Here is a 56,499-nt window from a genome sequence, read left to right as displayed (position 1 = left end):
CACCTGCTCAACACCCTGATCCAGAACATTGGCAACTACCTCGGCGCCTTGCCGATGAAGAGTTTTGACCTGTATGCCTACGACAAACCCAGCGACTGGCTGGGCGGTTGGACGGTGTTCTACTGGGCTTGGTGGATCGCATGGTCGCCGTTCGTGGGCCTGTTCATCGCACGGATTTCCCGTGGCCGGACCATCCGCGAATTCGTCTTCGGCGTACTGTTGATTCCGCTCGGTTTCACCCTCGCGTGGATGTCGATCTTTGGCAACAGCGCCATTGATTTAGTCCTCAACCATGGCATGAGCGCGCTCGGTATGTCGGCCATCGATAACCCATCGATGACCCTTTACCTGCTGCTGGAAACCTATCCGTGGAGCAAAACCGTCATCGCGGTCACGGTGTTCATCAGCTTCGTGTTCTTCGTCACCTCCGCCGACTCCGGCACCGTGGTGCTGTCGACACTGTCTGCCAAGGGCGGCAACCCCGACGAAGACGGGCCGAAATGGCTGCGGGTGTTCTGGGGTGCGATGACGGCGCTGGTAACCAGCGCGCTGCTGTTCTCCGGCAGCATCGATGCGCTGAAGTCAGCGGTGGTGCTGACCTCGTTGCCGTTCTCGATGATCTTGCTGTTGATGATGTGGGGGTTGCACAAGGCGTTCTACCTGGAGTCGCAGAAGCAGATCGCGCAACTGCATTCGCTGGCACCGGTATCCGGATCGCGGCGTGGCGGCTGGCGTCAACGCCTGAGTCAGGCCGTGCATTTCCCGTCACGGGATGAGGTCTATCGCTTCCTCGAGACGACGGTGCGCCCGGGGATTGAAGAAGTCTCGGCGGTGTTCGTCGAGAAGGGCTTGAACGTGGTCACTCAGCCGGACCCGACCAACGATAACGTCAGCCTGGAAATTGGTCATGGCGAAGAGCATCCGTTTATCTATCAGGTGCAGATGCGCGGCTACTTCACGCCGTCCTTCGCCCGTGGGGGCATGGGTTCCAAGGAACTCAATAACCGTCGTTATTACCGGGCCGAAGTGCATTTGAGCGAAGGCAGTCAAGATTACGATCTGGTGGGTTACACCAAGGAGCAGATCATCAACGACATCCTTGATCAGTACGAGCGGCACCTGCAGTTCTTGCATTTGGTGCGTTGATCGAGAGCCGATGGCGCCGGGGGCCTTTTCAGGTCTTGGCGCTCAACACCCCCGAGCACCGTTAATCTTCCATAACGGTCAGGTAGAACGCCGAAGCCATACGCATACACGGCGTTCGACAAACTGTAGGCCGTGACAAAAAGAGTGACGCTTTCAGGTCGGACAGCCACGTCTCGACCTGTCGGCGGGAGGATAGGCCCGAGCAGTAGTTCATCGGCGCCGACGAGAAACGCGATGAAAAATAAGGCTACGTTTCGGACCCATACCCTGCTGCCTCCTTACCCAGGTGTTGTAGCGGGTCGCTGTTTTAGCGTTGTGCAGAGATCAGCACCATCATCGGTCGCTCCACCTCTTCAGCCAACGCCGGGGTCACCACCATCTGCTCCGCACTTGGCCCCCACTCATTCATATGGCGAAGGGTAAAGCCTGCGGCCATCAGCGCGTTCAACAGGGTGCCCAAGGTTCGGTGGTATTTGATTACCCCGTCCGCCAGCCAGTTGCTAACGCGTTGACCTTCGTTTTGATAATTGTTGACTACCCAAGACCGTTGGCCCTCACTATCAGTGAGCCAGCCTTGACGCACTGGGCACGTGTAAATCGGGTGTTCGGTGGTAAAGACCAGCCATCCCCCTGGTTGCAGAGCTTGATGGATGGCGGTCAGTAGCGGTGCGAGGTCGGGCAAGTAATGCAATGTCAACGAGCTGTACACCAGATCGAACTCTTGACTGGGCAGGGCGAGCTGCTCGAGGTCGCCGAGCCGGTAACTGATGCCGGGGTCATCGGTTAGCTCCCGCGCACGGGCCAGCATTTTCTCGGACACATCGACACCAATCACTTCGGCGGCTCCTGCAGCTCGTGCGCTGCGGCAAAACCAGCCGTAGCCGCAACCAAGGTCTATGACCCGTTTGCCGGAAAGGTCTGGGAGCACGGCCTGGATAGAGGCCCATTCGGGTGCTCCACCCAAACCGAACTGCGAGCGTGGCAGCTGGGCGTAACCGTCGAAGAAGGCTTGGTCGTCGTAGATATTCTGAGACATGATGAACTCCTGAAGATGCCTGGATAGCCTCAAAAAAAAGGCAAAAAAAACGAGCAGGGAATGCCCTGCTCGCTCTATGGAGCTGCCACGAGGCAGCTCAAACGAAAAGGGCCGTGGATGAATTATCATCCACAGCCCTTAGATCAATCGCCATACACCAATAAACCTCCGTCCATACGAACAAGGCCTTCAAGTATCATGGCGATGAATGAAAGGAGGTTAAACCTCCTGATCAGGCTCTGAACAACGCTTCATCGCAAGCAATTGTCAGAGCACACTCGTGTAACGAGCTGATCTGAAGCGAACATGGTTAGCATGTCAGTTCCAAAAATAGATAAAGTGCCGAAAACGATAGCGTCTGGCTCTGAATTGGTCAACCAGCTCAGCGCCGAGCGGCCCATGGCTGTCCTAGCCAGACGTAGCTTGGCCACGGTCATCTTGAACGGTCGCCTTCCTTTCCTGCCACGTGCCCGCGCAGAGGCGAACCCCGCCAGTGTCCGCTCGGAAATCAGCTCGCGCGGCGAATACCCTGCGCCCCAGGCGATCGAGCTTCACGGGCCATGTCTGGTGTGGCGATGCGGGATGGACATCGTAGTGCAAGCGAGGCGGCGTAGCTGGCCAGCAACGAGCAGCTCTCACCGTTCACCTCCCACAAAGGCTGCCGATGGGCTCGGTAAGCGGAATCGACTGGCGACAAAGATGAAATATGTGAAACGTTTCAGCAGTTTCTCGAGTCCGAGGTATATCGGCGTTTGTCTGGGCGTATGCTGGGCAACTTGCGAAGCAGTCGATACCAACTTCAAGACAGACAAGAGAGGATTCGATGACCTACACCGCTGCCGAAAACCGCTACGATTGCATCCCTTATCGCCGCGTGGGGCGTAGCGGGCTGGTGCTGCCGGCACTGTCTCTGGGCCTGTGGCACAACTTCGGCGACAGCACGCCGATCGACACTCAGCGTTCGTTGCTACGTACCGCGTTTGATCTTGGCATCAACCATTTCGACCTGGCCAACAACTACGGCCCGCCGTATGGCAGCGCCGAGATCAACTTCGGCCGTTTGCTGCGTGAAGACTTCAAGCAGTATCGCGACGAATTGATCATCTCGAGCAAGGCCGGTTGGGACATGTGGGCCGGCCCTTATGGTCAGGGCGGCGGTTCGCGCAAATACGTGCTGGCCAGCCTTGATCAGAGCCTGCAGCGACTGGGCCTGGACTACGTGGACATCTTCTATTCCCACCGCTTCGACCCGGACACGCCGCTGGAAGAAACCGCCAGTGCACTGGCAACCGCGGTGCAACAGGGCAAGGCGTTGTACATCGGTATCTCCTCGTACTCGGGGGTTAAAACCCGTGAAATGGCCGCGCTGCTCAAAGAGTGGAAAGTCCCGTTGCTGATTCACCAACCGGCTTACAACCTGCTCAATCGATGGGTGGAAAAAGACCTGCTGGATACGACGGACGAACTCGGTACGGGCGTGATTGCGTTTACGCCACTGGCTCAGGGGTTGTTGACCGACAAGTACCTCAATGGTGTGCCGGCGGACGCGCGGGTCAATCGTCCGGGAGGTGGTTCGCTGCAGGCGGCGCACCTGTCCGAAGCCAACATCGCTCATGTGCGTGCGCTGAATGAGATCGCCAAGCGTCGCGGTCAGAGCCTGGCGCAGCTGGCATTGGCGTGGACGCTACGCGATCCGCGGGTGACCTCGGCGCTGATCGGTGCGAGCCGGCCGGAGCAGATTATCGAGAACGTCGGGGCGTTGAAAAATTTGAGCTTTAGCGCAGAGGAACTGGCGGAGATTGACCGGTTTGCCCAAGAGGGCGGGGTCAATCTTTGGGAGAAGCCTTCGACGGCTGAATGACCTCTAACTGATCGTTCCCACTCGGTGGTGGGAACGGTCGGGACGAACGGGTTACCGAAAAAACGGCACATCCCCCAACACCGTCGCCCGCTGCATCACCCGCCGCGCCGGCCGGTAATCATCCACGGCGTAATGCTGTGTCACGCGGTTATCCCAAAACGCCACGTCGTCCTTCTGCCAACGCCAGCGAATGGTAAATTCCGGCCGTGTCGCGTGGGCAAACAGGAACTTCAGAATCACCTCGCTTTCGGTTTCCGACAGCTCATTGATCTTCGACGTGAAGCCTTCATTGACGAACAACGACCGGCGTCCGCTCACCGGATGAGTGCGAATCACCGGGTGTGACTGCGGCGGGTTTTTCCTGCGCGCTTCTTCCCACTGGGCCAAGGCTTGCGGCGTGTTGCCATAGCGCTCCAGCGGGAACGAACGAGTGAAATCGTGGGTGGCGGTCAGCCCTTCGAGCAAGGACTTTATCGGCGCGGACAGCGCTTCATACGCCGCGATACCGCTGGCCCACAACGTGTCGCCACCAAACTCCGGCAACAACTTGGCGCTGAGTACCGCGCCCATGGCCGGCGTCGGCAAGAAGGTCACGTCGGTGTGCCAGATCGCGTTGTCGCGCACGTCAGTGACGGCGGTGTCGAGGATCAGCACTTCTGGCTGTTCCGGCACATTCGGGTAAATCGGGTGAATGTGCAGGTCGCCGAAATTGGCGGCGAAACGAGCCTGTTGCTGCGGTGTGATCGGCTGATCGCGAAAGAACAACACTTGATGTTTGAGCAGCGCCTGCTCGATGGCGTCGCGCTGTTCCAGGTTCAGCGGTTGGCTGATGTCGACGCCGCTGATGTGTGCGCCGAGGGCGTAGCTTAAGGGGACGATGGTCAGGTTGCTCATGGTCTTTCTCTTCAATCCGGGGCGCCGGGCTTTTTGTGGGCGCGGGCTATTTAGTGAGCCTGGCCATGCCACGGCACCAGTTTGTGTTGCAAGGCGCGCAAGCCCATCTCCATGGCGAAGGCGATCAGCGCGATCACCAGAATCCCCAGCACCACCACATCGGTGACCAGGAACTGCGCGGCCGACTGCACCATGAAGCCCAAGCCACTGGTGGCGGCGATCAATTCGGCGGCGACCAGTGTCGACCAACCCACACCCAGGCCAATCCGCACACCGGTCAAGATGTCCGGCAGCGCACTCGGCAGAATCACATGGCGAATCAACTGCGCCCGAGTCGCGCCTAACGACTGCGCCGCGCGCAATTTGGCCGGGTCAACCGTGCGCACGCCGGTCGCCGTAGCGATGGCGATCGGGGCGAAGATTGCGAGGTAGATCAGCAAGACTTTCGACAGCTCACCGATGCCGCACCAGATCACGATCAGCGGCAAATAAGCCAGCGGCGGGATAGGGCGGTAGAACTCGATCAGCGGATCGAGAATGCCGCGGGCAATGCGGTTGTGGCCGATGGCGATTCCAACGGGCACGGCGGTCAGCACCGCGAAGCCCAGGCCCAGACCGATTCGGCTGAGGCTCGCGCCAAGGTGCTGCCATAACGTTGAATCCATGTAGCCGGTGGTCACCAGCAGCCAGCCTTTTTGTAGCACGGCGGAGGGTGGCGGCAGGAACAGCGGTTCGATCATTCCAGTGGCGGTGACGGCCCACCAAATGACCACGAGCGTGACGAGCGTCAGCAGACTGATCCAGCGAGTACTAAGGCTGCGACGAACAGGAATCACCGTCGAGTGCGGTTTGACCGTGACGGCCGGAATCTCATAGCTGCTCATACGGTCTCCTGCCGCTGGGCGGCGCGGCGTTGGGAGAACACTTTGGCGAGCACGTGTTCGCGGGTTTCGATAAAGCGCGGGTCGGATTTGATTGATCGAGCCGACTCCCCAGCGGCATAGCGCTGACCGAAATCCAGGCTCAGGCGTTCGACGATTTGCCCAGGATTCGGCGCCAGCAGAATCAGATCCGTGGCGAGAAACACCGCTTCTTCGATGTCGTGGGTAATCAGAAATACCGGTTTTGCGGTGCGCTGCCAGACTTGCAGCAGCAACTCCTGCATCTGTTCGCGGGTGAAGGCATCGAGGGCGCCAAAGGGTTCGTCCATCAGCAAAACGCGCGGATCAGCAGCGAGGGCTCGGGCCAGGCCGACTCGTTGCTTCTGGCCGCCCGAAAGCTGCCAGATTCGACGGTTTTCGAAGCCGGAAAGGTCCACCAAGGCGAGCATTTCCCGAGCGCGCAGTTCACGTTTTTCCCGCGCAATGCCGGCCAGTTCCAGACCGAAACCGACGTTGGCCAACACGTCCTGCCAGGGCAGCAGGGCATCGTCCTGGAACACCACGCCGCGTTCGGCGCTCGGGCCTTTGACCGGCACGCCATCGAGGGTGATGCGCCCGGCGCTAGGCTCGACGAAACCGGCAATCAGGTTCAACAGCGAGGTCTTGCCACTGCCGGACGGGCCGAGGGCGACCAGCAACTGCTGGTGCCCAAGACTCAGGGAAATCTCCGCCAGTACCGGTTCCGGGCTGCCTAGGTACTGTGCGCTGATGCGCTCCAGCTGAAGCAAAGCCATCGCGGTTAACTCCGATCAGTTGGTGATGTATTTGGCGCTGACATACGGGGCGTAATCCGGCAGCACGGCTTCAACCTTGCCTTGTTCTTGCAGGAACGTGGCGGTGTCGGTAATGGCCTTGGTGGTCGGTGCGCCGAGGGTGATGACCTGATCAGCCGCCAGCGGGAAGACGTTGCCTTGCAGCAGCAATGGAATGTCGCTGGCCTTGGCGCCGGAGAGTTTCACCAGTTTGTCGACATTGGATTGATTGGCGAGCCAGGCTTTTGGGTCTTTGCGGTACTCGGCGTAGGCATCCAGGGTCACTTTGGCGAACGCGGTGACGATTTCCGGGTGCTTCTCGGCGAAGTCTTTACGCACGATCCAGGCATCGAAGGTCGGCGCGCCGAACTTGGCCAGTTCACCGGAGGTGATCAGCACTTTGCCGTTTTCCTTGGCGACACCGAGGGCTGGGTCCCACACGTAAGTGGCGTCGATATCACCGCGTTTCCACGCGGCAATGATGGCTGGGGGGGCAAGGTTGAGGACGGTGACTTTCGACGGGTCGATGTTCCAGTGCTTCAGCGCGGCGAGCAGGCTGTAGTGGCCGGTGGAAACGAACGGCACGGCGATTTTCTTGCCAATCAGGTCCTGCGGGGTTTTGATCCCGGAACCATCGCGGGCAACCAGGGCTTCAGCGGCGCCGATCTGCGTGGCGATGAGAAAGGTTTCTACCGGGACTTTGCGGGTGATTGCTGCGGTCAGAGGGCTGGAACCGAGGTAACCGATCTGCACGTCGCCGGAAGCGATGGCGGCGATGATATCGGCGCCGTTGTCGAATTTGCGCCAGTCGATTTTGGCGTTAGTGGCTTTTTCGTACGCGCCGTCGGCCTGGGCGACTTTGGCCGGGTCTAGGGTGGTCTGGTAGGCGACGGTGACGTCAGCCGCTTGGGCAAAGAAACTCACCGCAGCCAGAGACGCGGCCGCCAGCAGGCGAAGGGGGAAAGTCAATTTCATTGAGAAGCTCCTTGTCAGGCGACTGAGAGTCGGCGTGAAAAGGAGACTAAATGATATAAGAATCCGAAAATAAATAACTTTTTCGAATGAGCTTATGAGCGGAATATTCTAAAGGATCAAAAAATCGCAACCCTGGCACCGTCCCGTAGGCGCTGCCGAAGGTTGCGATCTTTTGACAGGCGTTGCTTAGTTGCTGATTGCCAAAATACTCGCCTGATACGCCCCGACAAACACATCGAAATCGCCGACTTCATTCTGCTCCAGCTCAATCTGCTCGGCCAGCGACGAACGCGCCCGGTCTTCAAACTTGGCTTGATCATCGCCATTCAACGGCTCGCTGCGGAAAAACTCCGCATGAGCCTGGCTCTGACGCAGGGAGAACTGGCTGAAGCTCTCTTTGTGCTCAGCCATCGCCGCCAGCACTTGGGCCGAGGGTGTCAGCGATGGATCCCTGACCTTGGCCAGTTGCGCATCCAGTGCGTTGCTATGTGCATCGCCGCCATGACTCTGATCCAGCATCGCCGCCAGCGGGGCAATCTTCTCCAGCAACTCGCCGGCCCACTCTTTCAGGTCCACCGAATGACCGTCGCGTTGCAGTTGCAGGCCCGGACGGCGACCTTCCTTGACCACGCTGAGGAAGTTCGAGGTCGCGTTGCCACACGAGGTATTGGTCAGCAGCGGACTGTCGTTCAGCGCGCAATACAGCAGGAATGCGTCGAGGAACTGCGATTCCGGCAGGTCAATGCCCATTGGCAGGAACGGGTTGATGTCCAGGCAGCGCACTTCAACGTACTGAATGCCACGGGCCACCAGCGCCTGAATCGGCCGTTCACCGGTGTAGGTCACGCGTTTCGGGCGGATGTTGGAGTAATACTCGTTTTCGATTTGCAGGATGTTGGTGTTGAGCTGAACCCACTCACCGTCCTGATGCGTGCCGATTTCGACGTACGGCGCGTAAGGCGTTGCGACCGCTTTGCGCAGGCTGTCGGTGTAGCTGACCAGATCGTTGTAGCACGGCGTCAGACCGGCCTGGGCGTTGCTTTGGTAACCCAAGTCACTCATGCGCAGGCTGGTGGCGTATGGCAGGTACAAGGTGTCCGGGTCCAGCTGTTCCAACTGGTGCGAACGACCCCGCAGGAAACCGGCGTCCAGAGCAGGCGACGCACCGAACAGGTACATCAGCAGCCAGCTGTAGCGACGGAAGTTACGGATCAGTGCGATATAGGCCGACGACTGATAGTCGCGGTCCGTGCCGACAAACCCTTCAGCCTCCTTAAGCAACGGCCAGAGCTTTTCCGGTAGGGAAAAGTTGTAGTGAATCCCGGCGATGCACTGCATGGTCTTGCCGTAACGCAGGGCCAGGCCCTTGCGGTAGACGTACTTGAGCTGACCGATGTTGGAGGTGCCGTAATAGGCAATCGGGATGTCTTCCTCGGCCGGCAACGGGCACGGCATCGATGGACTCCACAGGTACTCGTTGCCAAGCTTGCTGTAGGCAAATCGGTGGATCTTGTCCAGGTTCGCCAGGGTATCCGCCGGGTGGGGCAGGGCGGGCGTGATGAACTCCAGCAGCGACTCGGAATAGTCGGTGGTGATTTGTTCGTTGGTCAGCGCGGAACCCAATGCTTCCGGGTGCGGCGTTTGCGCCAGGCGACCTTCGTCGGTCACGCGCAGGCATTCACGTTCGATGCCGTGAAGGCACTGTTCGAGCAGAGAGAGGTTAGCGCGCTCGCCGAGCAGAGCCAGGCGGCGGTTGAGAAGTTCGCTCAAGTTGGATTCCTTCACGCGTCAGTCGCCCCAATATGGGGGTGGGCAAGACGGTCTACAAGGGTGAAGTTAAAACTGGCGTTGTCGCCTGGTTTTGGATCGCCGCAATCCCATAGGAAACTCCGACGCTGCGGTCACAGCGCCGAAATTAACTCAAATTGATGGCATTCATCTATAGGACAGCGAAGGTGCCTTGTGCTTTTGCGACGAGTTTGTCGCCTTGCATCACGTCGGCTTCGACCACCAGTGTGCGCCGGCCCGGGTGAATCACCCGCGCCGTGCACATCACTTCACCGTCTGCGACGGCGCGAATGTAATTGATCTTGCACTCGATAGTCGCGCTCTGCTGGTCAAAGCCATGGGTGCTGGAACAGGCCAGCCCCATGGCAATGTCCACCAGGCTGAACAAGGCCCCGCCGTGCAGCTTGCCGCCGCGATTGCGCAGTTCTGGTGCAAGCCCGAGGGCAACGTGCGCCACCCCGGTCTCCAGACTGTGCAAGCGACACCCCAGCAACTTGAAAAAAGCGCTTTCGGTCAGCCCGGCCGGGATGTCCATCAGCGTTTCTTCAACGGCTTGGCGTTGGCGAACAGCGAAGCCATGGCGTTGTTGGCCGGGGCCGCTGCCGTGGTTTCTTTACGCGGGGCAGTGTTCTGGGATTGGCGCGAGGCCGAACCCGGACGCGCGCCACGGGCCCCGTCGATTTTCTCGCCCGGGGTGTCGCTCATACGCATCGACAGGCCAACGCGTTTGCGTGGGATGTCGATTTCCATGACTTTCACTTTCACCACGTCACCGGCCTTCACCGCTTCACGTGGATCCTTAATGAACTTCTCCGAAAGTGCGGATATATGCACCAAACCGTCCTGATGCACGCCGATGTCGACGAACGCGCCGAAGTTGGTCACGTTGGTCACCACGCCTTCGAGGATCATCCCCAGCTGCAGGTCCTTGAGGTCTTCGACGCCTTCCTGGAACTCGGCAGTCTTGAACTCGGGACGCGGGTCGCGACCCGGTTTTTCAAGTTCTTGCAGAATGTCGGTGACCGTTGGCAGACCGAAAGTTTCGTCGGTGTACTTTTTCGGATCAAGACGCTTGAGGAAGCTGGCGTCGCCGATCAGCGAGCGGATGTCGCGGTCGGTCTCAGCAGCGATGCGCTTGACCAGCGGATAGGCTTCCGGGTGAACCGCAGACGAATCCAGCGGGTTGTCGCCGTTCATCACGCGCAGGAAGCCAGCAGCCTGTTCGAAGGTTTTCTCACCCAAACGAGCGACTTTCTTCAGCGCAGCACGGGTTTTGAACGCGCCGTGTTCGTCGCGGTGGCTGACGATGTTTTGCGCCAGGGTCGCGTTGAGGCCGGAGATGCGGGCCAGCAGCGCCACGGAGGCGGTGTTCACGTCGACGCCCACGGCGTTTACGCAGTCTTCGACCACCGCGTCCAGGCCGCGCGCCAGTTTCAGCTGCGACACATCGTGCTGGTACTGGCCGACGCCGATGGATTTCGGGTCGATTTTTACCAGCTCAGCCAGTGGGTCCTGCAGGCGACGGGCAATCGACACCGCGCCACGGATCGACACGTCGAGGTCCGGGAATTCCTTGGACGCCAGCTCCGACGCCGAGTAAACCGAGGCGCCGGCCTCGGAGACCATAACTTTAGTCATCTTCATGGCTGGGTATTTTTTGATCAGCTCAGCGGCCAGCTTGTCGGTTTCGCGGCTGGCGGTGCCGTTGCCGATGGCGATCAGGTCGACTGCATGCTTGGCGCACAGGGCAGCCAGAATCGCGAGGGTCTGGTCCCATTTGTTGTGCGGCACGTGCGGGTAAACCGTGGCGTGATCCAGCAGTTTGCCGGTGGAATCGACCACGGCGACTTTGCAGCCGGTGCGCAGACCCGGGTCGAGGCCCAATGTGGCGCGCGGGCCAGCCGGTGCCGACAGCAGCAAGTCGTGCAGGTTGTGAGCGAACACGTTGATCGCTTCGGTTTCTGCGCCATCGCGCAGCTCGCCCAGCAGGTCGGTTTCGAGGTGGGTGTAGAGCTTGACCTTCCAGGTCCAGCGCACCACTTCGCCCAGCCATTTGTCAGCGGCGCGGTTCTGGTTCTGGATGCCGAATTGCTGGCCGATCATGCCTTCGCACGGGTGCATGGTGCCTGGCAGTTCGTCGCCGATTTTGAGCGCCGAACTCAGAATGCCTTCGTTGCGACCACGGAAAATCGCCAGCGCGCGGTGCGACGGCATGCTTTTCAGCGGTTCGTCGTGTTCGAAGTAGTCGCGGAACTTGGCGCCTTCCTCTTCCTTGCCGGCGATCACGCGGGCACTCAGAGTCGCTTCCTGCTTGAGGTAGCTGCGTAATTTGTCCAGCAGGCCGGCATCTTCGGCGAAGCGTTCCATCAGGATGTACTTGGCGCCGTCGAGGGCAGCCTTCACATCGGTGACGCCTTTTTCGGCATCGATGAAGCGTGCGGCTTCAGCGTCTGGCGTCAGGCTCGGGTCGTTGAACAGGCCGTCGGCCAGCTCGCCGAGGCCGGCTTCCAGGGCGATCTGGCCCTTGGTGCGGCGCTTCTGCTTGTACGGCAGGTACAAGTCTTCGAGGCGGGTTTTGGTGTCGGCGAGTTTAATGTCGCGTTCAAGTTGCGGGGTCAGCTTGCCTTGTTCCTGGATGCTGCCAAGGATGCTGATACGCCGTTCGTCGAGTTCTCGCAGGTAGCGCAGACGCTCTTCCAGATGACGCAACTGGATGTCATCGAGGCTGCCGGTCACTTCTTTCCGGTAGCGGGCGATGAAGGGCACTGTGGAGCCTTCATCGAGTAGCGCGACGGCCGCTTCGACCTGTTGTGGGCGTACGCCGAGCTCCTCGGCAATGCGGCTGTTGATGCTGTCCATAAAACCACCTGACAAATTGTGAAAGCAGGCTCGCAGGCGCAAAGATAAAGGCTCGGCGAGTCTGGTTGAGCGGCCTGGCCTGCGCCGCTACCTGGGTCAACAGGTATCCCGTTGACCCGTGAAATCGAACAATTACTGCTTGGGCCATGAAAATAAAAAACGGCCACCTACAGTAATGATTAGGCGTTGCCTGACACAAAAGGCCGCGCATTATAACCAGCGTTCTGTCATTCGGGGACATCGCAGGCTGTAGGCATAAAGGCCGGATTTCTGGCGATGAAGGAAAAATCTGCTAACAATGCACACGGTGCGTATAACGGCAGCTACGCCATAATGCGCGCCGAGATCAAAGGAGCATCTAATGAGCAGCACTGCAAACATTGCTGAAGGCGAAAAAATTCTTATTGTTGACGACGATCCAGGGCTGAGCAGCCTGCTGGAACGTTTTTTCGTCAGCAAGGGCTACCGCGCCCGCGCCGTACCGAACACGGAACAAATGGATCGCCTGCTGGCGCGTGAAGTGTTCAACCTGGTCGTCCTCGACCTGATGCTGCCCGGCGAAGACGGCTTGACCGCTTGCCGCCGCCTGCGCACCGCGAACAACCAGATTCCAATCATCATGCTGACCGCCAAGGGCGATGAGCTGAGCCGCATCAAGGGCCTGGAGCTGGGCGCCGACGATTACCTGGCCAAACCGTTCAACCCGGACGAGTTGATGGCTCGCGTCAAAGCGGTCCTGCGTCGCCAGTCGGCTCCGGTACCGGGCGCTCCGGGCAGCGAAGACGAAAGCGTGACCTTCGGTGACTACGAACTGTCCCTGGCGACCCGCGAACTCAAGCGCGGCGACGAAGTACACATGCTCACCACCGGTGAATTTGCGGTGCTCAAGGCGTTGGTCATGAACGCCCGCCAGCCACTGACTCGCGATAAGCTGATGAACCTGGCCCGTGGCCGCGAGTGGGACGCCTTGGAGCGTTCCATCGATGTGCAGATTTCCCGTCTGCGCCGGATGATCGAGCCCGACCCGTCCAAACCGCGTTATATCCAGACAGTCTGGGGCGTGGGTTACGTGTTCGTTCCGGATGGCGCCGCCACCAAGTGATCGGCGATTTGTAGGAGCGGGTCGTGCGGATGAGGTTATCCGCAGACTCGCGATCCGCAATATGCGAGCATCGCTCGCTCCTGCAAGTGTGTAGCGGTTACCCATGAAAACCCCCATTTGGTTCCCCCAGAGTTTCTTCTCCCGCACCCTTTGGCTGGTGCTTATCGTCGTCCTGTTCTCCAAGGCGCTGACCCTGGTTTATCTGTTGATGAACGAAGACGTACTGGTGGACCGCCAATACAGCCATGGCGTCGCCCTGACGCTACGTGCTTATTGGGCGGCCGATGAAGAAAACCGTACGAAGATTGCCGATTCCGCGACCCTGATCCGGGTAGTGGGTGCGGGCGTGCCAGAAGGTGAGCAACACTGGCCTTACAGCGAGATCTATCAGCGGCAGATGCAGGCGGAGCTGGGTGCCGACACCGAAGTCCGATTACGCATGCACTCGCCGCCGGCCCTTTGGGTTCGGGCGCCAAGCCTGGGTGATGGCTGGATGAAAGTGCCGCTTTACCCGCATCCATTGCGCGGCCAGAAAATCTGGAACGTACTCGGCTGGTTCCTCGCTATCGGTCTGCTGTCCACTGCCTCGGCGTGGATCTTCGTCAGCCAGCTCAATCAACCATTAAAACGTCTGGTCTATGCCGCGAGGCAACTCGGCCAGGGCCGCAGTGTTCGTCTGCCGATCAGCGACACGCCGAGTGAAATGACCGAGGTTTACCGCGCCTTCAACCAGATGGCGGAAGACGTCGAACAGGCCGGGCGCGAGCGCGAACTGATGCTTGCCGGGGTGTCGCACGACTTGCGCACTCCACTGACCCGGTTACGGCTATCTCTGGAGCTCATGGGCGACCACAGCGACCTGACGGACGACATGATCCGTGACATCGAAGACATGGACGCGATTCTCGACCAGTTCCTGGCGTTCATTCGCGATGGTCGCGACGAGTCGGTGGAAGAGGTGGACCTGAGCGATCTGGTGCGCGAAGTCGCGGCGCCGTACAACCAGAACGAAGAGAAAGTGCGCCTGCGCCTGGAGCCGATTCAGGCGTTTCCGTTGCGTCGTGTGTCGATGAAACGGCTGCTGAATAACCTGATTGGCAACGCCTTGCATCACGCGGGCAGCGGGGTTGAGGTGGCGGCTTATGTGTCCGGGGACACCAACGCGCCGTATGTGGTGCTGAGTGTTTTGGACCGTGGGGCGGGGATTGATCCTTCGGAGCTGGAGGCGATCTTCAATCCGTTTACTCGGGGTGACCGCGCCCGTGGCGGGAAGGGGACCGGGTTGGGCTTGGCGATCGTGAAGCGGATTGCTTCGATGCATGGGGGGAATGTTGAGCTGCGCAATCGATCCGGTGGCGGGCTGGAAGCGCGAGTGCGATTGCCGCTTGGGTTGATGTTGCCACGGGATGCCGTCTAACCCGATCGTTCCCACGCAGAGCATGGGAACGATCAGTGTGTTAACCCTTGCCTTTGGTGCGCGTCATATTCGGCCCACCATTCTTCTCCAGGTGCTCAATGATGATCCCCGCCACGTTCTTGCTGGTGGTGGTTTCAATCCCTTCCAGCCCCGGCGATGAGTTCACTTCCATCACCAGTGGCCCGTGATTGGAGCGCAGGATGTCCACACCCGCTACCGCCAACCCCATGACCTTTGCCGCGCGCAACGCCGTCATACGTTCTTCCGGTGTGATCTTGATCAGGCTGGCACTGCCGCCGCGATGCAGGTTGGAGCGAAACTCCCCCGGCTTGGCCTGGCGTTTCATCGCCGCGATCACTTTGTCGCCCACCACGAAGCAGCGAATGTCCGCGCCGCCGGCTTCCTTGATGTATTCCTGAACCATGATGTTTTGCTTGAGGCCCATGAACGCCTCGATCACCGACTCAGCCGCCGTCGCCGTTTCACACAGCACCACGCCGATGCCTTGAGTGCCTTCCAGCACCTTGATCACCAGCGGTGCACCGTTGACCATCTCGATCAAATCGGGAATGTCATCCGGGGAGTGCGCAAAACCGGTGACTGGCAAACCGATTCCTCGGCGCGACAGCAATTGCAGCGAGCGTAGCTTGTCCCGCGAGCGTGCGATGGCCACTGATTCATTGAGTGGGAAAACGCCCATCATTTCGAACTGACGCAACACCGCGCAGCCATAAAACGTCACCGATGCGCCGATCCGCGGGATCACCGCATCAAAACCCTCCAGCGGCTTGCCACGGTAGTGGATCTGCGGCTTGTGGCTGGCGATGTTCATGTAGGCGCGCAGGGTGTCGATCACCACCATTTCATGGCCACGCTCGGTACCGGCTTCGACCAGACGACGAGTGGAATACAGACGCGGGTTCCGCGACAGCACAGCGATCTTCATGCAACACCTGTGGGGGAGGTAGATACCGGGAACACCGGCTTGTCTTGTACGTACTTAATGCCCGGATTGACCACCAGTTGGCCGTCGATCAAGGCTTTGGAACCGAGTAGCAGGCGATAACGCATGGACTTGCGGCAGGCGAGCGTGAATTCGACTCGCCAGACCCGATCACCGAGGGCCAGGGTGGTGCTGACCACGTAACGCATCTGCGCGTGGCCGTTGGAGCTTTTGATGGTTTTCATCGTCACCAGCGGCGCCTCGCAGCGCCGGTGACGCAGTTGCACCACCGTGCCCAAGTGAGCAGTAAAGCGCACCCACTGCTCCCCGTCGCGCTCGAACGGTTCGATATCGGTGGCATGCAGGCTGGAGGTGCTGGCGCCGGTGTCGATTTTTGCGCGCAGGCCCGCGACTCCCAAACCGGGGAGCGCCACCCACTCGCGCAGACCGACAACGGTCAAATGGTCAAATGTCTTCAATAGGAATAAACCAGCGATTAATACGTCCAGGCCTCAGGCGGTACCTGAGCCAACGCTTTGAATGCAGGTTTGGCGAACCAGTAACCTTGCATCAGAAAAATTCCACAGTCCGCCAGGAAGTCCCGTTCTCCGGCGCTTTCGATCCCTTCGGCAATGACTGTAACGTTCAGCTCCGCACAGATTGTGACAATCCCTCGAACGATAGCCTGACGAACACGATCACGATCGACATCGCGGATCAGTGCCATGTCGAGTTTGATCAGGTCCGGTTGGAAATCAGCCAGCAGATTGAGCCCCGAGTAGCCAGCGCCGAAATCGTCAATGGCGGTCTTGAAGCCGAATTCGCGGTATTCACGCAGAATATTGGTCAAATGGCGATAGTTATCTACGTGCTGGCTTTCCAGGGTTTCGAAAATCAACCGGTCGATGGGGAAGTTGTGTTTTTTCGCTGCTTCCAGCGTGCTGCGAATACACAGTTCCGGGCGGTATACGGCGTTGGGCATGAAGTTGATCGACAGGAGTGTCTGCATCCCTAGATTCGCCGCCCCTTCAATGGCTCGCGTCCGGCAGAGCTGGTCGAAACGGTAGCGGTTGTCCTCGGTGATCTGATTGAGCACCGACAGTGCACCTTCACCGGCCAGGCCGCGTACCAACGCTTCGTGGGCGAAAATCGACTGGTCTCGCAAATCAACGATCGGTTGGTAGGCGAAGGCAAAATCGAAGCCCAGTGGCTCGCTTTGCTGACAACCCTGGCACCCGCCCTGAGACGAGGTCAATGAAGACGGAAATGTAGTCACTCGGTCACTCCATGCCGGTGATCCGGCCAAGATCGCATTCTAGCTGGAGGGCCGAGTTATTGCGCCCGACAGAAACGGTAGTACAGTTCCGACTATTGGCTGAGAGAGGAATTCAAGTGGCACAAAAACAGGAAGAGGACGACAAGGTCCGTCTCGATAAATGGTTGTGGGCCGCGCGTTTTTATAAAACACGAGCCTTGGCCAAGGGGGCGATTGAAAGCGGCAAGGTGCATTGCCGGGGTGAGCGCTGCAAACCGGGCAAGGAACCGAGGATCGGCGACGAGTTTCAGATTCGCGTAGGGCTCGAGGAGCGCACGGTGGTGGTTCAGGCGCTGTCGATCGTACGCCGTGGCGCGCCAGAGGCTCAGGCGCTCTACGCCGAAACCGACGCCAGTATCGCCAAGCGCGAAGCGACTGCTGCCATGCGTAAGGCTGGTTCGCTGGGTGTGAGCACCGATGGCAAGCCAAGCAAGAAGCAGCGACGGGATTTGTTCAAGTTTCGTGGCAGCAGCAACGACGAGTGAGTCAGTGGCGTCTGTGTTGTCTGTGAAGCAGCCTTCGCGAGCTACGCTTGGAACAAACCCGGATTGTTCATAAAATGCCCCTCACGGCTGAATATCGCGCACCAAAAGGGTGCGGTAGAGGCGCAATTTCTCGCTGTTTGAAATCATTTTGTCATTACTTCAGATACCCAGACCTATGACCGATTTACCGGATACCGACTACACCCAGCGCTTCATCTTCGATGACAGCGACACCCGCGGCGAGCTGGTTGCGTTGGAGCGTAGCTACGCCGAAGTCCTCGCTAAACACCCGTACCCGGAGCCGGTTGCACAACTGCTTGGCGAGCTGATGGCGGCGGCGGCGTTGTTGGTTGGCACCTTGAAGTTCGATGGCTTGCTGATTCTCCAGGCCCGCTCCGAAGGTCCGATCCCGCTGCTGATGATCGAGTGCTCCAGCGAGCGCGAAATCCGTGGCCTGGCCCGGTACGAAGCCGACCAGATCGCCCCCGACGCGACCCTCGCCGACCTGATGCCCAACGGCGTATTGGCGTTGACCGTCGACCCGACCCAAGGCCAGCGTTACCAGGGCATCGTCGACCTCGATGGCGAGACCCTGTCGGAGTGCCTCACTAATTACTTCGTGATGTCCCAACAAGTCGGTACGCGTTTCTGGTTGTACGCCGATGGTCGTCGCGCCCGTGGCCTGTTGCTGCAGCAACTGCCGGCTGATCGTTTGAAAGACGAAGAAGAGCGCGCCGCCAGCTGGCAGCACATTACCGCGCTGGGCAGCACCCTGACTGCTGATGAATTGCTGAGCCTGGACAACGAAACCGTCCTCCATCGCCTCTACCACGAAGAGCAGGTTCGTCTTTTCGATGTGCAGAAACTACGCTTCCGTTGCAGCTGCTCGCGCGAACGTTCTGCCAATGCGCTGGTTAGTTTGGGTCTGGAAGATGCCCAGTCGCTCGTGATCGAACATGGCGGCAACATTGAAATTGATTGCCAGTTTTGCAACGAGCGCTACCTGTTCGACGCCGCCGATATTGCTCAATTATTCGCCGGCGCGGGTGTCGATACGCCGTCAGATACCCGTCACTAAAACGGTTCAGCGCAGGTGAATTCACTGGTTAGTGCCGCAATAGCGCCGTTCTGACGGGAGGGCCCTACTATTTTTGGGCTTTTCTGGCATAATCCGGCCCACTTTTTGTCGCGGTAGTAGTGCACGACTTTCTACTACAAAACGTTTGGAGCACACTCGGCCAATGGCCGACGGGGAACCTCATGACGCAAGCCAATAACGCCGTGTACACCGATCTGAGTGTTGATGATCTGGTTAAAGAAGCCCTCAATCGCGGTGAAGGCGAGCTTGCCGATACCGGCGCGCTGGTTGTTCGCACCGGTCACCGCACCGGCCGCTCACCGGTCGATCGTTTCATCGTTGAAGAGCCGACCACCCAAGCCGCCATCGCCTGGGGCCCAATCAACCGCAAGTTCCCGGCCGATAAGTTCGATGCCTTGTGGGCTCGCGTTGAGGCGTTCAACAACGCGCAAGAGCATTTCGTTTCCCACGTGCATGTAGGTGCGTCCGAAGACCACTACCTGGCCGTGAAGATGACCACCCAGACTGCCTGGCAAAACCTGTTTGGCCGTTGCCTGTTCATCAACCCGCAAAAGTACAACCCGGCTGGCCGTGATGAGTGGCAAGTGCTCAACGTTGCTAACTTCGAGTGCGTGCCAGAGCGTGACGGCACCAACTCCGACGGTTGCGTGATCCTCAACTTCGCTCAGAAGAAAGTGCTGATCGCCGGCATGCGTTACGCCGGTGAAATGAAGAAAGCCATGTTCTCGGTGCAGAACTTCCTGCTGCCGGCTGCGGACGTGCTGCCAATGCACTGCGCCGCCAACATCGGCGAAGCGGGCGACGTGACCCTGTTCTTCGGTCTGTCCGGCACCGGCAAAACCACCCTGTCAGCCGATGAAAGCCGTTACCTGATCGGTGACGACGAGCACGGCTGGGGTGAAGGCGTTGTCTTCAACATCGAAGGCGGCTGCTACGCCAAGTGCATCGACCTGTCCGAGAAGAACGAGCCGGTCATCTGGAAAGCCATCAAGCACGGCGCGGTCCTGGAAAACGTCGTTATCGATGACGCCAAGCACGCCGATTACGCTGATGTCAGCCTGACCCAGAACAGCCGCGCCGCCTACCCGCTGGAGCATGTTGCCAAGCGTTCCGAGAAAAACCTCGGTGGCGAGCCAAACGCTGTGATCTTCCTGACCTGCGACCTGACCGGCGTGCTGCCGCCCGTGTCGATCCTCAGCGAAGAACAAGCGGCCTACCACTTCCTGTCCGGCTACACCGCACTGGTGGGCTCGACCGAAATGGGTTCCGGCAGCGGCATCAAGTCGACTTTCTCCACCTGCTTCGGCGCACCGTTCTTCCCGCGTCCGGCTGGCGAATACGCAGAACTGCTGATCAAGCGCATCCGCGGCTTCGGCTCCAAGGTCTACCTGGTCAACACCGGCTGGACCGGCGGTGGCTACGGCGTCGGCAAACGCTTCAACATCCCGACCACTCGCGGCGTAATCGCAGCGATCCAGAGCGGCGCGTTGATCGGTGCTGAAACCGAACACCTCGACACCATCAACCTCGACGTGCCACTGGCCGTACCGGGCGTTGAAACTGGCCTGTTGAACCCACGTAACACCTGGGCTGACAAGGCTGCTTACGATGAAGCGGCTAAAGCACTGGCTGGGTTGTTTGTTGAGAACTTCAAGAAGTTTGAAGTGAGCGACGCGATCAAGGCTGCTGGGCCTAAGCTGTAAAGCTTGGATTTAGCGAATGAAAAAGCCGCCCTTTGAGGGCGGCTTTTTTGTGCGTGCAATTCAGGCCGTCAGGGACACCTTAAGTGCCATTATTCCAGCCGAAAAGGCGCTAAACGACCAGAATAATGGCACTTACGCGTTCAGCTAGATTCCTTCCAATTCCTGTGTGTCCCACCGTTGCAACTTGATCGCTTGGTAAATCATTCCGATAGTCAGAGGGATCTTGTCGCCACGCCCCTTGGCCCGGCGCTTGAGGAATACGTCAAAGCCTTCGGGCTGGAAGTAGCGATAGGCATCGTAATCGATGAAGTCGATGGCGAACTGTTCTTCCAGCGTCTCCATCAGGTGGCGCGCATCGCTGCCGTTGCAGCCAAAGTCGAAGTTAATCGAGGTGGTGAGGCTGATGGTTTTGCGTTCTGGCAGACCGAGCTCTTCGTGCAGCAGCTGCATGAGCAGATGCATGGTTTGGTCGTCGGGAAAGTCGGGGGCGAAGTTCATTGCGGAGTGTCCGATTGGGCTTGGGTGCAGCTTATTGATCGTCGGGCCCTGGGGGAAGGACCGACTAACTTGAGGCATTCCCACGCAGAGCGTGGGAACGATCTTCGCTCGGCGTCAGGTTGGTGCTTTCCAGCCCATCATGCGTTGTTGGGCGACTTTCAGCAGGTCGCAGCCGTCCTGAGTCAACAGGTAGAGGGCGTGGGTGATATGCGGGATGTCTTCCACATCGCCGTTTTTGAAGCATTGGCAATGTAGGGTTTTGAGTAGGTCGCCGGAAGCTCTGATTCGCTGGAGGGCAGCTTCGAGGATGTCCTGGGGGTTGGCCTCTGTGTCGATGATCAGGGGCGGGGAATCGGTGAGGTTTGTTTGGAGGGGGCGGTAGCGATCGGGGAACGGGTTCAACGTTTTCATTGTTTGTAGCCTCAAATGCATCAGCAATAACCCGCGCCATCGTGACCAAGCGATGGGAGGCGGACTGTGTTCGGGTTGGTCAACCGATGAGGCTCACATCCCGGCACGCCCGAGGGCGTCCCAAACACAGCCACCATATAGCGAGCAGGCACTTGAAGTGCCGGCAGCATACAACGGACGCGTAGATATGAGCTATTCGGGTGACCAAGCCCGAGTCGCTGAATTAGCAGCGACAGCCCGACTATAGGTGTGAGCAGCCGGGCAGCGATAGACGACAAAGAGTCCCCGCATGTAGGAACGGGATGAACCTTGGCTAGGCCGTTTCTATAGGAGTTTTCGCGAGGATTTTCTCGTGCTTTTCCGCCACGCCGCGTCCTACCACCTCAACGAATATGCTGATACGCCGCCACATCCAGCAGGCCAGTAGTCAGCCCGGTTGCCGGCGCGTAGATCGTGCCTTTCACTGCCGAGAACTTGACCCCATTACTACCCAGCGAAACGTAACGCTCACCCTGGTCCAGCTCGGTGAAGTAGGTGTATGAGCACTTTTCCATCGCTTTGTATTTCGCGGCGGTACTGACCATGGTGTTGTGGTGGTTCTGCAGGGCGGCCGGGGTCAGGTTGAGGGTTTTGTTCAGCGGCACGCCCCAGCGCTTCAGGCACACTTCGGCAAAGTGGCGGACGATCAGACCGGGTTCGGCCAGTGCTTTAGGGCCGCTGACACCGTCTGCTGCGGCGTTGCCAACCAGCGTGCCATGGCGGCCGGGCATCGGGTAGATGTGGGTTCGGGTGCCGGTGGCCGTTTGCGGGATGACGCAGCTGAAGCCTTTGGAGCGCTCGTCCCGTGCGTAGAAGCCGACGTATTCTTTTACATTGGCATTCAGTTTTACTTTGTCTTCCTGAAAGTTGCCGATGCCCGGTACCGGATCAATCGCAAAGATATTTACCGGGATGTTCTTCAGTGCACTGTCCTTGAACATGGCATTGGCCAGCATATGACAACTAATACCGCCGCGGCTCCAGCCTACCAAGTTTACCTTGGTTGGAATAATGCCGTCCTTGCGAAACGTTTTAATGATTTGTTCTTGTAACTTCTGCTGGGTCACACTGCGGTCGCCGTAGTTATATTTACGCCACAGCCAGGAGCCTTCGACGATCACGTCTTCGATTGGAATGCCTGCAGCCTTCAGGCGGTTGTATTCGGTCTCGGTCAGTTTTTCACGTTGCCAGTCACACTGACCTTTGATGATGTTGATGGCGTGCTTTACGTTCTCCTCCCAGCCCTTGCCGAACAGCGTGCCGCTCAGGCCGTAGTCCTTGGATTTAGTGAACAGCTCATCAGCTTGCAGGTTGCTGGTGCCAGGGCCGTCAATGACGATCCATTCGGCAAACTCTCGGCCAGCATGATGGGAGGCCAGTGCCGAAACCAGTTCGCCATTCCAGTAAGTTGGGTTTTGGTTGTCGAATTTAGTCGAGCCGGTACCGCAAAAGAAAATAGTTAATGTAGTCATTGTTGTGCTCTTGTTTGGTTTAAGAGCGTGCAGACTAGTTTGAGTTATTTAAATAATGAAGTGGTTAGTTGTTACCGGGGTTGTAGTGTGTGTTTGAAGTTTTAGTGTTCTATTCTTTGTTTGGCAACTTCTAGTAGCTCGCAACCATCCTGCGTTAGTAAATAAAGCGCATTCACTATATGAGGGATGTCTTTAACGTCGGCCTGTTTGAAGCACAGACAATAAAGCGTTTCGAGCAAATCGCTGGCTGCGCGCAGGCGTTGGTGCGCTGCGTCGAGGACGGCACCGGTGCTGGCCGTGGTGTCGATGACGAGGACGGGTGTTTCGCTGTAGCTGGTTTTGAGTGGACGGTAGCGGTCTTGCATTTAGGTCAGTCCTGTAGGAAGTCGGGCAGTCTCGCCGGCAGGTCGACACCCTGTTTTCAGCCGCGCCGCAAATTATGAAGGTGGCGACGCAGCGCGGCAATACGGCCGCAATGGACAGGGTTTGTAGGGGTTTTTCCTGCCTTTTCGGACCGAACCTACGCGTTTCCCGAGGTTTTTTACGCCTAAACCCTTAGATGGCAAATTTCCTACGGGTTTGTCAGGCGCAACGCATCAAGCCTCTGTATGGTGCGCGCCAGAATCAGTAGGACGTTTCGAAACGTCCGTCCAACGCTTCAAGGGAATTAAGTATGCAATGGCTACGTATGGCCTCGATTTTGTTGCTGTGGGGCGGGTTTTGTCGCGCGGCGGGTGCTGCTGATGCAGGTAGCTCGATGGTCCTGGCCAATATGGACCGCACTGGTTGGCCGGATGTGCTGACCAGTCAGGCGAGCATGGACACCGCTTTGCGCGCTGATTTGCGTCAGTTGGCGGCGGCGTTCACCGGCGAAATCAGTCCGGCCCATGCCATTTGGGCGAGCAAGAACCAGGTGTTTCACGAGCAGGCATTGAATGAACAGCTGCGCGTGGCGGTGTTGGCGCCTTAGCCTCCTCTCCTGACTGATCTTCCCACGCACCCGCGTGGGAATGCCTCAAGGGACGCTCCGCGTCCAGTAACGCGAAGCGTCACGGGCTGCATTCCTTTGCGGCGCATGGGAACGATCGCCGACAACACGCTGTATCATCCCGTATCGTTTTGGTCCCCGACCTTTTCTCGACTCGCTGCGTTTGCCGGCTAGGCTTTGGGCTTCGCAGCGGTCAACGGAGTGACAGCTTATGCACAACACCCTGGAACAGGTTTTCGGTTATCCACAGTTTCGGCCCGGCCAGGAAGCGGCGGTCAGCGCGGTGTTGGCCGGGCGCTCGGCGGCGGCGATTTTCCCCACCGGCTCGGGTAAGTCCCTTTGTTATCAATTGCCGGCCTTGCTACTGCCGCACCTGACGCTGGTGGTCTCGCCACTGCTGGCGTTGATGCAGGATCAGTTGGCGTTCCTGCAGCGCCATGGCATTGCGGCGGGCAGTATCGATTCGGCCCAGAGCCGCGATGACGCCAGCGACGTGATGGCTCGGGCCAAGTCTGGCGAGCTGAAAATTTTGATGATCTCCGTGGAGCGCCTGAAGAACGAGCGTTTCCGCAATTTCTTGCAGCAGGTGCCGATCTCGCTGCTGGTGGTGGACGAGGCGCACTGTATTTCCGAGTGGGGCCACAACTTCCGTCCTGATTACCTTAAGCTTCCCGACTATCAGCGACAGTTCAACATCCCGCAGGCGTTGCTGCTGACCGCCACCGCGACACCCAAAGTGATCGCCGACATGGAGGCCAAGTTCGCCATTGCCCCCGAAGACGTAGTAACCACCGGTTTCTACAGGCCGAACCTCAATCTGTTAGTGGAACCGGTGCGCGGTCAGGACAAACGCCGACGCCTTGTTGAATGGATGAGCGAGCGTCCAGGCCAGCCGAGCATCGTTTACGTCACCTTGCAGAAAACCGCTGAGCACATCGCCGAACACCTGGGGCGTAACGGTATTCAGGCCGAGGCCTATCACGCTGGTCTGCCCCACGAACAGCGTGAAGCAATCCAGCGCCGGTTCATGGGCGGGCAGTCCAATTGCATCGTTGCCACCATCGCGTTCGGCATGGGCATCGACAAGAGCGACATCCGCAACGTGGTGCATTTCGACCTGCCCAAATCCATCGAAAACTACAGCCAGGAAATCGGCCGTGCCGGGCGTGACGGGCAGCCGTCCGACTGCCTGGTATTGGCCAACCGCGACAGCCTCAACGTGCTGGAAAACTTCGTCTACGGCGATACGCCTGAGCTGGATGGCATCCGCTATGTGCTCGACGAGTTGCAAGCCGCCGCGCCCGAGGGGCAGTGGGAGTTTCTGTTGGGGCCGTTGGCGGACCAAAGCAACATCCGCCAATTGCCGCTCAAGACCTTGCTGGTGCAGTTGGAACTTCGCGGGATCATTGCGCCGCGTTACGCCTACTACGCCGAATACCGCTTCAAATACGTGCAGGAACCCGAGGCTTTGCTGGCCCGCTTCGACGGTGAGCGCAAGGACTTCGTCGCCGCGATCATACGAACCTCGAACCGCGCGCGGACCTGGGCCACGGTGAATTTCGATGCGCTGTACGAGCAGCATCAGGCCGAGCGTAATCGCGTGGTGAAGGCGCTGGATTATTTCCAGGAAAAGGGCTGGATCGAGCTCGAAAGCAAGCAAATGACCGAGGTCTACAGCCTGCTGCAAACGGACTTCAACAGCCAGGCCCTGAGCGCCGAGCTGCACGCCTACTTCACCCGGCACGAGCGCACCGAGATCGCGCGGATTCACGCCATGCTGGATCTGTTCGCCACAGACCATTGCCTGGGTTATCGCCTGGCCGAGTACTTCGGCGATGAAAATGCGCCGCGCCAGTGCGGGCATTGTTCGGTGTGTCACGGGGATGTGGCGCGGTTGCCAACACCACCGGAATTAACGGCGCTTGCGGATAAAAACGTCGAGGCGTTGTGCGGTGATTTTATCCACAGGCATGAGCAGTACACCGGCAACACTCCGTCGCCGGAGCGCGTTACGCGGTTCTTATGCGGCATTGGCGTTCCGCTGTTCACCAAGCTCAAGGCTCGGTCGATTCCCGGGTTTGCGGCGCTGGAGGATTATCCGTATGCCGAAGTCCGCACGTGGGCCGAGGCGCATTGACCGGCGTTGATCCATCCCCCGAATGTTGCTCATCACAGGAATAAATTTCAAAAGTGCGCGGTGGCTGACTATGGTGAAAGCTGACTTTGGATTGCCCGCAATACCTCGGCGCTGGATATCGATGCCATCGCTGCGGCTACTCGCCGTCCGCAACAGGACATGAAAGGACCCTATTGATGCCCCAACGCACCGATTACCCCCACTTCCAGCCCATCACCACCCGCTGGCACGATAACGACGCCTATGGTCACGTCAACAACGTCACTTATTACAGCTTCTTTGACACAGCGGTGAACACCTACCTGATCGAAGTCGGCGGTCTGGATATCCATGATGGCGAAGTGGTGGGCTTTGTGGTGAGTTCGGCTTGCGATTACTTCGCTTCCATTGCCTTCCCTGATCGAATAGAAATTGGTTTGCGGGTGGGCAAGTTGGGCAACAGTTCGGTGCAATACGAGTTGGCGGTGTTCAAGGCCGGGGAAGACGAAGCCTGCGCGGCAGGGCGCTTTGTGCATGTGTTTGTGGACCGGGCCTCCAATCAGCCCGTGACGATGCCTGCCGGGTTGCGCGGGGCGCTGCAGCGGTTGGTGGTTTGACGGGCAAAAAAATCGCAGCCCTTGGACTGCGTTTTTTTTGATCTACCGGCCAGCGAGGTGATTCAACCTCAGTCGCGATAGCGATGTTTGTGCTTGCGATGCCCGTAATGGTGGCCGCGATCATGGCGGCCTCCACGGTAGTAGCGACGATCATCATGGCCACGATAAGAACGACGATCATCATCATCGCTCTTGTTGCCCATATAGTTCCCCAGCGCACCACCGGCACCGCCGCCTGCTGCGGCGCCGATCAGGCTGCCGCTGGTGCCGCCTATGCTGCGACCGACCACGTTACCGCCTGCTGCGCCCAACGCACCGCCAATGGCTGCTTCGCCACGGCTGCGTTTGTCTGCGCCAACAGCACTACCACCCGCGCCGCCCAGGGCCGCGCCAATGGTGGAGCCTGTATTACCGCCTAATGACTGACCGACGACCGAGCCCAAAACCCCGCCCAATGCGCCGCCCACACCTGCTTCGGTGGTGCCGCCAGCAGAAGCAAAGCCACTGACCAGGCCAAGGGACAACAAGAGAATCGAGGAGAACTTCATAGAGGAACCTCAAGGTGATGACGGCGTGATCCTGAGGCTGTGTCATAGTCGTGACAATCGAAATCCGACGAGTAACACGACTTGAGCACATTTCTATAAGTTGCTGTTTTTTAGCAGGAACTTAAGTGTTTTTCGCCGGTCTTTAGTTACTTCGCAAAGGCCGTTTTCATACAAAACGGCCTTTTTTGTGGGCGTTTGGAAAGTGTTTTTTCAGTGAGCGTACCCACGCAGAGAACGATCTTGATTAGGCCGGCTTCGCCATGATCAACCCGGTTTCACTCGCCGCTTCCAACCGGATCGCTACAAACTTCGATGTCGGCGTGTGACTGCCATCCCCGATGCTTTCCAGCGGCACCAGCGGATTCACCTCCGGGTAGTAAGCCGCCGCTTGCCCGGCAGGAATATCAAACGCCAGCAGCGTAAAGCCCTTCACTCGACGCTCACGGCCATCATCCCAGATCGAAACAATGTCAGCCTTTTGCCCCGGCTTGAACCCCAGGCGAATGATGTCGGCTTCGTTGACGAACACCACATCACGCTGACCTTTCACGCCGCGATAGCGGTCATCAAGCCCATAAATCGTGGTGTTGTACTGATCGTGAGAGCGCATCGACTGCATGATCAGGTCCGGCAATACGCCGGTGGCGCGTGTGCGTTCGTGCACCAGATCTTTAGGCAGGATGTTTGGACGGAAATTGGCGCGCCCCGACACGGTATTCCAGCGGCGAGCACCGGCGCTGTTGCCGAGGTAGAACCCGCCCGGGTTCTGGATCTTCTCGTTGAAGTCCTTGAAACCGGCAACGGTGTCGGCGATCAGGTCGCGGATGCGCCGGTAATCGGCCACCAGCCAGTTCCAGTCCACCGGTTTACTGCCCAGGGTCGCGGCGGCGATGCCGGCAATGATCGACGGCTCAGAGCGCATTTGATCCGACAGCGGCTGCAACTGGCCGTTGGAGGCGTGAACCATGCTGAACGAGTCTTCGACGGTCACCGCTTGTGGGCCTTCGGTCTGGATGTCGATGTCGGTGCGGCCCAGGCACGGCAGGATCAACGCCTCTTTACCGTGCGCCAAGTGGCTGCGGTTGAGCTTGGTGCTGATTTGCACGGTCAAATCGCAGTTGCTCAGGGCCTCGAAGGTCCGTGAGCTGTCCGGGGTCGCTTGGGCGAAATTGCCGCCCAGCCCGATAAAGACTTTCGCGCGGCCGTCGGCCATGGCGTGGATCGCCTCGACCACGTTGTGACCGCTGTCACGCGGCACTTTGAACTTGAAACGACGCTCCAGGGAGTCGAGGAACGCCACCGGCGGACGCTCGTTGATGCCCATGGTCCGGTCGCCTTGCACGTTACTGTGGCCGCGCACCGGGCACAGACCGGCGCCGGGCCGGCCGATGTTGCCACGCAGCAACATCAGGTTGGCGATTTCCTGGATGGTCGCCACCGAATGGCGATGCTGTGTGATGCCCATCGCCCAGCACATGATCACGTTCTTGCCTTTGGCGTACATGCGCGCCGCTTGCTCGATTTCAACCAGCGTCAGTCCGGACTGTTCGACGATCTGCTGCCACGAGGTGTCGTCGACGATGCCCAGGTATTCCAGCACGTTGACACTGTGTTCATTGAGGAAGTCGTGGTCGAATACGGCAGGCTCACCCGCCTTCTGTGCGTCACGTTCCCACTGCAGCAGGAACTTGGCCATGCCGCGCATGATCGCCATGTCGCCGCCCAAGGCCGGACGGAAGTACGCGGTGTTGGTCGGCTTGTCGCTGTTGGTGAGCATTTCGATCGGGTGTTGCGGGTGCTGGAAGCGTTCCAGACCGCGCTCCTTCAACGGGTTGATGCATACCACCTGAGCGCCGCGTTTGACCGCTTCGCGCAGCGGTTCGAGCATCCGTGGGTGGTTGGTGCCAGGGTTCTGACCCCAGACAAAAATCGCGTCGGCGTGTTCGAAGTCGTCGAAAGTGACGGTACCTTTGCCGACACCGACACTTTGCGCCATGGCCACACCGCTGGCCTCGTGGCACATGTTTGAGCAATCGGGGAAGTTATTGGTGCCATAGGCACGCACGAACAATTGATACAGGTACGCCGCTTCGTTGCTGGCGCGGCCCGAGGTGTAGAACTCGGCCTGATCCGGACTCGACAGGCCCTGCAAATGTTTGGCGATCAAGGAGAACGCAGCGTCCCAGCTGATCGGCTTGTAGCGATCGGTTTCAGCGTCATAGCTTAATGGCTCGGTCAGACGACCCTGATACTCCAGCCAATAGTCGCTCTGTTCCAGCAACGAACTGACGCTGTGTTTGGCAAAGAACGCACCGTCGACACGGCGTTTGGTCGCTTCCCAGTTCACTGCTTTGGCGCCGTTCTCGCAGAACGCCACCATGCCGGCTTCGTTGGAGTCGCCCCAGGCGCAACCGGGGCAGTCGAACCCGCCGTTCTTGTTGGTCTTTAGCATCATGCGCAGGTTTTTCAGCGCGTTGTCGCTGGTCAACCAGGCCCGGGCAACGCTGGCCAGCGCGCCCCAGCCACCGGCAGGGCCTTTGTAGGGCTTATAACGCGGAACGGGTTTCTGGTCGGCTTGACGATGTTGACTCACGCTTGGTTCTCCGTCGCAGGGCTGTAGACCCGCGGCGCACTTTTCTGCGGCAGGTGGATGAGATTGAGGTTGTGGCGGCGGGCCCATTGCACGGCAAGGCCCGTGGGCGACGACAGGCTGACCAGGGTCTGGATGCCTGCGCGCAACACTTTCTGGATCAATTCGAGACTGCAACGGCTGGTGACAATCGCCAGCCCGCCGGTGGTCGGGATCTTCTGACGGATCAGTCCGCCAATCAGTTTGTCGAGGGCGTTGTGTCGGCCGATGTCTTCGCGGCCCAGCAGCAATTGGCCCTGACTGTTCATAAACACGGCGGCGTGCACCGCGCCGGAGTACTGGCCAAGAGGCTGAAACGCCCCGATGCGCTGACGCAAACCATCGAGCCATTCGGCGGGCGGCAAGGGTGCGCCGGGAAGGATCTTGAGGTCTGGCAATGCCTGCTCCACTGCTTCCACACCGCAGAGCCCGCAACCGCTGGTGCCAGCCATTTGCCGACGCTGTTGCTTGAGGTTCCAGAAGGCGCGGTTGGCGATGGTCACTTGCGCGTATTGCGCTGAGCCCGAGCCGCTGAGTTGCAGGTCATAGATATCGCTGGCGTCTTCGATGATGCCGCTGCCGAGGCTGAAGCCGACGATGAAGTCTTCAAGGTCCGTTGGCGTCACGAGCATCACCGCCTGGCTGATGCCGTTATAGGCGATCGCCAACGCGACTTCTTCGGCCAGCGCGGTGCTGGCCGATTCGGCGCTTTGCGTTTCGGAGTGGCGAAGGTCGCAGTAACTGTAGGTCTGGCTTGCGGCGGGCGCTGGCGTTTCGAGGGCAGGCGCCGCGCAGGCAGGGCGCTGGGTGTTCATGAGGTATCACCGACGGTTTAGGCTGCTTTAAGCCTAGGCGCGTCAACTTGTCGCGTCTAATCGCAAATACTGATCTGCCGATAGATGGCGTCGATCAAGCGCTTGGCAGCGATTGCTGAAAAATCGCGAAACAGGCTTCCGCGAGCGCCGAACGCGGGGCGCTGCGACGCATGATCAGCCCCAGCCGGGCAAGGGTTTGCGCATTTTCGATGGGTTGCAGGCGCAAATGATCGGTGAGTTTTTCCAGGCCTCCATCCAGCGGCATCACGGCGCAGCAGAATCCGCCGTGCACCGCTTGTAACAATTGGTGGACGGCATCGGTTTGCAGTAACGGCTGCGGGGTGAGGCTGCGACTGTGGAAGTTGTGGTCGATGGACTGTCGAAAATGCATGCCGTTGGTGAGCATGCCCAGCGGCAGTTCGATCAGGGACTCCCAGCTCAGCGGCGCCTCGCCGAAACTGAAGAAGCGCTGATCGTAGAGCAGGCCCATACGGGTTTCGCTGAATGCCAGGGAATTAAAGCGTTCGCCGTCCAGCCGCTCCAGGTATGAAACGCCGAGGTCCAGGCGATTGTTCGCCAGTTGTTCCAGGATTTGTTCAGAACTCAGGGCTGAGAGTTCGAAGCGCAGGTTCGGGTGTTCGGCGTGCAGGCGTTGCATCAGCGGCAGCGGATCGAAGCTCGACAGCGGCACCACGCCCAGGCGCAACGTACCAACCAGATTGCCGCGACAGGCCGCCGCCTCGGCCTGCAAACCGTCGTAGGCCGCCAGCACGGTGCGCGCCCACGCGAGTACCCGTTCACCCGGTGCGGTGAAACCTTCGAAGCGTTGCCCGCGATTGACCAGCGGCAACTCGAGTTCTTCTTCGAGGCTGCGCAGGCGCATGGACAGGGTCGGCTGGGTGATGTGACAACGCGCAGCGGCCTGGCCGAAATGCCGGGTTTCGTCGAGGGCGATGAGGAATTTCAGTTGCTTGATGTCCATCTTCGCTCCAGGGCGCGGGAAGGTTCGGATTCTAGCGCTTGAGGGGAAGCGGCGTCATTGGTCGGGTTGGAACCGCAAGTGAAAGCCTTGGTCTAGGCTCTTGCGTCTGGAACCCAAAACCTAAAACCCAAGGAGAGTGCACCATGAGTATTTTTAGCTTTGTGAAAGAAGCAGGCGAAAAACTTATCGATCTGCTGACACCAGGCAACGCCAATGCCAGCGAGCAGTTGAAAGAACACATCAGCAAGGTCGGCCTGGGTAACCCGAATGTGCAGGCGACGGTGGATGGCGACAAAGTCACCGTGACCGGCGAAGTCGGCAGTCAGGAAGAGAAGGAAAAAATCCTGCTGGCGGTGGGCAATATTGCCGGTGTCGGTAGTGTGGATGACCTGGTCACCGTGACCGGGCCGGTGGCTGTGGCCGCGAAGTTTGTAACGGTTGTGAAAGGCGACACCCTCAGCGCGATTTCCTTGCGCGTTTACGGCGATGCCAACAAATATCAAAAAATCTTCGAGGCCAACAAACCGATGCTCAAGGACGTGAACAAAATCTATCCGGGGCAGTCGTTGCGGATTCCTGAGTAACCCTTGAATTGTGGCAAGGGGGCAAGCCCCCTCGCCACAATGACCGCGTCAGGCTCTAGAGGCCTGCGATAAGCTCCCGATAATCCCCCACCGCCGCAAATTCGGCCGTGTCCTTCGGACCTTTATGGCTGTCCGGCTCATTCACGGCCAATAAATGCGCCACTCCAAAACTCCGCGCACTGCGCAGGATCGGCAAGGTGTCGTCGATAAACAGACTACGCGCCGGGTCGAACCCGATGTCCGCTTGCAAGGCATCCCAGAACTGCGGATTCTCCTTGGGGAAACCGTAATCATGTGAGCTGATCAACCGCTCGAAGTACGGCGCCAGTTCGATTCTTTCCAGTTTCAATGACAGCGAGTCGCGGTGTGCATTGGTGATCAGTACCACGCGCTTGCCGGCTTGTTTGATGGCGGCCAGAAAGGTGTCCGCATCCGGTCGCAAGGCGATCAGGTGCGCGGTTTCCAGTTTCAGTTCGCGCACCGGCAGTTTGAGCTCGGCGCTCCAGAAATCCAGGCAATACCACTGCAACTGGCCGGCGTTGCGTTCGAACAACGGCTGCAACTCCATCTCGGCCATGGCCCGACTCACCCCGTGCAACTCGGCGTAACGCTGGGGCAGGTGTTCCATCCAGAAATGGTTGTCGTAATGCAGGTCCAGCAGTGTGCCGTCCATATCCAGCAGAACGGTGTCGATGTCGCGCCAGGGCAGCAGGGACATAAAAAACTTCTCCAGCGGTAAAAAAGATATCCGAGGTAAACAATCAGGATAGGCCGGTATAGTAACGCGTTCACGCCAAGGAGCTTTTCATGCGCCAGAAACCCACCATCCTCGCCCGCGAGATCGTCGCCACCAGCCGTTTGTTCTGCGTCGAAGAGCTGAAGTTACGCTTTTCCAATGGTGTGGAGCGTACGTATGAGCGACTGGTGGGCAAGGGTGCCGGTTATGGCGCGGTGATGATCGTGGCGATGCTGGATGCGGACCACGCGGTACTGGTTGAAGAGTATTGCGGTGGCACCGATGAGTACGAGCTGTCCTTGCCAAAAGGCTTGATCGAGCCCGGCGAGGACGTGCTGGCGGCGGCCGAGCGGGAGCTCAAGGAAGAGGCCGGGTACGGCGCGCGGCAACTGGAGCATTTGACTGAATTGTCGTTGTCACCCGGTTACATGAGCCAGAAGATCCAGGTGGTGTTGGCCACTGATCTGTACGAAGAAAGCCTTGAAGGCGATGAGCCCGAGCCGATGGGCGTGGACACAATCAACCTGCGTGAGTTGTCGGCCCTGGCCCAGAACCCGCGATTCACTGAGGGCCGTGCATTGGCAGCACTGTATCTGGCCCGTGATCTACTGACTCAGCGTGGAGTGTTCCAGCCATGATTTTCCCCCATCCGTTGATGGCGCCTGTTGTTGAACTGGCGCTGAAAGCCGGTGAAGCGATTCTGCCGTTCTGGCGTGCCAACGTCGCCGTGACTGCAAAATCCGATGATTCCCCGGTGACGGCCGCCGACATGGCCGCTCACCATGTGATCCTGGCCGGGCTGACGGCGCTGGACCCAAGCATCCCGGTGCTGTCGGAAGAAGACGCCAATATTCCCCAGAGCGTGCGCGCCGGGTGGCAGCGTTGGTGGCTGGTTGACCCACTGGACGGAACCAAGGAATTCATCTCCGGTAGCGAAGAATTTACCGTCAATATCGCGCTGATCGAACAGGGCCGAGCGGTGTTTGGCGTGGTGTCGATGCCGACCAACGGGCGCTTCTACGTCGGTGGTGCGGGTCTGGGTGCGTGGCGTGGCGATAAAGACGCGGAGCCTTTGCCGATTCAGGTTCGCGAGGTGCCTGCTGAGGGTGAAGCCTTTACTGTGGTCGCCAGTCGTCGGCATTCGAGTCCTGAGCAGGAGCGCCTGCTGGCCGGGTTGAGCGACAGTCTGGGTGAGTTGCAATTGGCCAATATCGGCAGTTCGTTGAAGTTCTGCTTGTTGGCGGAAGGGGCGGCGGATTGTTATCCGCGGTTGGCGCCGACTTCGCAGTGGGACACGGCGGCGGCGCAAGGCGTGCTGGAAGGCGCGGGCGGTGAGGTGCTGGATTTGAGTGGTGCACCGTTTTGTTATCCGGCGCGGGAATCGTTGTTGAATGCATTTTTCCTGGCGTTGCCGGCCAAGGCTGCCTGGCGCGAAAAACTGTTGGCGTTGGCGCGGGAGTAAAGATTTTATTTTAGCGGTGCAGGACGTACTGCCCCGTAAACTTCACCGCAGCGTCATCACTGTTGGCATTGACGATCCGCGAATGCAACGTCAACCGCGCCCGTCCATAGCGCACATACATCGCCAAAAACTTCTTCCACTCTGCCGCACTCGGCGCATGACAAATCGCTGTCGCGTCCATGGTCACCGGCAGCGGATAGCTGATCTGCCCTTCCTGAATCACGATGTGCCCGCCTTCAACCCCTTCTTCACGCAAACGCAAATGCAGCCAACCCCAACCGGCCAGCACGGCGCCGCAATACAGGCTGCCGCCGAACATGGTGCTTTTATGATTGACGTTGGCCTCCAGCGGCAAGTGCAGGCGCAGTTGCTGGTCGTGCCAGTCGAGGACCTTGAGGCCCATATCCCGCGTCAGGGGAATGTCGCGATGGAGGACTGATTCCAGATGACGGCTGTCGCGGTTCATGCACGGATCTCTTGTTTGAAGATGATGAATTGACGGTAGCTCAATCGAGTTCGTCGGTGTGGCTGCTGCCACCGTCGGCGAAGTTCAGCCCGTGCTTGCGCAGTTTGTCGTGCAAGGTCTTGCGTGGGATGCCAAGGGCTTCGGCGAGGCTGCGCACCGAGCTGTGAGAACGCGCCAGTTCGGCGGCGATCAAGCTCTTCTCGAAGTTTTCCACTTGTTCGCTGAGACCGCCGCTGACCACGTCGACCGTCATGCCGACCGCACCATGCGCTGCGTTATTGTCCAGGGCCAGTTCCAGGCCCAGGGCAAAGCGTTCGGCGGCGTTCTGCAATTCCCGCACGTTGCCTGGCCAGGTGTGGCGCAGCAAGAGGGCGCGCTGTCCCGGTTGCAACTCGTGGGGTGGCAGACCGTGACGGGTGCTGGCTTCCTCGGCGAAATGCTGGAACAGCATCAGTGCGTCTTCGCCGCGCTCACGCAGCGGCGGAATACGCAGCGGTGCGACGTTCAGGCGGTAATACAAGTCGGCACGAAAGCGACCCTGATCGGCGGATTGACGCAGGTCTTCCTTGGTTGCGGCGATGATACGGATGTCCAAAGGGATCAGCTGATTGCCGCCCAAGCGCTCGACGACCCGCTCTTGCAGCAAACGCAGCAATTTCACCTGTACATCCAGGCTCATGCTTTCGATTTCATCAAGAAATAATGTGCCGCCATTGGCGAATTCGAACTTGCCGATACGGCGCTTTTGCGCGCCGGTAAAGGCGCCTGGCTCGTGACCGAACAGCTCGCTTTCTACCACCGACTCAGCCAGGGCGCCGGCATTGATCGCCACGAACGGACCGTTGCGACGGCTCGACAGATCGTGCAGTGCACGTGCGACAACTTCTTTACCGGCGCCCGTTTCGCCAAGGATCAGCACATCGGCCTTGGTCGCCGCCAATGCACCGATCTGCTCGCGCAGGCGCAGCATCGGTGCCGATCGCCCGACCAGTCGGGTGCCCAGCTCATTGCGATCGCTCAGGGCCAGACGCAGGCTGCGGTTGTCCAGCACCAGCCGACGCAGGGCCAGGGCGCGGCGCACGCTGTCGAGCAAGGCGTCGCTGGCGAAGGGTTTTTCCAGAAAGTCATAAGCCCCTGCGCGCATGGCTTGCACGGCCAGCGGCACATCGCCGTGACCGGTGATCAGCAGCACTGGCAGATCCGGGTCCTGGGCATGCAGTTCAGTCAGCAGTTCGAGACCGTCCATGCCCGGCATGCGGATGTCACTGACCACCACGCCGGGCCAGTCACGCTCCAGTTGCGCGGCCAGGCCTTTGGCCTCGGCGAGCGGCAGGATTTTCAGGCCGGCGAGGTCCAGGGTTTGGCTCAGGGCCTGACGCAGGTGCGGATCGTCGTCGATCAGCACGACCTGGATGCGGTTGTCGATGGTCATGCACTTCGGTCCTCGGAAGGTTGCAGGCTCACACCCGGTGCGCCTGCACGCAACGTCAGGGTAATCATGGCGCCACCTTCCTTGTGGTTGGCGAACGACAGTTCACCCCCGAAGGCGCGCATCAGGGTTTCGCAAATCGCCAGCCCTAACCCAAGCCCCTGAGTGCGGGTCTTGGTGGTATAGAAGGGCTCGCTCGCGCGGCCAAGTGCCTCCAGGCAGAAGCCGGGGCCATTGTCGCGAATGCACAAACTGACGCCGTCGGCAGTGGATTGGGCACTCAACCAGAGCTTACGCGGCGGGCCTTTTTCCGTCAGGGCGTCCAAGGCGTTGGCCAGCAAATTGCCGAGCACCTGACGCAGACGGGTTTCCCCGGCCTCGACCCACAGGGTGGCGGCCGGCAAATCGCGGATCAGCTCGACCTCCATGCTGCGTCGACGCTTGGCCAGCAGCGCCAGCGCATCGTCCAACGCCGGTTGCAGGGCGACGCTTTCCGGGGCGTGGCGATCGCGCCGGGCGAAGGCGCGCAGGTGCGCGATGATCGACGCCATGCGCCCGGTCAGTTCGCTGATCAACTTGAGGTTGCCGCGTGCATCGTCGGTGCGCTGATGATCGAGCAGCACTTCGGCGTTTTCTGCGTAGCTGCGGATCGCCGCCAGCGGTTGATTCAATTCGTGGCTGATGCTCGCCGACATGGTGCCAAGGGCCGACAGTTTGCCGGCCTGCACCAGATCATCCTGAGCACGAACCAGCTCCTGCTGGGCCTGCTCGCGTTCCAGCACTTCCTGTTTCAGTCGACGGTTGAGGCCTTCGAGGTCGCTGGTCCGCTCGGCTACCCGGCCTTCCAGCTCGCGACGGGCCTTGGCTTCGAAAGCGATTCGTTCGAGGTAATGGCGGCGACGCTGCATCATCAGACCCAGCAGCAACATCAACACCAACAACGTCGCGCCGCCGATCGCGACGACCGTGTGTACCGGGCGATCGATCAACGTGCGCGGGGCGAGGATGCTGACGTTCCAACCGGTTTCTGCGATTGGCTGGGTTTGTGTCAGCCAGGCCTTGGGGTTGAGCCGCAAGGGTTTGGGGTCGCGGGTCGGATAAGGTTGAATCGCAGCAATAGCTTTGCGTTCTTCTTCGCTCAACGGGCGGGTCGAGCGGAATCGCCACTCGGGCCTCGACGTGAGAATGACCACGCCGTTGTGGTCCGTCAGCAGCAGTTGTTCCGGGGTTTTGCCCCAGAGGCTTTCGGTGTGGTCCAGGTCGACCTTGACCACCAGCACGCCGATGATTTTTTCGCCGTTACGCACAGCGGCGGCGAAAAAATAGCCGCGCTTGGCCGATGTCGTGCCCAAACCGAAAAAGCGCCCGAGCCGCCCGGCCATGGCTTCGCTGAAGTACGGACGAAAGGAAAAATTACGCCCGACGAAGCTGTCGTGTTTGTCCCAATTGGACGCGGTCAGGGTCTTGCCTGTGGTGTCCATCAGGTACATGACTTCGGCGCCGGTCTGAGCGCTGATGTTTTTCAAAAATCGATTGGCGTTGCCCTGGGTGACGCCATCATCGGGCGCGCCGAGGACGGCTCGCAGGGCCGGCAGATCGCCGAGGATTTGCGGCAACACTTCATAACGGTGCAGGGTACCCAGCAGGTTGGCGACGTAAAGGTCGAGGGTCTGGCGGTTCTGCCCGGCCAGTTCGCTGCGGTAGTAACGCTCGGCCAGATGCTCCAGCGGCCACAGCAATGGCGCCAGGCAGAGCGCGAGCAGGGCCAGGCTGCGCCAGCGGGGTCTGCGGGGGAGGGTCGGAGTCATGAGCATCGAGCGCCTGTGGGGTACAGGCGCATTATGCCTAGGCTTACGGGCGCAGTCTGCGCGCCGTGGGTCAGGCAGGTATGTGCGGTGAAAATTCAGACGGTGTTTCAGGAAAAGACGTCAGCGTCCTTGAAGAACGCGGCAGCCTGATCTTTATGGGACAGTTTCGGTGCTTCGTCCAGTTGCCAATCGATGGCCAGGTCCGGGTCGTCCCAACGAATGCAGCGCTCGGCGGACGGGGTGTAATAGTCGGTGGTTTTGTAGAGGAATTCGGCGAACTCACTCAGCACCACGAAACCGTGGGCGAAACCCTCCGGGACCCAGAGTTGGCGATGGTTCTCGGCGGACAGACGCACGGCCACCCATTTGCCGAAATGTGGCGAGCTGCGGCGAATATCCACAGCCAGGTCGAGTACTTCACCGACTGTGACGCGGACCAGTTTGCCCTGAGTGTTTTCCAACTGGTAATGCAGGCCGCGCAATACGCCTTTTTGCGAGCGGGAATGGTTGTCTTGAACGAAATTCGTCTCCAGGCCAGTCGCTTCTTCGAAAGCCTTGGCATTGAAGCTTTCATAGAAGAAGCCGCGCTCGTCACCAAATACCTTGGGTTCGATGATCAGAACACCGGGCAGGTCGGTGGTGACTACTTTCATGGTCTTTCTCCAGCAATAGGCATTGATGGGCGACATTCTTGCGCAAAGTGGCGGCGGGCGCGAGTGAACCGTGGATCAGGCCATAAAATTCTGCACGTGCAGGCCTGAAAGTCTGAGGTTTTGCGACTCGCAAGGCGCTGAAGGTTTTGTATCTCCGACGGTCTTGATCTCAGCCATCGTTCGCTACATTCACCTCGCCGAAGTACCAGTGCTTGGACTATAGGTACTGTCCGTCTTCATATACGTGAACAAAATTTTATCATCCAGGCTGCAAGCGCTTTCAGTCGAGGCGGGATGTTGCGGGCAATAGAGAGGTCGCTGGCTTGAAGGGGGGTTGCGTATCGTCCAAAGCAGTGGCGATATAAGCGCCTAATAAAATTTCAGGGGTCGTTGTATGCCACTCGCCACGTTGATTCATCGCGCCAGTTTGCCCAGCCCGCAAGTGTCTGCGGAGCAAGCGCTTGAGCTGTTGAAGGGACATTACGGGCTGAGTGGAAAGTTGCAGGCCCTCGGCAGCCAGCAGGATCTTAACTATCGGGTCGACAGCGAACAGGGGCGTTTTGTCCTGAAAATCTGTCGTGGCGACTACTCGGCGCTGGAGCTGCAGGCCCAGCACGCTGGGCTAAGGCATTTGGGTGAACACCCCGATGTGCATGTGCCCCGAGTGATTCCCGCCAAAAACGGTGCAGACCTTCTCTCCCTGGAAGTCGGCGGCCAACCGGTGCATGTGCGCCTGCTCGATTACATCGAAGGCCAGTCGCTCACACACCTGGACCATCTGCCTGGTTCGGTGGTGGCCGGTTTTGGTCGACTTTGCGGTGAAATGGACCTGGCGCTGGCCGGTTTTGACCATCCGGGCCTTGAGCGCACCCTTCAATGGGACGCCCGTCACGCCAACGCGCTGATCGCGCATTTGCTGCCGGTCATCCACGATGAACAGCAACGCCGGCGGATGGCCGATGCAGCGGAACAGGCCGAGCGTCATTTGCAGCCGCTTGTGGATAAGTTGCCGGTGCAGGCCATTCACATGGATATCACTGACGACAACGTGGTGTGGCGGCGAGATTCGCAACGCCAGTGGCATTTGCAGGGTGTGATCGATTTCGGCGACCTGGTTCGTACCTGGCGCATCACTGATCTGTCGGTGACCTGCGCGGCGCTACTGCACCACGCTGATGGCGATCCGTTCTACATTTTGCCGGCGGTTCAGGCCTATCACGCTGTCAATCCGCTCATGCATGAAGAGCTACTGGCACTCTGGCCACTGATCGTCGCCCGTGCGGCGGTGTTGGTGCTCAGCGGCGAGCAGCAGGTCAACATTGATCCGGGCAACGAATACAGCCGCGACAACCTCACCCACGAGTGGGAGATTTTCCGCGTCGCGACATCAGTGCCGTTGGCGTTGATGGAAGCGGCGATCCTGACCTCGGTCGGCCAGAACCTGCCGAGCATCGGTAGCGAAGGCTTCGCGCCGCTGCTGCCGAGCCTGGTGGGGCGTGAGTTTGCGTTGATCGATTTGGGCGTGCTCAGTCCGCATTTCGAGGCCGGCAACTGGGAGCAGGAGGGTATGGATCAGCGGCTGCTGACCGAAGCTGGCGCGGCTCATGGTCTGGCGGCCAGTCGTTATGGGCAATATCGCTTGTCCCGTACTCGGCCGGACAGCGCCGCTGAGCCGGACACGTGCCCATTGCACGTTGAATTGCGAGTGCCCCACGGCACGGCGGTCGAGTCACCGTTTGCCGGGATGGTGCATCAGCCAGCGGCGGGTGTGCTGCAACTGGACGGTCCGCAACTGAGCGTGCGCCTGTGGGGCGTGACGCCGTCGCTGCACACGGGGGCGGCGCTGGTCAAAGGCCAGGTGCTGGGTTCGGTCAGCGGGCCGTTGGTGGTGCAGTTGTGCCGAGGCGCTTCGTTCAACGCACCCTTGTTTTGCACGCCGTCCCGCGCGGCTGCCTGGCAAGCGTTGTGCCCGTCACCGGCGGTGCTGCTGGGACTGGCCTGTGACGCTGAAGAAGAACTCGATCCGCAGACATTGCGTGCCCGACGCGATGCGAGTTTCGCCCGTTCCCAAAAACATTATTACCTCGACCCGCCGCGCATCGAACGCGGCTGGCGTAATCACCTGATCGACATGCAAGGTCGTTCCTACCTCGACATGCTCAACAACGTCGCGGTGCTTGGCCACGGTCATCCGCGCATGGCCGCTGTCGCCAGTCGTCAGTGGTCGCTGCTCAACACCAACTCGCGTTTTAACTACGCGGCGATTGCCGAGTTCTCCGAACGTTTGCTGAAACTGTCGCCGGACGCCATGGATCGAGTGTTCCTGGTCAACAGCGGCACCGAGGCCAACGACCTCGCGATCCGTTTGGCGTGGGCTTACAGCGGCGGTCGCGACATGCTCAGTGTGCTTGAGGCGTATCACGGCTGGTCGGTGGCCGCCGATGCGGTCTCGACTTCGATTGCCGATAACCCGAAGGCCTTGAGCAGCCGCCCGGACTGGGTGCACCCGGTCACCGCGCCGAATACCTATCGCGGCGAGTTCCGTGGACCCAATAGCGCGCCGGACTACGTGCGCAGCGTCGAGCACAACCTGGCGAAAATTGCCGAGCAGAAACGTCAGTTGGCCGGTTTCATCTGCGAACCGGTGTACGGCAATGCCGGCGGTATCTCATTGCCGCCTGGGTACTTGAAGCAGGTTTATGCACTGGTTCGTGCTCAGGGCGGTGTGTGTATTGCTGACGAAGTGCAGGTCGGTTATGGCCGCATGGGCAACTTTTTCTGGGGTTTCGAAGAGCAGGGCGTGGTGCCTGACATCATCACCATGGCCAAAGGCATGGGCAACGGCCAGCCGTTGGGTGCGGTGATCACCCGTCGGGAAATCGCCGAAGCGCTGGAGGCCGAGGGGTATTTCTTCTCGTCGGCCGGCGGCAGCCCGGTCAGCTGCCAGATCGGCATGGCAGTGCTGGATGTGATGGCGGAAGAAAAGCTCTGGGAAAACGCTCAGGTCGTGGGCGGGTATTTCAAGGCACGGCTTGAAGCGCTGATCGATGTTTATCCGTTGGTGGGCGCGGTGCATGGTTCCGGCTTCTACCTAGGCGTCGAGTTGATCCGCAATCGCGAAACCCTGGAACCGGCAACCGAAGAAACCACGGCGCTGTGTGATCGATTGCGCGAACTGGGGATCTTCATGCAGCCGACGGGTGATTACCTGAACATCCTCAAGATCAAACCGCCGATGGTGACCTCGCGTCAGAGCGTGGATTTCTTTGTCGACATGCTGTCGAAGGTGCTCGCAGAAGGTCTGTAACCACCCACAGGGATAACGGCAGAGTCAGATTTTTATCTGGTTAAACTGAATAAATTCCGACAGGGTGACGGCTTAAAGCTTTTAAAGCCGATTTTTATCGGCTATAAAGTCACCGTTGCCCCGGCGTGGACTCACCACGCCCGGTGCTTCCCATTTTCTGTCATTGGTCGATGCCACGCTCGACCCTCAAGCAATTGCCCCGGAGATGATTCATGAGCCGTATCGTTACCGTCGCCGCCACTCAGATGGCCTGTTCCTGGGACCTTGAAGCCAACATCGAGACCGCTGAGAAACTGGTCCGTGAGGCTGCGGCCAAAGGCGCGCAGATCATCCTGATTCAGGAATTGTTCGAGGCTCCCTACTTCTGCCAGAAGCCGAACCCGGATTACCTGCAACTGGCCACGACCGTTGAAGATAACGTCGCCATCAAGCACTTCCAGAAAGTGGCCAAAGAACTGCAAGTCGTTTTGCCGATCAGCTTCTACGAACTGGCGGGCCGCGCGCGTTTCAACAGCATCGCGATTATTGATGCCGACGGCAGCAACCTCGGGATTTACCGTAAAAGCCATATCCCGGACGGCCCTGGCTACCACGAAAAGTACTACTTCAACCCGGGCGATACCGGCTTCAAAGTCTGGAACACCCGTTACGCGAAAATCGGCGTGGGTATCTGTTGGGACCAGTGGTTCCCGGAATGCGCCCGCAGCATGGCGTTGCTGGGCGCGGAAATTCTGTTCTACCCAACCGCGATCGGCAGCGAGCCACACGATAAGACCATTTCGTCCCGCGATCACTGGCAGCGCGTGCAACAAGGCCACGCCGGCGCCAACCTGATGCCGCTGATCGCCAGCAATCGCATCGGCAACGAAGAGCAGGACGGCTACGACATTACGTTCTACGGCTCGTCGTTCATCGCCAACCAGTTCGGCGAGAAGGTTCAAGAACTCAACGAAACCGAAGAAGGTGTACGGGTTCAGAGCTTCGACCTGGACGAACTGGAACACATCCGCAGCGCCTGGGGCTCGTTCCGTGATCGTCGCCCGAACCTGTATGGCACACTGAAAACCCTCGACGGTTCCCTGGAGTCCTGATCGCCATGACCACTTTGCACAGCACGCCTCGTGCCGACGGCTTTTACATGCCCGCCGAATGGGCGCCGCAAACCCAGACCTGGATGATCTGGCCCGAGCGCCCGGACAACTGGCGTCTGGGCGGCAAACCGGCGCAAGCCGCGCACGTCGCGGTAGCCAAAGCCATTGCGCGCTTCGAACCGGTAACCGTGGCGGTGTCCGCCGGCCAATACGAAAACGCCCGTGCCCGTCTGGACGTGCCGAATATTCGTGTGGTGGAAATGTCCAGCGATGACGCCTGGGTTCGCGACACTGGTCCGACGTTTGTCATCAATAACGGTGGCGAAGTCCGTGGTGTGAACTGGGACTTCAACGCGTGGGGCGGTTTCGACGGTGGCCTGTATTCGCCGTGGAATCGCGACGCGCAGGTCGGCGGCAAGATCCTCGAGATCGAGCGCAGCCAGCGCTACCGCACCGAGGGCTTTGTGCTTGAGGGCGGTTCGATCCACGTCGATGGCGAAGGCACGTTGATCACCACCGAAGAATGCCTGCTTAACCGCAATCGTAATCCGCACATGAACCGTGCAGAGATCGAAGCGGTGCTCAGCGCGAATCTGGCTGTGGATAAAATCATCTGGCTGCCGGACGGTTTGTTCAACGACGAAACCGACGGTCATGTGGATAACTTCTGCTGCTACGTGCGTCCGGGTGAAGTGTTGTTGGCCTGGACCGATGACCCGCAGGACCCGAACTACCCGCGCTGTCAGGCGGCAATGAACGTGCTGGAAAGCAGCACCGACGCCAAGGGTCGCCCATTCACGGTGCACAAGATGCCGATCCCGGGGCCGCTGTATGCGACCGACGAAGAGTGCGCGGGTGTTGATCCGGTGGACGGGACTCAGGAACGTAATCCGACCGTGCGTCTGGCCGGTTCCTACGTGAACTTTCTGATCGTTAACGGCGGCATCATCGCGCCGAGCTTTGACGATCCGTTGGATGGCCCGGCAAAAGAGATATTGCAGGCACTGTTCCCGCAGCACGAAGTGGTGATGGTGCCCGGCCGCGAACTGTTACTGGGAGGCGGTAACATCCACTGCCTTACCCAACAACAGCCAGCACCGCACAAGGAGTGAGTGAGGTTGTAACAGCTTGAGTTGATTACAGAATCGGCCAGGCAACCGTTTTCCCTTGCTGCCTTGTAGAAAGCCCGCAGTCCATCAGGACCGTGGGCTTTTTTGTATCCACTTGTCGGCAGTTACGAAACCTTGGCACAGCTCTTGTATCTCTCATGGTGCAAAACAGGGAGGGGAGAACTGCGATGTTCTGTCATAAACCTTGGATAAGTTAGCCGCTCACAAACCAGGAGAGAGCGCGAAATGAACGCCGAAATGAATGTAGTGAGCGAGCGGGCGTTGCATCCCCTGGCAGTAAACAACGAATCGCTCAAAGTTCTGGCGAACTGGTTGAAGTCCAATGGAACGCGTCAGATCAGAGAACCTGATCCGCGCCGGATGATGATCGAACGCTACCCCGCTGGTTTATTCAGCGAAGCGGAGCTGGAAGCGTTGTGGGATGTGATGGAAGGATAAGAAGAAAAAACAACGGATTGGTAAAAGCGCTGCCGGGATGGCAGCGCTTTTTTATGGGCGAAAATTGTGTGCCCTTTGATGATCGTTCCCACGCTGTATGGGAACGATCAGTCGGTGGCCGGTGTTTAGAAGCTGTAGGTCCCGGTCACGACCAGGCTGCGCGGTTCACCCGGCTGAATCTGCGCCGCGCTGGTGGCTGACGAGTAATAGGCCTTGTCGCTGATGTTGTTCAGCGCCGCGCGCAAATCCCAATCCTTCTGCCTGAACCCGGCCAATGCATCCCAGCGGCCATAACCCGGCAGCACGGTGGTGTTGAGGCTGTCGGCATAACGCTGGCCCACCAGGGTCAGACCGGTTTCAGCGTACCAGCCCATTTCCGGTTTCCAGGTCAGGAACAGGCTGGCGTTATGCTTGGCCACGTTGCTGATGCGTTTGCCTTCAAAGCCGTTGTTGTCCTTCTCGACCGTCGCGTCCTGCACACCCACGCCACCGCGCACGTACCAGTTACCCGCGATTTTGCCGGTGCCAGTCAACTCGATCCCGCGGGAACGTTGCAGGCCGCTCATCAAGGTGATGGTCGGATCGTTCGGATCGCTGGTACGGCGGTTGTAGAGTTCCAGTTCGTAAATCGCCAACGTGGTGCTCAGGCGGTCATCGAGCCAGTCGCTCTTCACGCCGATTTCCTTTTGCTTGGTCAGTTCGGGACTCAGGTCGTTGTTGTTGCCGGCGGCGCCAGGGGTGATGCTGATCAAACCACCGCCGACCGGGGAAAAAGTCTTGGTCCAGGACGCATAGAAGGAATGATTCTGCAGCGGCGTCCATACCAGTCCTACACGTGGGCTGGTGCTATGGCTGTCGCGGTCTTCGGAAATGCTCCGCAGCTTGTTGGTCGACTCGATGTCGAAGGTGTCGTAACGCAAACCACCCAGCAGTTGCCATTGATCGTTCAGACGCAGTTGATCCTGCACGTACACCGCACGGCTTTCGACTTCGGTGTGAGTGCTGCTGGAAACCTGCATCCGCCCGGTATGGCGCAAATTGCGGTCGGGGTTGTACAGGTCCAGTGCAGGCACCGGCTGAGTCCCGCGCCCGGTGGCCGCGTTGTACAACGTAGGATCGCGCCGCTGGCTGCCGATTTCGATGCCGGTCAGCAAGCGATGCTCAAGGCCGAATGTGTCGAAACCGCCTTCCAGCTCGACGTTGTTGTAGACGTTGCGGGTGGTCAGGTCCTGTTGCCAGTGCTGGCGCGTGACCTTGTTGGTCGCCGGGGTATAACCCGAGAGGTAGGTGTTGTCGAAATCGCTGTTGAGCTTGAACACGCCCAGGGTGTGGCGCAGCTGCCAGTTGTCGCTGAGTTCATAACTGAGCTTCGAGCGCAGGGATTGCGACTTGTCGTCGATGAAATCGTGCTCGCTGCCGTAGGTCGTATCCCGTCCTACGTCCGCCGGGCGTCCGTTTACACCGGGGATACCGCGATCCGGCGTACGGTTGTAGCGGCTGTATTCGTACTGCACCAGCCAGTTCAGGTCCGGCGTCAGTTGCCAGCTCATCGACGGAGCGAACAGTTGCCGATTGCCGCTTACGCCGTCGCGGAAGCTGTTTTGATCCATATTGCCCATATTCAGGCGCAGGCTGATGTTCTCGCTCGGGTCGGTGCTGAGGTCGGCGTATAGGCTGCGCAAATCATCGCTACCGCCCTGGGCCTCGAGGGTCGAGCGGCGACCGAACTCCGGCAGTTTGCTGACCCGATTGACGATCCCGCCCTGACTGCCACGACCGTACAACACCGCCGCCGGGCCTTTGAGGACTTCAAGGCGTTCGATGTTGTGCAAATCGCGCACGTATTGGCTGTCGTCGCGGATGCCGTCGAGGTAGAAGTCATTGCTGGCGTCGAAACCGCGGATGCGCAGGCTGTCGAAGCGAGTGTCGGCACCGCTGCTGACGTTGGGGACGCCGCTCAGCGCAGTGCCCAGATCGTTGGTGCCGTAATCCACGACGTTCGCGGTTTTGATCGAGTCGATGGCTTGTGGAACGTAGCGCACCGGCGTGGCGGTGCGGGTCGCGGTGCTGGTTTCTTTCACGCGCGGGTCATCAGCTTCAGCTTCGGCGCTGATCGACGTCAGGGGTAAAACAGTGGTGGCGGCGCAGGTAAAACCGGCAGAGAGAAATGCAGAAAGCCCAAGGGTGACGGGCGTGAGGCGAAAGGGGGCAGGCATCTGAAGCGCATCCGAAAGGGTGGAGAAATTCGAGGTTGCGAATGGTAATGCTTGCTATTTACTTATGTTAATTATTATTGAAAGTTCAGCGGTTTGATTATTTCGAATTGTGTCGAGTTGGCAACAGCCGGGCGGCGGCATGATGACCTGCGCCGTTTCTTAGACGTTTTCGCCTATTTACAGACGATTCATGAAATTGACACATGGTTAAAGGCGCGGCTAGGATTCGCGCCACGCCTGTGGCTAACCGCCATGACTCATAAAAAAACCAAAAGGCCCGCCACGATTTCTTCGTGCGCGGGCCTTTTTGTTTGGGGTGAAAAAAGAGTGCAAAAGCGCCGTTTCAGCCGTTCGACACAGCGCGTATCAACCAGTCATAAGGAAAAGAACAACATGTTGAACACGCGAATCAGCCTGATCGCTCTGGGGATGTTGAGTGCTACACAGGTCATGGCTAACGACCAGGCCCAATCCAAGGGTTTTGTTGAAGACAGCAGCCTCAACGTGCTGCTGCGTAATGCCTACATCAATCGTGACAAAAAACACGGTAACGATGACCAGCGTGAATGGGGTCAGGCTGCCATCGGCACCTACACTTCGGGTTTCACTCAAGGAACCGTCGGCGTGGGCGTTGATGCCTTCGGTCTGTACGGTTTGCGTCTGGACCGTGGTAGCCACAGCGGCGGCCAAGGTATCGACTTCTTCAAGGAAGGCGACAGCGGTAACCCGGCCGGCGACCTGGCCAAAGCCGGTGGCGCGGTAAAATTTCGCGTATCCAGCACCGTCCTGACCTACGGCGACCAGATGCCGATCTTGCCGGTGCTGAACTACGACAACTCCCGACTGCTGCCTGAAAGCTACACCGGCACCTTGATCACCTCCAAGGAGATCAACGGCCTGGAGCTGAACGCCGGTCGCTTCACCGCCCAATCGCGCAAAAGCGCTGACGGCCGTGACAGCGGTGGCCTGAAGTCGATCAACGTGTTGGGCGGTAGCTACCAGTTCACCGAACAGTTCAAGGCTGCGGTGTACGCCTCCGACGTCGAAGACGTGCTGAAAAAGCAGTACGTGAACGCCAACTACGTGTTCCCGGTCGACAAGGATCAGTCCCTGACCCTGGACTTCAACGGCTACCGCACCAAGCTGGACGATTCCTACGTTCGCGAAAGCGGTGCCACCGGCGACGACAACAAAATCTGGAGCCTGGCCGCCACATTCGCCACCGGCGCGCACTCGTTCACGCTCGCCCACCAGCGCAGCACCGGCGACAGCAACCTGGGCTATGCCTACGGCGGCTACCAGAAGGACCAAGGTCGCGTCGGCGACGGCGGCACCACCATCTACCTGGCGAACTCCTACTGGTCCGACTTCAACGCCGAAGACGAACGCAGCTGGCAACTGGGCTACGGCCTCGACTTCAGCACCTTCGGTGTTCCAGGCCTGAGCTACAACTTCGCCTACGTGCGCGGCGACAACATCACCACCTCCACCAGCGAAGGCGGTACCGAGCGCGAAATCTTCAACCAGTTCAAGTACGTCGTGCAAAGCGGCCCGGCCAAAGACCTGAGCGTGAAACTGCGCAGCTCGATCCTGCGTGTCTCGCGGAAATCGAGTGAGTACAACTCCAGCGGTAATGAAGTGCGTGTGTTCGTGGATTACCCGATCAGCCTTTTCTGATGATGGGTTGCGCTATCGAGGCTTGATGCAAGGCTGAGAAAGGAAAGCCCCGACTGGTTCGGGGCTTTTTTGTGGGCGCGATTTAGAGCTCAACACTCTCAGCTATTTCCTGCGTTGAACCAGGACGCTTCTCGAGTAGGAAAGGGATCAGGCTGATATTCATCGCGAGCTCAAACGGTTGAAATATTGGGCGAGACATCCAGCTGATGGTCACGCTTCTCAAGCTTTGGAGCCGTCCATCACGCTGAAGTTGACTGAAAAGATCCCGCTCAACCACAATGCTCGAGGTAGCGCCAATGTAGCTACAAATTAACGATGAGGTTATTACCATGGGTGCATTGCTGAAAACCACAGACGTGCGTTGCCGCATTGATGAGGATTTGAAGGCTCGGGCTACTGAAGTCTTGAGCGCTTGCGGCCTGAGCATCAGTGATGCCATGCGTCTTTTTCTTCGTCAGGTTGTAGCCACTCAGGGCCTCCCGTTTGAGGTACGCGTCCCCTCGGAGAAGACGGCCCGCGCCATGATGGAAGCACGAGATATTCGCCAGCGGTTCGACTCGATAGACGACATGCTGAGGGACGCTGATGGCGAAACCGGAGAAAAAGCAAAAACGCGCTGAGCTGCCCAAACAGTGTGCGCAAACATCGGAATTCAAGAAGTCGTGGGAACGTTACAAGCGGGCCGGCCGCCGTGACATGAATGAAGTCCGTCAGGTGATGGTCACGCTATTTCTGGGAGAGCCATTGCCAGCCGAGTACCTTGATCATGCGTTGACGGGGGATTGGGCTGGGTTTCGAGAGTGCCATATAGGCGGTGATTTCTTGATGATTTATGAGCACACGCGCTCCGATCTGATCACATTTGTTGATCTCGGAAGTCATTCCGAACTGTTCAAGTAGCGCCTCTCAACACAAGCCCCGACTGGTTCGGGGCTTTTTTGTGGGCGCCGCAGTGCTCTGGCTTGCGTCACCTGGCGATTCGAGCTGCCCGTCACAGCCTAGATTTTCCATCACGAATGATCGAAACAATCATCTTAATGATTGTTTTGCGCAAACTAAACCGAAGGCCTAAGATTAATTTGACTTAAACAATCAGTAAATGATCGGTTCAGTCAGTTTCGAGGTGATGCACGTCTTACCCAACAATTATAAAAGGAGACCCTCGTGGCCCAATTTCCTATCAAACGCACCATTGAGCGCATACCGGGCGGCATGATGATCGTGCCCCTGCTGATTGGCTCGCTGGTGGCAACGTTCCTGCCCGACACGCCAAAGTTTTTCGGCTCATTCACCAATGCACTGTTCACCGGGGCGCTACCGATCCTCGCGGTGTTCTACGTCTGCATGGGCGCAAGTATCAATATCAAAGCCACACCTTATCTCCTTAAAAAGGGCGGGACGCTGCTCGCGACGAAAGTCGGCATCGCCGTCCTCATTGGTATAGTGCTCGGGCACTTCCTGGGCGAGCAGCCGATTTCCTCGGGACTCTTCGCCGGCATTTCCACGCTGGCGGTGGTCGCTGCGATGAACGACACCAACGGCGGCTTATATATGGCGCTGATGGGGCAGTACGGTCGCTCCGAAGACGTCGGCGCCTACTCGGTCATGTCGCTGGAGTCCGGTCCTTTTCTGACGATGGTCACTTTGGGTATCGCTGGCCTGTCGGCATTCCCCTGGCCGACGCTGGTGGGCAGCATCCTGCCACTGGCGCTCGGCATGCTGTTGGGCAATCTCGACCGAGACATGCGCGATTTTCTGGCCAAAGCAGTTCCCGTCATGATCCCGTTCTTCGCTCTGGCGCTCGGTGCCAGCCTGGACTTGCATAACGTCTGGCAGGCCGGTTTGCTGGGTCTCGGCATGGGTGTTGCGGTTGTCGTGCTGACCGGCATCCCGCTGTTCTTCGCTGACCGTTTGACCGGCGGCACTGGCGTCGCAGGTGTCGCCGCGGCCACTACCGCCGGGAATGCCGCCGCCGTCCCTGCGTTAATCGCGGCGGCCAATCCGGTGTACGCGGAAGCGGCCAAGAGCGCGACAATCCTGGTGGCCGCCTGCGTCGTGGTCACCGCGATCCTCGCGCCGCTGCTCACCGCCGCCGTCGCCAAGCGTGTGCAGCAACGTAACCCCGTCATCATTCCCGAACAGGAGCTCGAACCTCAAAAGCAGGAGGCCTTGCGATGAGGATGTTGATCATCGCAGACGATCTGTCGGGCGCGGCGGATTGCGCCATCGGCTTTGCAAGCGCGGGGCTGCAAACGGTCGTCACGCTCGACCCTTTGAATGACAAGGCTGACGCTCAGGTGATTGCCGCCGACACAGACACCCGGCGCCTCTCGCCGGCGCGGGCCGCCGAGCGTACCGTCGCCGCGTTCAAGGCACTGCATCAGCCTGGGCAGCGGCTGTACAAGAAAATCGATTCGACTCTGCGCGGCAACTGGGCGGCTGAAGTCGCCGCCCTGCAACCGTTGGCGGGGCTGGCCATTGTGGCCCCGGCGTTTCCCGCTACAGGCCGTACGTTGCGCGGCGGTCGGGTGTTCGTGAACGGCCAGCCGCTGGAAACCACCGATACCTGGAAACTGGAAAACGCCGACCGCCCGGCCGATGTTGAGGCGATGCTTGTCACCGCAGGCCTGACCACTGCGAAGCTCGACCTCGACACCTTGCGCGGCAACGAAGACGCGCTCACCCGGCACATTGCCGAAGTCGCCCGCAGCGGCACGCAGGCGCTGATCGTCGATGCGCAAACCGAAGATGACTTGCTCACCCTCGCTCGCCTGACCGCGTCGATCGACCAGCCACTGTTCTGGATCGGTTCGGGTGGCCTTGCTCGGGAAATAGCCAGCCTTCCCGATTTCTGCGAAACGCGCTTCGCAGCCATCGAACCCGATGCCGTCGAAAAAAGTCAGGCGCCGATTCTGATACTCGTCGGCAGCCTCTCCGGCGTCTGCGAGCGGCAATGCGCACTGCTCAAGGAGCGTGGCGGCGTCAGCGAATTGGTCGTCCCGCCTGAAGTCCTTCGCCAAGGCACAACCCATGGCGATTGGGCGATCTGGCAGGCGCGCATCGGCGAGCAACTGGAAGGCTGGAGCGACCTGCTGCTGCGCATCGGCCGCGATGAGGCGTTCGATCCCCAGGAGGGCGCGCAACTCTCAACCATGCTGGCCGTGCTGGTAGAACCGCACTTCGCCAAGGTCGGTGGCCTGATCGCCACGGGCGGCGAGACGGCGCGGGCCATATTGACCACCGTCGGGATCGACAGCCTGCAACTGCTGACGGAAATCGAAGCCGGCGTCGCCTTCGCACGACCGACCGTTTCCCGGCAGGGGCGTCGTCCCGCAATTGTTACCAAGGCGGGCGCGTTCGGCAGCGATCACGCGTTGTACGCGGCATGGCAACACCTGAGCGATAGCGCCGATCGCTCCCCGCCCAAACGCACACGAATCCAAGGACTCGAATGAACACTATGAGCAACTACCTCCCGATCATCGGCATCACCATGGGCGACGCCACGGGCGTCGGTCCGGAAATCATCGTCAAGAGCCTGACTCACGACATCGTCTATCAACAATGTCGGCCGCTGGTGATTGGCGATGCCCGTCGTCTTGAGCAGGCCAATGTCATCGTCGGCGGCAGTGCCAAAGTGCGCCGCATCGAGGACGCCTCCCAGGCGTTGTACGAGGCCGGCACCATCGACTGCATCGACCTCAATCTGATTCCCGACGACCTGCCGTTCGGTGAGTTGTCGCCCATCGCCGGTGACGCGGCTTATCAATACATCGCCCGTGCCGTGCAACTCGCCGAGGCCGATCAGATCGACGCGATCTGCACCGCGCCGCTGAACAAGGAAGCGTTGCACGCCGGCGGCCACAAGTACCCGGGCCATACCGAAATGCTCGCGCACCTGACCAACGTCGACGAAGTGTCGATGATGCTGGTGGCGCCGCAGTTGCGGGTGATTCACGTCACGACCCACATCGGTATCATCGATGCGATCCGCAAGATCGAGCCGGGCCTGGTCCAGCGCACGATCGAGCGCGGTAACGCGACGTTGATCAAGGCCGGTATCGCCAAACCGCGTATTGGCGTGTGCGGGATCAATCCGCATGCCGGCGAAAACGGTTTGTTCGGCTATGGCGAAGAGGAAGAAAAAATCATCCCGGCGGTGAAGCTGTTGCAGGAACGCGGCCTCGACGTGACGGGCCCGCTGCCCGCCGACACGCTGTTCTTCCGCGCCGGACGCGGCGACTTCGATCTGGTGGTGGCGATGTATCACGACCAAGGCCACGGCCCGGTCAAAGTGCTGGGACTTGAAGCAGGCGTGAACGTGACCGTCGGCCTGGACGTGATCCGTACTTCGGTCGACCACGGCACTGCCTTCGATATCGCCGGCAAGGGCATTGCCGATGAACGCAGCCTGCTCGAAGCACTGCGCCAGGGTGCGGAGCTTGCCACGCGACGGGGATGAGTCGCAGGGACGCTGTCGTGTAAGATCGACCACCGTCCACACAACGAGACCCGCCATGAAAGCATCCGAACGCCACCGCGCAATCCTCGATCTCGTGCGTATTGGCGACGCCAACGTCGAGCAATTGAGCGCGGCGCTCGGGGTTTCGGAAGCGACGGTGCGGCGCGACCTGACCATGCTCGCCAAACAGCGGCACCTGGTGCGCACTTATGGCGGCGCGACCTCGGTGGTTGGCGTGCATGAGCCGGAAGCTTCGCTGGAAGAGCGCAAGACCAGCCAGTGGGAGCAGAAAGACGCCATCGCCCAAGCGGCCGCGGCTCATGTTCAGGACGGCGATACCGTCTTGCTCGACGGCGGCACCACCTGCGCCGCACTGGCCCATCATTTGTGTTCGCGGCAAGACGTGCATGTGGTCACCAACAACTTGCTGGCCGTAATGACCCTGGTCAATGCGCCGGGCGTGCGGCTGACCTTGATCGGCGGCGATCTGCGCGGTTCGAGCATGAGCACGTTGGGGCCGTTGGCGGAGCTGACGTTGAGCCGGCTGAGTGTCGACAAAGCCTTTCTCGGTGCTGACGGCGTGGTTGCCGAGTTTGGTTTGTGTGAAGCGAGCGCGCAGCAGGCGTATCTGAAGGAATGCATCATCAAACGGGCGGCGCAGATTGTTGTCCTCGCCGACACCGACAAACTCGGTCGTGCGCGGCAACAGCACTGGACGCCGATTGAGCGGGAGTGGCGGTTGATTACCGGTGCTACGGCCGATGAAGCGGCACTGGCGCCGTTTCATGCGATCAAGCAGATCACTGTGGAAACCGTGATCGTCGAAAAGCCTTAGAAAATCCGTAAACGAACAAAAATTTAAAACATGTTCGGATATGTACTACTCTGAAGGCGCATCCCTTTGCCTGAAGGAGTCTTTCCAATGGCCACTTCATCCCCCGTCCGCACCGCTCCCCAAGAGCTCGACACCCCGGAAGCCGGTCGCGTGGCGCTCAAGTTCTTCTTCAACCTGATGGAGCGTTGGGGCTGCACCGCCGAAGAACAGCGCACGCTGCTGGGCAAGGTCGGCAACACCACCTTTTATAAATACAAACACCTGCCGCCCAATGTGCGTCTGCCCCACGACACGCTGGAGCGCATCTCCTATCTGATGGGCATCCACAAAGCCCTGAGCATCATCTTCAGCAACAACCGCGACCGCGCCTACAAATGGGTCAGCAGTCCGAACACCGCTGCGCCGTTCAATGGTCAATCCGCGTTGAGCTATATGCTGGCCGGCCGGGTAGTGGACATCGCTGACGTGCGTCGCTACCTCGATGGCGTCCGCGGCTGATGGCTCCGGAAGTCGTGCTCCCCGAGTGGAACCGTGCCTACCGGATGATCAACAGCGCGTTCCCCCCGATCACCCTGTTTGAAGACGTGCTCGACCCCGAAGACCTGCAAACCGCCTACGCCCTGGAAGCCCTGACCAACGACCGGTTAGTGCAAGAAGCCGGCGTGCTCTCCCGCGTGCTACCCGAAGACCGAATCTCCGGCCCCGGCTCATCACCGGTCATGGCCGCGTTCACCCACATCGGCAAAACCAGCCGCTTCACCGATGGCACCTACGGCGTCTACTACGCCGCCAGCAGCCAGGCCGCCGCCATCGCCGAAACGAGCTATCACCAGGAACGCTTCCTGGCCGCGACCAACGAGCCCGACATCGAGTTGACCCTGCGCACCTACGTCAACAAAGTCGTCAAACCGATGCACGACATCCGCCAACACTACCCCGAACTGCACAACCCGGATCCTGACGCTTACGGGTCAGCACAGGCGTTTGCCCGGCAACTGCGCGAAACCTTGTCGTGGGGGCTGCTTTACAACAGCGTTCGGCTGCCTGGGCATGAATGTGTCGCTGCGTTTCGGCCGCCGGCCGTGTCTATTCCGAAGCAAGGCAAGCACATTCGATATGTGTGGAGTGCGAGCAGTCGGAAGATTTCGTTTGTGTTTGAAGTCAGCGAGGTGTGAGCCGGAAACTGAAAAGCCCCGATTGATTCGGGGCTTTTCTTGTTTGCGATTTGTTTATGGCGCGACGTTACTGGTTCGGTTGTTACCCGGTGCATCGAGCACCTTCGCTACGTCATCGATGATCGCCTTACTCATATCCTGCAAAAAATGCGACGCCCAGGCATGCCGGTCGGTGTCACGAACCATGGCGGAGTCTGATGCGAGAAGTTTGGCGATGTGGAGCAGGTCGGAGGCGTGGGAGAGGGCCTGGTTGACCGGGACACCGGCGTTGATGCGGAACAGTGGTTGGTTGCCGTGGAAGGAGAAAGGGGTGAGGCCGATGGTTTTGAGGTCTTGAGGGTTGGTCATTGGGCACCTCCGGTTCTTGGGCGGTGGTGGGCATGACTCGGTGTAGCAGTAGCGAAAATCTTGAATGGATTGCAGGCATGCATAAGGAGAACTCCGGTTGGTTTCTGCATCGAATTCGAGTTCTCAGGCCCGGTCGCTGAATTGGCAGCGACGGGTTGAAAGTAGCTGGAGGTAGGAGGATGCGCAATCGTGGCTAGGTGGTGGCGTGGGTTGAAGGGTTTTAGTGATTTTTATGGCTGGGCAATAATTATTGGCCAGCCATAATTTTCAATAATTCCGATGTTCGATTGCTGAAGGCTCTGGAATGGTCTCTGTGGCCAAATTAAGGGTCATTTGATTGCGCGGAGTACCCAATCATCAGCGTCGACCAGACAAACGTGCATTGCCCATCTATACGGCAAAGCCGTATAGTCAGGCCCATGTTCACGATTATCGAAACCGAAATTTTCAAGCGTTATGCTGAATCCATCTGGGGCGATGGCGAACGTCATGAATTCATTACCTGGCTGGCGGCTAACCCGTTGGCCGGCGATGTGGTTCCTGGTAGCGGCGGTCTGCGCAAGGTTCGTTGGTCCCGTAGCGGGATGGGCAAACGAGGTGGTACACGGGTCATTTACTACAACACGCTTTCGGAAGGCTCTATCTGGTTGTTGATCGCCTACACCAAGGCGAAATTCGACAATTTACCCGCAGCCTTCCTCAAGCAACTGAAGGAGGAAATCAGCGATGGTCAATGAACTGGAGCAATTCCAGCAGGACTTGCTGGATTCTGTGCGGCAAATGAAAGCCGGCAAAGCGGCTCGAGTGACAGAGGTGCCGCTTTCAGCGGCTGCCGAAGCGCGAGCTAAGGTGGGCGTTTCTCAAAGTGCGTTTGCCAAGCTGATTGGAGTCAGTTTGCGAACGTTGCAGGATTGGGAACAAGGGCGTCGGCAACCGACGGGAGCGGCGCAAACGTTGTTGCGTGTTGCGAGTCAGCATCCTGAGGCGTTGCGTGATCTGCAAGCAGTCTAGTGTAGTCCTGAAATAGATTTACACCTGTTTCGCCCCAACGCCGCGGTGCATCGCATCGAGCGTTTTGTATTTCAAAGAGCGGTGCGGACCCTCGCAGTTGTAGATCGATGCGAGGGTGTCCTAGATTTTGTGTAAACGGGATTTCTATTAAACCGTTAACAGGCGATCTTCGAATTGGATACTGAAGCGATTCAAAGCTGCTTTCCAGTCCCGGATCGGCATCGTCCACTTCTTGCTGAT

General features: G+C 59.2%; 54 protein-coding genes (1 of these 54 only partly in view). 28 read left to right on the top strand and 26 right to left on the bottom strand.

The genetic code is table 11. The annotated features are described in order from the left end of the window. A protein-coding gene (gene betT, locus ACXPVS_RS19200; RefSeq protein WP_458511380.1) for a choline transporter BetT crosses the window boundary here: on the top strand, positions 1–1,146 show its 3' portion. 810 nt of this gene lie to the left of the window's left edge; the window shows 1,146 of its 1,956 coding nt (coding positions 811–1,956); its start codon lies beyond the left edge, outside the window; it ends in the stop codon at positions 1,144–1,146. Positions 1,147–1,453: 307 nt separating this feature from the next. Here the strand turns inward: betT and ACXPVS_RS19195 are convergent, their stop codons facing one another. Further along, entirely contained in the window at positions 1,454–2,182 is a 729-nt protein-coding gene (locus tag ACXPVS_RS19195; protein ID WP_458511341.1) for a class I SAM-dependent methyltransferase, read from the bottom strand. 823 nt (positions 2,183–3,005) lie between these two features. Here ACXPVS_RS19195 and mgrA point away from each other — a divergent pair. Beyond that, positions 3,006–4,043, top strand: coding sequence for an L-glyceraldehyde 3-phosphate reductase (gene mgrA, locus ACXPVS_RS19190; protein ID WP_458511340.1), 1,038 nt, complete (start codon positions 3,006–3,008; stop codon positions 4,041–4,043). 51 nt (positions 4,044–4,094) lie between these two features. On the opposite strand, the gene tauD is transcribed toward mgrA, so the two are convergent. The 7 genes from tauD to ACXPVS_RS19155 all read right to left on the bottom strand — a co-directional run bounded on the left by tauD (position 4,095) and on the right by ACXPVS_RS19155 (position 12,252). Beyond that, entirely contained in the window at positions 4,095–4,937 is an 843-nt protein-coding gene (gene tauD / locus ACXPVS_RS19185) for a taurine dioxygenase (protein ID WP_458511339.1), read from the bottom strand. A 50-nt stretch (positions 4,938–4,987) separates the two neighbouring features. Next, positions 4,988–5,821 (bottom strand): taurine ABC transporter permease TauC, encoded by an 834-nt coding sequence (gene tauC, locus ACXPVS_RS19180; RefSeq protein WP_458511338.1) that lies wholly within the window; start codon positions 5,819–5,821, stop codon positions 4,988–4,990. Next, positions 5,818–6,612, bottom strand: a complete 795-nt coding sequence (gene tauB, locus ACXPVS_RS19175) for a taurine ABC transporter ATP-binding subunit (RefSeq protein WP_458511337.1) — start codon at positions 6,610–6,612, stop codon at positions 5,818–5,820. Before tauB ends, tauC begins: the two co-directional genes overlap by 4 nt. Positions 6,613–6,627: 15 nt before the next feature. Beyond that, positions 6,628–7,605 carry a taurine ABC transporter substrate-binding protein gene (gene tauA, locus ACXPVS_RS19170; protein WP_458511336.1) on the bottom strand — a complete coding sequence of 326 codons (978 nt, stop codon included), beginning with the start codon at positions 7,603–7,605 and terminating at the stop codon, positions 6,628–6,630. Positions 7,606–7,791: 186 nt separating this feature from the next. Further along, complete coding sequence (gene gshA, locus ACXPVS_RS19165; protein WP_458511335.1) at positions 7,792–9,375, bottom strand: glutamate--cysteine ligase; 1,584 nt, start codon at positions 9,373–9,375, stop codon at positions 7,792–7,794. A 169-nt stretch (positions 9,376–9,544) separates the two neighbouring features. Next, complete coding sequence (locus tag ACXPVS_RS19160) at positions 9,545–9,928, bottom strand: PaaI family thioesterase (protein ID WP_458511334.1); 384 nt, start codon at positions 9,926–9,928, stop codon at positions 9,545–9,547. Further along, on the bottom strand, positions 9,928–12,252 hold the full coding sequence (locus ACXPVS_RS19155) for a Tex family protein (protein WP_458511333.1): 2,325 nt from the start codon (positions 12,250–12,252) through the stop codon (positions 9,928–9,930). The genes ACXPVS_RS19160 and ACXPVS_RS19155 overlap by 1 nt, the downstream gene beginning before the upstream one ends. Before the next feature lie 361 nt (positions 12,253–12,613). Between ACXPVS_RS19155 and ompR the strand changes: the two genes are divergently transcribed. Together ompR and ACXPVS_RS19145 are read left to right on the top strand one after the other, a co-directional pair. After that, positions 12,614–13,354, top strand: a complete 741-nt coding sequence (ompR, locus tag ACXPVS_RS19150; RefSeq protein WP_008149284.1) for an osmolarity response regulator transcription factor OmpR — start codon at positions 12,614–12,616, stop codon at positions 13,352–13,354. A gap of 103 nt (positions 13,355–13,457) precedes the next feature. Further along, the gene (locus ACXPVS_RS19145) at positions 13,458–14,771 is read left to right on the top strand and encodes an ATP-binding protein (RefSeq protein WP_458511332.1); all 1,314 of its coding nucleotides are present in this window, start codon (positions 13,458–13,460) and stop codon (positions 14,769–14,771) included. Positions 14,772–14,811: 40 nt separating this feature from the next. Here ACXPVS_RS19145 and rimK read toward each other — a convergent pair whose 3' ends face one another. Genes rimK through rimA form a run of 3 tightly spaced genes read right to left on the bottom strand, consistent with a single transcriptional unit; the run spans position 14,812 to position 16,990 of the window. Continuing rightward, positions 14,812–15,717 carry a 30S ribosomal protein S6--L-glutamate ligase gene (gene rimK, locus ACXPVS_RS19140; RefSeq protein ID WP_008149287.1) on the bottom strand — a complete coding sequence of 302 codons (906 nt, stop codon included), beginning with the start codon at positions 15,715–15,717 and terminating at the stop codon, positions 14,812–14,814. After that, the gene (rimB, locus tag ACXPVS_RS19135; protein WP_458511331.1) at positions 15,714–16,193 is read right to left on the bottom strand and encodes a retropepsin-like aspartic endopeptidase RimB; all 480 of its coding nucleotides are present in this window, start codon (positions 16,191–16,193) and stop codon (positions 15,714–15,716) included. Before rimB ends, rimK begins: the two co-directional genes overlap by 4 nt. A 17-nt stretch (positions 16,194–16,210) precedes the next feature. Continuing rightward, on the bottom strand, positions 16,211–16,990 hold the full coding sequence (gene rimA / locus ACXPVS_RS19130) for a S6 modification regulatory phosphodiesterase RimA (protein ID WP_458511330.1): 780 nt from the start codon (positions 16,988–16,990) through the stop codon (positions 16,211–16,213). 116 nt (positions 16,991–17,106) lie between these two features. Between rimA and ACXPVS_RS19125 the strand changes: the two genes are divergently transcribed. From ACXPVS_RS19125 to ACXPVS_RS19115, 3 genes are all read left to right on the top strand, one after another. Then, entirely contained in the window at positions 17,107–17,514 is a 408-nt protein-coding gene (locus tag ACXPVS_RS19125) for an RNA-binding S4 domain-containing protein (RefSeq protein WP_458511329.1), read from the top strand. Positions 17,515–17,689: 175 nt separating this feature from the next. Next, positions 17,690–18,592 carry an Hsp33 family molecular chaperone HslO gene (gene hslO / locus ACXPVS_RS19120; protein ID WP_458511328.1) on the top strand — a complete coding sequence of 301 codons (903 nt, stop codon included), beginning with the start codon at positions 17,690–17,692 and terminating at the stop codon, positions 18,590–18,592. Positions 18,593–18,774: 182 nt separating this feature from the next. Beyond that, positions 18,775–20,316, top strand: a complete 1,542-nt coding sequence (locus tag ACXPVS_RS19115) for a phosphoenolpyruvate carboxykinase (RefSeq protein ID WP_458511327.1) — start codon at positions 18,775–18,777, stop codon at positions 20,314–20,316. A gap of 144 nt (positions 20,317–20,460) precedes the next feature. Here ACXPVS_RS19115 and ACXPVS_RS19110 read toward each other — a convergent pair whose 3' ends face one another. From ACXPVS_RS19110 to ACXPVS_RS19095, 4 genes are all read right to left on the bottom strand, one after another. Next, complete coding sequence (locus ACXPVS_RS19110) at positions 20,461–20,814, bottom strand: DUF1493 family protein (protein WP_458511326.1); 354 nt, start codon at positions 20,812–20,814, stop codon at positions 20,461–20,463. Between the two features lie 114 nt (positions 20,815–20,928). Beyond that, positions 20,929–21,225 (bottom strand): hypothetical protein, encoded by a 297-nt coding sequence (locus ACXPVS_RS19105; protein WP_076029037.1) that lies wholly within the window; start codon positions 21,223–21,225, stop codon positions 20,929–20,931. Positions 21,226–21,608: 383 nt separating this feature from the next. Next, complete coding sequence (locus ACXPVS_RS19100) at positions 21,609–22,736, bottom strand: hypothetical protein (RefSeq protein ID WP_458511325.1); 1,128 nt, start codon at positions 22,734–22,736, stop codon at positions 21,609–21,611. A 101-nt stretch (positions 22,737–22,837) separates the two neighbouring features. Then, complete coding sequence (locus ACXPVS_RS19095) at positions 22,838–23,101, bottom strand: hypothetical protein (RefSeq protein WP_129439404.1); 264 nt, start codon at positions 23,099–23,101, stop codon at positions 22,838–22,840. Between the two features lie 308 nt (positions 23,102–23,409). On the opposite strand from ACXPVS_RS19095, the gene ACXPVS_RS19090 reads away from it, so the two are divergent. From ACXPVS_RS19090 to ACXPVS_RS19080, 3 genes are all read left to right on the top strand, one after another. Beyond that, complete coding sequence (locus ACXPVS_RS19090) at positions 23,410–23,706, top strand: hypothetical protein (RefSeq protein ID WP_458511324.1); 297 nt, start codon at positions 23,410–23,412, stop codon at positions 23,704–23,706. Between the two features lie 229 nt (positions 23,707–23,935). Next, positions 23,936–25,861, top strand: coding sequence for a RecQ family ATP-dependent DNA helicase (locus tag ACXPVS_RS19085; RefSeq protein WP_458511323.1), 1,926 nt, complete (start codon positions 23,936–23,938; stop codon positions 25,859–25,861). Between the two features lie 176 nt (positions 25,862–26,037). Then, positions 26,038–26,457 (top strand): acyl-CoA thioesterase, encoded by a 420-nt coding sequence (locus ACXPVS_RS19080; RefSeq protein ID WP_458511322.1) that lies wholly within the window; start codon positions 26,038–26,040, stop codon positions 26,455–26,457. A 68-nt stretch (positions 26,458–26,525) separates the two neighbouring features. On the opposite strand, the gene ACXPVS_RS19075 is transcribed toward ACXPVS_RS19080, so the two are convergent. The 4 genes from ACXPVS_RS19075 to ACXPVS_RS19060 all read right to left on the bottom strand — a co-directional run bounded on the left by ACXPVS_RS19075 (position 26,526) and on the right by ACXPVS_RS19060 (position 31,431). Beyond that, positions 26,526–27,005 (bottom strand): glycine zipper domain-containing protein, encoded by a 480-nt coding sequence (locus ACXPVS_RS19075; RefSeq protein WP_458511321.1) that lies wholly within the window; start codon positions 27,003–27,005, stop codon positions 26,526–26,528. Positions 27,006–27,249: 244 nt separating this feature from the next. After that, positions 27,250–29,598: an FdhF/YdeP family oxidoreductase gene (locus ACXPVS_RS19070; RefSeq protein WP_458511320.1), complete on the bottom strand. Its 2,349-nt coding sequence runs from the start codon at positions 29,596–29,598 to the stop codon at positions 27,250–27,252. After that, positions 29,595–30,449, bottom strand: a complete 855-nt coding sequence (gene fdhD, locus ACXPVS_RS19065; protein ID WP_458511319.1) for a formate dehydrogenase accessory sulfurtransferase FdhD — start codon at positions 30,447–30,449, stop codon at positions 29,595–29,597. Before fdhD ends, ACXPVS_RS19070 begins: the two co-directional genes overlap by 4 nt. 94 nt (positions 30,450–30,543) lie before the next feature. Next, on the bottom strand, positions 30,544–31,431 hold the full coding sequence (locus tag ACXPVS_RS19060; RefSeq protein WP_458511318.1) for a LysR family transcriptional regulator: 888 nt from the start codon (positions 31,429–31,431) through the stop codon (positions 30,544–30,546). A gap of 143 nt (positions 31,432–31,574) precedes the next feature. On the opposite strand from ACXPVS_RS19060, the gene lysM reads away from it, so the two are divergent. Further along, the gene (gene lysM, locus ACXPVS_RS19055; protein WP_458511317.1) at positions 31,575–32,015 is read left to right on the top strand and encodes a peptidoglycan-binding protein LysM; all 441 of its coding nucleotides are present in this window, start codon (positions 31,575–31,577) and stop codon (positions 32,013–32,015) included. 55 nt (positions 32,016–32,070) lie between these two features. Here lysM and yrfG read toward each other — a convergent pair whose 3' ends face one another. Then, the gene (gene yrfG, locus ACXPVS_RS19050) at positions 32,071–32,733 is read right to left on the bottom strand and encodes a GMP/IMP nucleotidase (protein WP_458511316.1); all 663 of its coding nucleotides are present in this window, start codon (positions 32,731–32,733) and stop codon (positions 32,071–32,073) included. 89 nt (positions 32,734–32,822) lie between these two features. On the opposite strand from yrfG, the gene nudE reads away from it, so the two are divergent. Beyond that, positions 32,823–33,389 (top strand): ADP compounds hydrolase NudE, encoded by a 567-nt coding sequence (gene nudE, locus ACXPVS_RS19045; protein WP_458511315.1) that lies wholly within the window; start codon positions 32,823–32,825, stop codon positions 33,387–33,389. Further along, positions 33,386–34,213 (top strand): 3'(2'),5'-bisphosphate nucleotidase CysQ, encoded by an 828-nt coding sequence (gene cysQ / locus ACXPVS_RS19040; protein WP_458511314.1) that lies wholly within the window; start codon positions 33,386–33,388, stop codon positions 34,211–34,213. Before nudE ends, cysQ begins: the two co-directional genes overlap by 4 nt. A 10-nt stretch (positions 34,214–34,223) precedes the next feature. On the opposite strand, the gene ACXPVS_RS19035 is transcribed toward cysQ, so the two are convergent. The 4 genes from ACXPVS_RS19035 to rfbC form a co-directional block, all read right to left on the bottom strand. Continuing rightward, positions 34,224–34,679: a thioesterase domain-containing protein gene (locus ACXPVS_RS19035; protein WP_458511313.1), complete on the bottom strand. Its 456-nt coding sequence runs from the start codon at positions 34,677–34,679 to the stop codon at positions 34,224–34,226. Positions 34,680–34,719: 40 nt separating this feature from the next. After that, a complete protein-coding gene (locus tag ACXPVS_RS19030; protein WP_458511312.1) occupies positions 34,720–36,111 on the bottom strand; it encodes a sigma-54-dependent transcriptional regulator in 1,392 nt (463 codons plus the stop codon). After that, positions 36,108–37,916, bottom strand: a complete 1,809-nt coding sequence (locus tag ACXPVS_RS19025) for a sensor histidine kinase (protein ID WP_458511311.1) — start codon at positions 37,914–37,916, stop codon at positions 36,108–36,110. The genes ACXPVS_RS19030 and ACXPVS_RS19025 overlap by 4 nt, the downstream gene beginning before the upstream one ends. A 107-nt stretch (positions 37,917–38,023) precedes the next feature. Further along, positions 38,024–38,569, bottom strand: coding sequence for a dTDP-4-dehydrorhamnose 3,5-epimerase (gene rfbC / locus ACXPVS_RS19020; RefSeq protein ID WP_458511310.1), 546 nt, complete (start codon positions 38,567–38,569; stop codon positions 38,024–38,026). 394 nt (positions 38,570–38,963) lie between these two features. Between rfbC and ACXPVS_RS19015 the strand changes: the two genes are divergently transcribed. The 4 genes from ACXPVS_RS19015 to ACXPVS_RS19000 all read left to right on the top strand — a co-directional run bounded on the left by ACXPVS_RS19015 (position 38,964) and on the right by ACXPVS_RS19000 (position 44,535). Then, positions 38,964–41,876, top strand: coding sequence for an aminotransferase (locus ACXPVS_RS19015; RefSeq protein ID WP_458511309.1), 2,913 nt, complete (start codon positions 38,964–38,966; stop codon positions 41,874–41,876). Between the two features lie 212 nt (positions 41,877–42,088). Continuing rightward, positions 42,089–42,967: an N-carbamoylputrescine amidase gene (aguB, locus tag ACXPVS_RS19010; RefSeq protein WP_458511308.1), complete on the top strand. Its 879-nt coding sequence runs from the start codon at positions 42,089–42,091 to the stop codon at positions 42,965–42,967. Between the two features lie 5 nt (positions 42,968–42,972). Continuing rightward, the gene (aguA, locus tag ACXPVS_RS19005) at positions 42,973–44,079 is read left to right on the top strand and encodes an agmatine deiminase (protein ID WP_458511307.1); all 1,107 of its coding nucleotides are present in this window, start codon (positions 42,973–42,975) and stop codon (positions 44,077–44,079) included. A gap of 243 nt (positions 44,080–44,322) precedes the next feature. Then, positions 44,323–44,535 (top strand): hypothetical protein, encoded by a 213-nt coding sequence (locus tag ACXPVS_RS19000; protein ID WP_458511306.1) that lies wholly within the window; start codon positions 44,323–44,325, stop codon positions 44,533–44,535. 125 nt (positions 44,536–44,660) lie between these two features. Here the strand turns inward: ACXPVS_RS19000 and ACXPVS_RS18995 are convergent, their stop codons facing one another. After that, positions 44,661–46,751 (bottom strand): TonB-dependent receptor, encoded by a 2,091-nt coding sequence (locus ACXPVS_RS18995; protein ID WP_458511305.1) that lies wholly within the window; start codon positions 46,749–46,751, stop codon positions 44,661–44,663. 393 nt (positions 46,752–47,144) lie between these two features. Here ACXPVS_RS18995 and ACXPVS_RS18990 point away from each other — a divergent pair, with 393 nt between their 5' ends. From ACXPVS_RS18990 to ACXPVS_RS18950, 9 genes are all read left to right on the top strand, one after another. Further along, the gene (locus ACXPVS_RS18990; protein WP_458511304.1) at positions 47,145–48,428 is read left to right on the top strand and encodes an OprD family porin; all 1,284 of its coding nucleotides are present in this window, start codon (positions 47,145–47,147) and stop codon (positions 48,426–48,428) included. Positions 48,429–48,757: 329 nt separating this feature from the next. Next, positions 48,758–49,048: a type II toxin-antitoxin system RelB/DinJ family antitoxin gene (locus ACXPVS_RS18985; RefSeq protein WP_056745544.1), complete on the top strand. Its 291-nt coding sequence runs from the start codon at positions 48,758–48,760 to the stop codon at positions 49,046–49,048. Then, the gene (locus tag ACXPVS_RS18980; protein ID WP_436274990.1) at positions 49,014–49,328 is read left to right on the top strand and encodes a type II toxin-antitoxin system YafQ family toxin; all 315 of its coding nucleotides are present in this window, start codon (positions 49,014–49,016) and stop codon (positions 49,326–49,328) included. Before ACXPVS_RS18985 ends, ACXPVS_RS18980 begins: the two co-directional genes overlap by 35 nt. A 264-nt stretch (positions 49,329–49,592) precedes the next feature. Further along, a complete protein-coding gene (locus ACXPVS_RS18975; RefSeq protein WP_458511303.1) occupies positions 49,593–50,606 on the top strand; it encodes a 2-keto-3-deoxygluconate permease in 1,014 nt (337 codons plus the stop codon). After that, complete coding sequence (locus tag ACXPVS_RS18970) at positions 50,603–51,883, top strand: four-carbon acid sugar kinase family protein (RefSeq protein WP_458511302.1); 1,281 nt, start codon at positions 50,603–50,605, stop codon at positions 51,881–51,883. Before ACXPVS_RS18975 ends, ACXPVS_RS18970 begins: the two co-directional genes overlap by 4 nt. A gap of 5 nt (positions 51,884–51,888) precedes the next feature. Next, positions 51,889–52,890, top strand: coding sequence for a 4-hydroxythreonine-4-phosphate dehydrogenase PdxA (gene pdxA, locus ACXPVS_RS18965; RefSeq protein WP_458511301.1), 1,002 nt, complete (start codon positions 51,889–51,891; stop codon positions 52,888–52,890). A gap of 55 nt (positions 52,891–52,945) precedes the next feature. Then, positions 52,946–53,725, top strand: a complete 780-nt coding sequence (locus ACXPVS_RS18960; RefSeq protein ID WP_458511300.1) for a DeoR/GlpR family DNA-binding transcription regulator — start codon at positions 52,946–52,948, stop codon at positions 53,723–53,725. Positions 53,726–53,812: 87 nt separating this feature from the next. Continuing rightward, positions 53,813–54,223 carry an MbcA/ParS/Xre antitoxin family protein gene (locus ACXPVS_RS18955; RefSeq protein ID WP_033058347.1) on the top strand — a complete coding sequence of 137 codons (411 nt, stop codon included), beginning with the start codon at positions 53,813–53,815 and terminating at the stop codon, positions 54,221–54,223. After that, entirely contained in the window at positions 54,223–54,900 is a 678-nt protein-coding gene (locus ACXPVS_RS18950; protein ID WP_458511299.1) for an RES family NAD+ phosphorylase, read from the top strand. The genes ACXPVS_RS18955 and ACXPVS_RS18950 overlap by 1 nt, the downstream gene beginning before the upstream one ends. A gap of 54 nt (positions 54,901–54,954) precedes the next feature. Here ACXPVS_RS18950 and ACXPVS_RS18945 read toward each other — a convergent pair whose 3' ends face one another. Further along, the gene (locus ACXPVS_RS18945; RefSeq protein WP_458511298.1) at positions 54,955–55,248 is read right to left on the bottom strand and encodes a DUF3077 domain-containing protein; all 294 of its coding nucleotides are present in this window, start codon (positions 55,246–55,248) and stop codon (positions 54,955–54,957) included. A gap of 419 nt (positions 55,249–55,667) precedes the next feature. On the opposite strand from ACXPVS_RS18945, the gene ACXPVS_RS18940 reads away from it, so the two are divergent. Together ACXPVS_RS18940 and ACXPVS_RS18935 are read left to right on the top strand one after the other, a co-directional pair. Beyond that, positions 55,668–55,985, top strand: a complete 318-nt coding sequence (locus ACXPVS_RS18940; RefSeq protein WP_458511297.1) for a transcriptional regulator — start codon at positions 55,668–55,670, stop codon at positions 55,983–55,985. Further along, the gene (locus ACXPVS_RS18935) at positions 55,975–56,259 is read left to right on the top strand and encodes a helix-turn-helix domain-containing protein (RefSeq protein ID WP_218536832.1); all 285 of its coding nucleotides are present in this window, start codon (positions 55,975–55,977) and stop codon (positions 56,257–56,259) included. Before ACXPVS_RS18940 ends, ACXPVS_RS18935 begins: the two co-directional genes overlap by 11 nt. Positions 56,260–56,499: the final 240 nt, after the last annotated feature.

The sequence above is a fragment of the Pseudomonas sp. Ma2-10 genome, from assembly GCF_054330215.1.
The sequence above is the reverse complement of the archived record's forward strand: the minus strand, read 5'-3'. Positions and strand labels throughout refer to the sequence as shown.

Coding starts and splice junctions, on each gene's coding strand:
- ACXPVS_RS19160 (WP_458511334.1), bottom strand. CDS start 9,928: ATGGACATCCCGGCCGGGCTGACCGAAAGCGCTTTTTTCAAGTTGCTG.
- aguB (WP_458511308.1), top strand. CDS start 42,089: ATGAGCCGTATCGTTACCGTCGCCGCCACTCAGATGGCCTGTTCCTGG.
- nudE (WP_458511315.1), top strand. CDS start 32,823: ATGCGCCAGAAACCCACCATCCTCGCCCGCGAGATCGTCGCCACCAGC.
- ACXPVS_RS19105 (WP_076029037.1), bottom strand. CDS start 21,225: ATGAAAACGTTGAACCCGTTCCCCGATCGCTACCGCCCCCTCCAAACA.
- ACXPVS_RS19095 (WP_129439404.1), bottom strand. CDS start 23,101: ATGCAAGACCGCTACCGTCCACTCAAAACCAGCTACAGCGAAACACCC.
- tauB (WP_458511337.1), bottom strand. CDS start 6,612: ATGGCTTTGCTTCAGCTGGAGCGCATCAGCGCACAGTACCTAGGCAGC.
- ACXPVS_RS18985 (WP_056745544.1), top strand. CDS start 48,758: ATGGGTGCATTGCTGAAAACCACAGACGTGCGTTGCCGCATTGATGAG.
- tauC (WP_458511338.1), bottom strand. CDS start 5,821: ATGAGCAGCTATGAGATTCCGGCCGTCACGGTCAAACCGCACTCGACG.
- mgrA (WP_458511340.1), top strand. CDS start 3,006: ATGACCTACACCGCTGCCGAAAACCGCTACGATTGCATCCCTTATCGC.
- ACXPVS_RS19080 (WP_458511322.1), top strand. CDS start 26,038: ATGCCCCAACGCACCGATTACCCCCACTTCCAGCCCATCACCACCCGC.
- rfbC (WP_458511310.1), bottom strand. CDS start 38,569: ATGAAAGTAGTCACCACCGACCTGCCCGGTGTTCTGATCATCGAACCC.
- ACXPVS_RS19085 (WP_458511323.1), top strand. CDS start 23,936: ATGCACAACACCCTGGAACAGGTTTTCGGTTATCCACAGTTTCGGCCC.
- ACXPVS_RS18995 (WP_458511305.1), bottom strand. CDS start 46,751: ATGCCTGCCCCCTTTCGCCTCACGCCCGTCACCCTTGGGCTTTCTGCA.
- ACXPVS_RS19060 (WP_458511318.1), bottom strand. CDS start 31,431: ATGGACATCAAGCAACTGAAATTCCTCATCGCCCTCGACGAAACCCGG.
- ACXPVS_RS18940 (WP_458511297.1), top strand. CDS start 55,668: ATGTTCACGATTATCGAAACCGAAATTTTCAAGCGTTATGCTGAATCC.
- ACXPVS_RS18945 (WP_458511298.1), bottom strand. CDS start 55,248: ATGACCAACCCTCAAGACCTCAAAACCATCGGCCTCACCCCTTTCTCC.
- ACXPVS_RS19030 (WP_458511312.1), bottom strand. CDS start 36,111: ATGACCATCGACAACCGCATCCAGGTCGTGCTGATCGACGACGATCCG.
- ACXPVS_RS18960 (WP_458511300.1), top strand. CDS start 52,946: ATGAAAGCATCCGAACGCCACCGCGCAATCCTCGATCTCGTGCGTATT.
- hslO (WP_458511328.1), top strand. CDS start 17,690: ATGACCGATTTACCGGATACCGACTACACCCAGCGCTTCATCTTCGAT.
- ACXPVS_RS18980 (WP_436274990.1), top strand. CDS start 49,014: ATGGCGAAACCGGAGAAAAAGCAAAAACGCGCTGAGCTGCCCAAACAG.
- ACXPVS_RS19025 (WP_458511311.1), bottom strand. CDS start 37,916: ATGACTCCGACCCTCCCCCGCAGACCCCGCTGGCGCAGCCTGGCCCTG.
- ACXPVS_RS19115 (WP_458511327.1), top strand. CDS start 18,775: ATGACGCAAGCCAATAACGCCGTGTACACCGATCTGAGTGTTGATGAT.
- yrfG (WP_458511316.1), bottom strand. CDS start 32,733: ATGTCCCTGCTGCCCTGGCGCGACATCGACACCGTTCTGCTGGATATG.
- ACXPVS_RS19075 (WP_458511321.1), bottom strand. CDS start 27,005: ATGAAGTTCTCCTCGATTCTCTTGTTGTCCCTTGGCCTGGTCAGTGGC.
- tauA (WP_458511336.1), bottom strand. CDS start 7,605: ATGAAATTGACTTTCCCCCTTCGCCTGCTGGCGGCCGCGTCTCTGGCT.
- lysM (WP_458511317.1), top strand. CDS start 31,575: ATGAGTATTTTTAGCTTTGTGAAAGAAGCAGGCGAAAAACTTATCGAT.
- ACXPVS_RS19195 (WP_458511341.1), bottom strand. CDS start 2,182: ATGTCTCAGAATATCTACGACGACCAAGCCTTCTTCGACGGTTACGCC.
- ACXPVS_RS19015 (WP_458511309.1), top strand. CDS start 38,964: ATGCCACTCGCCACGTTGATTCATCGCGCCAGTTTGCCCAGCCCGCAA.
- ACXPVS_RS19155 (WP_458511333.1), bottom strand. CDS start 12,252: ATGGACAGCATCAACAGCCGCATTGCCGAGGAGCTCGGCGTACGCCCA.
- tauD (WP_458511339.1), bottom strand. CDS start 4,937: ATGAGCAACCTGACCATCGTCCCCTTAAGCTACGCCCTCGGCGCACAC.
- aguA (WP_458511307.1), top strand. CDS start 42,973: ATGACCACTTTGCACAGCACGCCTCGTGCCGACGGCTTTTACATGCCC.
- ACXPVS_RS19110 (WP_458511326.1), bottom strand. CDS start 20,814: ATGAACTTCGCCCCCGACTTTCCCGACGACCAAACCATGCATCTGCTC.
- ACXPVS_RS19145 (WP_458511332.1), top strand. CDS start 13,458: ATGAAAACCCCCATTTGGTTCCCCCAGAGTTTCTTCTCCCGCACCCTT.
- ompR (WP_008149284.1), top strand. CDS start 12,614: ATGAGCAGCACTGCAAACATTGCTGAAGGCGAAAAAATTCTTATTGTT.
- ACXPVS_RS18955 (WP_033058347.1), top strand. CDS start 53,813: ATGGCCACTTCATCCCCCGTCCGCACCGCTCCCCAAGAGCTCGACACC.
- fdhD (WP_458511319.1), bottom strand. CDS start 30,449: ATGAACACCCAGCGCCCTGCCTGCGCGGCGCCTGCCCTCGAAACGCCA.
- ACXPVS_RS18935 (WP_218536832.1), top strand. CDS start 55,975: ATGGTCAATGAACTGGAGCAATTCCAGCAGGACTTGCTGGATTCTGTG.
- pdxA (WP_458511301.1), top strand. CDS start 51,889: ATGAGCAACTACCTCCCGATCATCGGCATCACCATGGGCGACGCCACG.
- ACXPVS_RS18950 (WP_458511299.1), top strand. CDS start 54,223: ATGGCTCCGGAAGTCGTGCTCCCCGAGTGGAACCGTGCCTACCGGATG.
- cysQ (WP_458511314.1), top strand. CDS start 33,386: ATGATTTTCCCCCATCCGTTGATGGCGCCTGTTGTTGAACTGGCGCTG.
- ACXPVS_RS18970 (WP_458511302.1), top strand. CDS start 50,603: ATGAGGATGTTGATCATCGCAGACGATCTGTCGGGCGCGGCGGATTGC.
- ACXPVS_RS19100 (WP_458511325.1), bottom strand. CDS start 22,736: ATGACTACATTAACTATTTTCTTTTGCGGTACCGGCTCGACTAAATTC.
- rimK (WP_008149287.1), bottom strand. CDS start 15,717: ATGAAGATCGCTGTGCTGTCGCGGAACCCGCGTCTGTATTCCACTCGT.
- ACXPVS_RS19090 (WP_458511324.1), top strand. CDS start 23,410: ATGCAATGGCTACGTATGGCCTCGATTTTGTTGCTGTGGGGCGGGTTT.
- ACXPVS_RS19000 (WP_458511306.1), top strand. CDS start 44,323: ATGAACGCCGAAATGAATGTAGTGAGCGAGCGGGCGTTGCATCCCCTG.
- ACXPVS_RS19035 (WP_458511313.1), bottom strand. CDS start 34,679: ATGAACCGCGACAGCCGTCATCTGGAATCAGTCCTCCATCGCGACATT.
- ACXPVS_RS18990 (WP_458511304.1), top strand. CDS start 47,145: ATGTTGAACACGCGAATCAGCCTGATCGCTCTGGGGATGTTGAGTGCT.